The sequence below is a fragment of the Acinetobacter johnsonii CIP 64.6 genome (assembly GCF_000368045.1).
Classification (GTDB): domain Bacteria; phylum Pseudomonadota; class Gammaproteobacteria; order Pseudomonadales; family Moraxellaceae; genus Acinetobacter; species Acinetobacter johnsonii.
Genome location: NZ_KB849236.1, coordinates 499,721 through 550,191 on the forward strand (window position 1 = coordinate 499,721; position 50,471 = coordinate 550,191).

Here is a 50,471-nt window from a genome sequence, read left to right on the forward strand (position 1 = left end):
GAAAATCACATCTGACAGCCCAATGCGCCATGGAACAGTTTTAAGAGTGAAAGGTATACAGAAATATCTATCACAGTCTGAATTTGTCGCTGAAAATGTTTCAGATAGTGCAGTTCCAACAAATATTGAATCTGTGCTAGAGGAAATGCGAGAAATGAAAAAATCTTTAATTAAAGCTGGCTTGATGAAATTATCTTAATCACACAACAAACAACCCGAAGCTCTTTGCTTAAATAGCTTGGGGCTTTTTTATTACCAAAATTTAGGGGGCGCAATGCCAAATGACTACTCATCTGATCCACCAGTAGCAACAGCAGGGCAACTTCTTGCCATCTCAGACAAGATTAATGACATATCCAAAAATATGGATAAGTTAGCTGAAATGCCACAAAAGCTTGATCGCATGAATATGCAGTTAGAGCAGCTCAACAAAGAGCATCAACAGACACGAAATGACTTAACTCAGACTCGCGACAATTTGCAAGAGGATTTAGACCGAGCAAAGTCAAACTTCAAAAGTGAGATTAAGCAGCTCAGGAATGAAGTCGATCCGAAGTTTAAGGAGGTGGATTCACAGATTAGGGTGCTACATGAGAGTAAAACCAAGATCGACAGCATCACCAACCTTGTACGCTTTGGCGGCATTTTCTTGGCTGGCCTATTTGTAGTCGCTTGGAATACTCAGACGAGCAAAACAGACACGGTAAACACTCAAGCCACGACCAACGCCCAAAGTATTCAGGTTCTTGAAAAACAATCCGACCAACTTTTAAGAACGGTTGAAGAAATCCGAAACAAACTTTATGAACGAAATGTGAGAGAGGAAAAATGAAAGTCATTCCTGAAAACGCGCTGAAATATACCAGCGTCAAATGGCCCCTAATTGGGGCTTTTTTATTGGGTGTAATTCCTGTTTTGTTGCAAGAAGGAATCAATGCACAGCTCATTCCAGCTGAATATCATTCATTAATTTTAACCATTGTACTGCCCGCACTGGCGTATTTCGGCAAAAAGAAATACCAACCTGAACTACATCCCGAGCCGACTATTTTAGGCTTTGCAAAACTGCCAGTGGATTCAATCACTTTTGATGAAGCATTCCGAAGGTTAATTGGTCATGAAGGTGGCTATAGTACAGATCGGCGCGATCCTGGCAACTGGACTGGTGGCAAGGTTGGAGTAGGCATATTAAAAGGCACCAAGTACGGCATCGCTGCAAACACCTACCCCAATTTGGATATTAAAAATCTTACGATTGCTCAAGCCAAGGAAATCTACAAAAAAGACTGGTGGGATAAATTAGGCGGTAATGGTCTACATTCCGCTATCACGTTCCAGTTGTGGGATTTCGCAATTAATGCAGGAAAGAAGCGGGCAGTAATGGAGTTGCAACAAGCAGTAGGCGTAACCACAGATGGAGTTATTGGTCCCAAAACCATGGAAGCTGTGAATGCTCAAGACCTAAATGACGTGATTCTAACTTTGACCGCTGAGCGATTAAGGTTTTATACATCACTCTCAACATGGTCGACATACGGCAAAGGCTGGACTAATCGTGTAGCGGATAATTTGAAATATGCTGCTCAGGATAATTAATCTTTTATTGCTGTGCCTCCTACTCTCAGGCTGCACAGCTCATTCAATTACGACGAATGTGAATGTGGGGATTTGTGTGAAGGCTCTTTAATGGGCCTTAATCCAACCTGTTCGCAATCTCTGATGCAGTTGCATTGTAATAAACCATCAGGCTTCGTAAATCATTGTGACCAATCATTCTGGCCAAGTCCAAAACCTCAAGTTTTCTAGCAAGTCTAGTGCACGCCTCATGTCTTGAGTCGTGAAAATGCAAATCCTCAATTTCGCATTTATCCCGCAACTTTCGCCAAAGCGTATCAAAACTAGCATCTTTCACCGTAAAAACCTGATGACTGCCAACACCTTTCATAAGCTCAAGCAATTCAACAGCACGCTTGGACAGGGGTACATGTCGTTTTGTTCCATTCTTGGTTTCATTCAAAGTCACATATCTATTCATTAAATAAACCCGATCCCAAGTCAGGCTGCGGATCTCACCAGCACGCATTGCTGTTTCAATCGCTAAAAGAAAAGCAATCATAATCTGCTGAGTAAAGTTTTCAGGTGTTTGGTTGTTGAAGTCAGATGCAAGACATAATCGCTCAATTTCATCTTCTGCGATTCGTCTATCACGATGCGCAGGCGGTGGTGGCATCTTTAAATCACTCATGGGTGAATCATGCACCCACTTCCATTCAGTACGCGCTACTGTAAACAAAGCTGACAGTATGTTGCCCTCACGTCTAACCGATGCAGGCTTAACTTTCTTTAGTCGCTCATCCCGCCAAGTCACAAAATCATCAGTAGTAATTTTGACAATGTGTTTTTTGCACAGCTTAGGAAAGTTTTTCTGAAATGCCTTGAATCGCTTAATTTCAGAATCGCAACCTTTGTGTTTTGGACACACTTCTTCTATGTATCTATCAATTGCACAATTTAATGTATAATCAGGAAGCTTTCCGCGTGATAACTCTCTTAATTCAGTTTCACGTTTTGATGCCCATGCGCGAGCCTGAGTCTTAGTGTCGAATGTCGCACTTTCCCGAGTACCATTCACACTAATCTCAACTCGCCAAGCATCACCCCTTTGTCTGAAGGTGGCCATAATTCTCTCTCAAAATGTCGTGGCGTAAATTTGGCGTAATCAATATAGAATGAATAATAGGGAATAATAAGGAAACATTAAACTATTGAATTAATGAGCCACACTTAAACCTATAAAATTAAAGAAAAAATAAGGAAAACTAGGGAATAACAAGGAAACCGCAAATTTCGGAAAGTGCCCGCTGAGCGCACCATTTTTTATTTTCCTTTCCGAAGCTATCTTAAATATATTAAAAATACAGTTTTAAGCTCTATTTTCATTTCACTCAAAGCTACCTTCGTTATATTTCTTGCAACAATTTAAATGTTTATTATTCCTTTATGACAAGACTAGCTATTTGCAATAGATCTAAGTGTTGTAACTAATCATGGCGACTCGGTTATCGTATATGAAGTAAATTGATCGAATTTATATAGAAGAAGTAATTGGTTTGAATCAGTTTTTTTACGCTTAAAGCTTAGAAAAGTTTATTTTCCAAGGCAAAATATTAAAAATTTAGTGCATGCGTTAGCATATGGAAGCTCGTGTATTTTTAGATATGGGCAAAATTTTAGTATCGATTGATGCAATTACATGAACTGATTAGACAATGTGCTTAGTACTGGTCTAGCTATAACAAATCGTGTTCAGCGCAGCATTTGATTATCATAAAAAAATGACAAAATAATTAAATTATTCCATCCGGTCACTTACGTGGGTTGATGTGTTTTAAATTGTGATTTATGACACGAATGTGATTTTATTTTGAGATAAATACCATAAAAATTAATATATTGGCTTTTATTTTATTATTGATTATTCATGTAAATGTAATGTGCTCTAACAATAATACGACTTCCGTAAATCAGATGTGTAAAAGACCATGGACGTCAGTACCAAACAAAGCCTTTTAGTTTCTTGTCTTAAAAAAAGTTTATTCATCCCATTCCTTGTAGGAACGATTATCCTTACAGGATGTGGTGAGGAAAGTAGTTATTCGAACTCATCAAGCAATGCGAATAACTCTAATAACACCGTCGTTGATAATCCGGAAAATACTACGGATGATCCGAGTTTATATTTGGCAGATACGCCTAAAGTTGAAACAGCAGACAACTTTCGTGATATTGCAGGAAATAGCATGTCAACGAACTATGCTAACGTTGATGGTTTGAAATTAAGACGGGGCGTGATTTATCGATCGAACTATTTACCATTAAATGAAACAGACTTAGAAACCTTTAAAACATTGGAAATTAAGACCGTCTATGATCTGCGAACCAATTCTGAAAGAGAAAAAAGCCCAGACATTTTGAGTCCCGATACCAATATTATGATGGTAAATATTGCTGGTTCAAAAGAGAGCGATCTACCGAAAGGGATTGCTACAGCTGAAGATATGATCAATTTTTTTAATAGTTCAATGGCGAATATGGCTGCTCATGATAAAGGCACTCAATTACGTTTCGGAGTAGTGATTAATAGTTTAATTTATACAGATGGTGTTCAGCTTTATCATTGCACAGCACGCAAGGATCGTACGGGATGGGTTACTGCTGTGATTCAGTTATTGGTCGGCATGAAGTATGACGATGTCTTACAAGACTATCTTTTAACAAATGCGTATACCGCAGACCGTGTCAATGCGACGTATCAATACATGGTCAGCACCCAAGGTGAAGTAGCCGCTAATATATATCGACCAGTTCTTGATGTGCGTGAAGAATTCTTTAAAGCACAATTCGATGAAGTCATCAAAGTGTATGGCAGTATTGATAAGTATGCGACAGAAGGTTTGGGCTTATCGGATGAAGATATTGAAAAATTGAAAGAAAAGATGCTCATCGGCTATAAATCAAAAAGTGCTTCATAATATCAAGACATAATAACGCCGTCTGAATCCAAAGCTCAAAGTAGAAGAGGGCTTTGGACTGACTGGAAAAACTAAACTTGAAGATAGCGGTAGATGATGTACCATTATTTTTTAACAGAGTTTCATTGGTTTTTAGCATCAATAGATACAAGTCTTCTTAGTGATGATGGTGTTGTTCATGCTTTTCATCATAGTCTTGGCGAATACAGCAGCCTGCAACATATTGGCTGCTTCCGTCGGTATAAAACTCTTCTTTCCAAACCGGCACTTCATGTTTAACACGCTCAACCGCTTCATCACAGGCCTGAAATGCTTCTCGGTGATGTGGAGCATACGCAATCGCAATAATAGCTTTATCGCCAATATCTAATGCACCAATCCGATGTACAACCCGAACATAGCGAAGCGCATATTTTTCTTGTATCTCTTGTTCAATCGTTCTTATCATCTTTTCGGCAACAGGTGCATAAGATGTATATTTCAGTGCATGAACCGCGCGTCCTTCATGATGATTTCGAACCGTACCAATAAAAATACCAGTTCCGCCGCACTCAGAAAATGCTTGAATGCTGTCAAAATCCTCTAAATTGAGAGCAGTATCTTGAATACGAGCAAACTCTAACATCTTAGCCTCCAGCAACGGGTGAAAGTAACACCAAGGTACTATCTTGTGCTAATCGACTTTGACGCGCCACAATATCTTCACCAATCGCACAAGCACAGCGTTCCAGCAAATCAGAAGCAGATGGATAACGCATTTTTATTTGATCGAGTACATCAGTAATTAAACTGTTCGGCACACAGCTCAGGCTAAGTTCAGCAGGAAGATACTTTTCAATTGCACCATAAGCCTCGATTTTGATATGAATGTCCTGCATGTTGCCTCTGTCAAAACGGATTTAAAAAATAGTTTGCTGACGTCAGTTTATTGAATACTTATTAATTCACTTTAGCATTATTTAATTTGATCATCAAAATGGAAAAGTCAGTTTGTACAGACAAATAAAACGCCATTTTTCTTATTATTTCGCTATATCTATCTATGACAGTACGGTTTGAATGATATGACTCGACTAAGAGTCTAATGACTTTTGGTAATCGTGCACTTCTTCAAATGAATTGAGGCTGTGGTAAGTCAAATGCGCATTTTGAATATCTAAAGTTTGTGGCGACAGATCGGTGAAACAGTGTTTTAAGCTGAATTGTTGTTGGTGTAAATGCTTATTTAAGGTTTCTAGACTATTGCGTTTTAACAAACAAAAAGGGTAGAGCGCTTGTCCATTGATATTCGGGTAGACAACAGAAGAGTGCGGATGTTGTTCTAATGTGTGATGGAGGCGCGGTAATATATCTTGTGGAATGTCGGTAATATCACACGGAATAAATAAAATATAATCAGCTCGCACATATGATCATGCCGTTTGCATACCGATTAAAGGCCCTAAAAAACCAGCACTATTATCTTTGAAGCAGCGAATATCAGGAATTAACTCACTATATTGCGCATAATCGCGATGACTATTGATCCTTATCTCCTGTACGTAGCCTTGAAAGGCATTAATTATTTTTAACAACTGCACTTCATGGTCAAATCTTTGCAAAAGCTTATTGACCCCATTCATTCGTGTGGCTTTACCACCCGCTAAAATTACCAGTGCTGTTGCTGGGTAGTTTTGCATGATTTTGACCTAACATCCGTGTGTAAGGATATCAATAATGATCGTTCAATATTGAGATGTACGGTCTACGACAAAGCTGTCGCAGCCTTAGACCGTTTGCAAAAAAGCATTTGGTTTGGCTCACTATCCAATCTATGTTCTTAGATCGAGATGAAATCGACATAGTCCAATGTTACAGGGGCATCAGATCGAGCAGGGACTCGAACTATACTATTGGCTCGATTTAAGTTACTGAGCATGTGGGATTGTTGTTTGCCGAGTTTGGAAACGGTTAATTGTCCAAACTCGTTCACATCTAATACCATGCGAACCAGTTGCTCACGGCTGTCTTGTTTAATGCTGTCGTTGAAGCGAGCTTTTTTCCACGCGGGTGCAGGAGACGTAACCCCCTGTAAAGCCGCCAATAATGTCGATACATGTACAGCAAGACAGGTGAGCACAGCAGCAGGGTTCCCAGGCAAACCAATCAAATAAGAATGATGATAGTCTGTCTGATATTCAGCAAAATATAGTGGTTTACCCGGTTTTTGTGCAACTTGCCAGAAAATCTCTTTGGCACCTAAAGCCATTGAAACAGGTCGAATCAAGTCATAATCGCCTACCGAAACACCGCCTGTAGTAATGACTACATCATAATGATTCATGACATTCGAGAGCGCTTGTGTGAGTATCTTCTCATCATCAATCACATGCTCTAAATGCACTTCAGCAAAACCCTGTTCTTTAAGCCAAGTACGGATCATTGGCGCATTGGCATCGAACACTTTAGATTGATTGTCCAGTTGCGTACTGACTTCATCACCGGTAATAAGCACTGCAATTTTAGGTTGGCGATAAACCTCGACATGCTGAACCCCCGCCATACTGAGTGCTGCAATTAAACCGCTGCCTAAACGCTGGCCTTGCTGTGCAAGTGTTGTTCCGATGGATAACTCCTCACCTTGATAGCGAATGTCTGCGCCTTTGTCCAAAGCTTGAGTTAGAGTCGCTTGTTTATGGCCACGCGTGATAATTTCCTGTCGAGCCACAGTATCTGCTGAGTTTGGCAGCTTGCCCCCAGTAAAAATACGAACGGTTTGTCCTGTTTGAATTTCAATATGTTCTTCAATACCTGCACGAATTTCACCAACCAATTCAAAGCGAGTAATTCCTGCTTGCAAGTCTTCAGAGCGCAGCGCATAGCCGTCAACCGCACTTTGGGTAAATAGAGGCAAGGCAACTGTTGATAAAACATCTGCCGCTAAAACATATCGATGTGCTTGTACTAAAGGCATAGTAACAACAGGCAATGTTTGGACGGTGCTATAGTGTTCAAGAGCTTGATCGAGTGTAATTAAACCAACGCCAGAGCAACTCATTCATAACCTCCCGGATGGGGTAGATCACGGCAGACATCAAAAATATGGACCAAAGCAGGTAAAATGGCTGCCATAGATTCACTTGCACCACCACGGCTGCCCGGAAGGGTAATCACCAATGAACGGTCGATAAAACCTGCAACGCCACGTGACATCGCAGCATAAGGGGTACGTTTTTGTCCGAAAGCACGTGCGGCTTCCATCAGGCCATTGAGTTCACGTTCAAGTAAAGGCTCAAGTGTGTCTACTGTAATGTCACGCTTGCCGATGCCTGTTCCGCCTACAGTAATAATGCAAGCATAAGATTGAGTGAGCTCTAAGACCAATGCTTTTAACTGATCGGCTTCGTCAGGTAAAATTTGATAGTGAATTGGATCAAAACCAGCTTCGGTTAAGGTCTCGACGACGGAGCGGCCAGCAGTATCTGGTTTACGCCCTGCGGCAACGGTATCTGATAGAACCAATACTGCCGCAGAAACAGGCTGACGCAAATGACGTTTAAAGTGTGATTTTCCGCCTTTTTTCAGATCGAGTTTACATTGCTGAATGATCAACTCATGCGGTTCGCAATGGGGTTTGAGCATGTCGTAAATGGTGAGAGCCGCAATACTGGCAGCGGTCAACGCTTCCATTTCTACACCTGTTGGCCCAATCGTTTCAACGGTTGCACGAATAATCACACGGTCGACAAGTAGTTCAAAATCGACATCGGCACGGTAAATAGGCAGGGGGTGACACAGCGGAATCAGTTCATCAGTACGTTTTGCGGCTAAAATCCCAGCAATGCGGGCTGTTTTGAGAGCATCACCTTTTTCTGTATTGCCGTCGGCAAGAAGTTGTAAACAATGTGCAGGGGCAAGCAGTTCAGAGCTTGCAGTTGCAACGCGATAGCTTTCTGGCTTCATGCCAACGTTTTTCATAAAGTATTCCGAAACATTGAAGTGTTGATCTAAAGTGAAACTGTTCGATCAAGAGAAAAAGTTTATGACGTATTTAGATAACACAAAAATAAATGCGGATACAGTCGAATGACTGACAAACTCAAAATTAACCCCCTATGGCATGCATACTGATTTTGCGTGTTGGGGCGTGTTGATGTTCAATAAACCCTGCTTTTTTATGCCATACCGCGTTCAGAATCTGGGCTTGTAATAAAGCGGGATCTTTTTGTTGAAGTAAATGACGTAGCGGTGTTCCCTTGTTGGCAAATAAACAGGTAAAAAGCTCTCCCGTTGCAGTAATACGTAAACGGTCACAGCTTTGACAGAATGGTTTGCTAATGGTGGAAATAATACCTAATGTGTACTGATCATTAAGCAGATAAATGGTTGCAGGGTCATGTTGTCTGGCTTGTTTCTGAATCTGAAAATGAGGATTAAGTGTTTGGATAATGTCATCTTCAGTGATGACTTTTTGAGGCTGCCACTGCTCAGGTTGATCTAGAGGCATATATTCAATAAAACGTAATGCGATCTTCTGCTGATAAGCCCATTGGGTCAGTTCAAGCACTTCATGATCATTTTGTCCTGCGACTAAAACACAGTTTAATTTTATCGGAAGATTGGCTTGTTGTGCTGCCGAAATGCCTTCGAGAACAGGTGCTATCGGACGTTTGGTCATGTTCATAAACGTGTCTGCATGAATGCTATCGAGGCTGATATTAAGATCATCTAGTCCTGCTTCTTTTAGCGCTCGTGCATACTTGTTTAAATAGAAAGCATTACTGGTCATGGAAATACGTTCTAAACCCTGTGGTTTGAGCCGATTCAAAGCATCAATAAAATTGACTACGCCTTGACGCATCAAAGGCTCTCCACCTGTTAAGCGGATGTGCCGAATGCCTAGCCCCACCATCATTTCACAAAAGGTTAAAAGCTCTTCAAAGCTCAAGATGTCTTTTTTTGCCAACCATTCCGGCCTATCGGGCATGCAATAACTACAACGAAAGTTACAACGATCTGTCAGAGAGATTCGGAGTTTATGTTTATGACGGCCAAATTGATCGATCAGTTGCGCTGACCTATGTTCTAAGGGTGTAGTAGTCGAACCGTCCATAGTCGCTCCACTTCGTATTTACCTACGATTTAGTTTTTATAAACGAGAGTATGAAATGTTTTATTTCAAAGATCAAACGGCGTCTTGAAGTCGTTTAGTTCGTTCATTTTCAAAAAATGAGAGGGTGTTCCTCGAACACGATCCATCAAGTCATTGTCTTTTGTAATAATTCATCTATTGGAATTGCATACCAAAAGGGTGATATTTTTGATCAGAAGTGTTTTGGAATTGTGCCAAAAAACGTAGGCATGATGAATAAGAAAAGAGCAATAAAAAAGGGATGAGCAATCCAAATCGTTTGCAAATGCTATGAGCAAAGCGAACAGTGAATTTATCATTGCAGAACTTTTTACTGAAGATAAATATTGAGGGCGGTGAGATGGAAAACACTGAAGAGAAAAAGCATGACGATGAAGAAACCAGCTATGCACGAATAGAACCTTATACCAATCCTGCGGGTGGATGGGGCGCGTTGTTAAGTGTTGCAAGAAACTTAAAGAGACAGGAAGTTTTCAAAAAAGGTGCGATTACGCTCCTCAATATTAACCAACCCACAGGTTTCGACTGTCCAGGATGTGCATGGCCTGAAAAAAAAGATGCACATGCCTTTAACTTTTGTGAAAACGGTGCGAAAGCCGTTGCCTTTGAAGCCACTTCAAAACGTGTTACGCCTGATTTTTTTGCAACCCATGCGGTCAGTTGGCTGTCTGAGCAAAGTGATTTCTTGCTTGAAGATTCAGGCCGTTTAACCGACCCAATGCGCTATGACAGCGCAACCGATAAATATGTGCCCATCTCGTGGGATGATGCTTTTGCCTTAATTGCAAAACATTTACATGCCTTGAATCATCCAGATCAAGCAGCATTTTATACTTCGGGTCGTGCAAGTAATGAAGCGGCATTTCTATATCAACTCTTTGTCCGTGCTTTTGGTACCAATAACTTCCCAGACTGTTCCAATATGTGCCATGAGACCACCAGTGTTGGCTTACGTGACTCAATTGGTTTGGGTAAGGGAACGGTGACTTTAGAAGATTTTGATATCGCCGATGCGATTTTCAGTTTTGGGCATAATCCGGGCACCAACCATCCGCGGATGTTGGGGACTTTACGTGAAGTGTCGCGCCGTGGTGGCAATATCGTTGCCATTAACCCCTTAAAAGAACGTGGTTTAGAACGTTTCCAAGATCCGCAAGCACCTGTTGAGATGATGACCAATGGCAGTACACCTATTAGTCGATATTATTTCCAACCCAACGTGGGCGGTGACTATGCACTCATGTTTGGGATGCTGAAACATTTACGTGAATGGGACATTCAAGCACTGGTAGCTGGGAAAAAGAGCGTTTTTGACCGATCTTTTATTGAGATGAATACGGTTGGTTTCGATGCCATGATGGAAGAAATAGATCGTACTGCATGGTCCGATATTCATGCACATACGGGACTTAGCCCTGAGCATTTAGAATCTTTAGCTAAAATGTATTTGGATGCCAAAACGGCCATTTTCTGTTGGGGCATGGGGATTACACAGCATCGACATGGGACTGCAAATGTACATATGCTCGCGAACTTAATGTTGGCAAGAGGGCATATTGGTCGTCCAGGGGCAGGTTTAGCTCCGATTCGTGGGCACAGTAATGTGCAGGGCGATCGAACCATGGGGATCAATGAACGACCAAGCCCAAAATTGCTGGATAGTCTGGACCGAGTATTCGGCATTCAGTCGCCACGTGAACATGGTTTTGGCGTGGTGGATACCATTCAGGCGATGTATGAAGGTGGTGTAAAAGTTTTTATTGGTTTAGGTGGTAACTTTGCTGTTGCCACTCCAGATACACCTTATACACAAGAAGGCTTACGTCGTTGTGATTTGACAGTACAGATTGCAACGAAGCTGAATCGTAGCCATTTGGTTTGTGGTAAAGAGGCATTACTTTTACCCTGTTTGGGGCGTACCGAAATTGATATGCAACAGCATGGGTCGCAGGCAGTGAGTGTTGAAGATTCCATGAGTAATGTGCATCTTTCAGCAGGGCGTAATGAGCCTGCTTCTAAGAATCTACTTTCAGAGCCTTACATTGTGGCGCGTATGGCAGCAGCCGTCTTGCCAGAGAGTGATATCAAGTGGAAATGGTATGTAGAAAGTTATGACCGTATTCGCGATTCGATTGAAGACGTGTTTGATGAATTCCACGATTTTAATGCTCGGGTCTATCAGCCGGGTGGTTTTCACTTAGAGCATCCAGCCAATCAGCATGTGTGGAATACGCCTGTAGGCAAGGCACAGTTTTTAATTACGCCGTTGGCTGAAGTGTATGCAGATAAAGAGAATAAATACGCTGAACAATATACAGGGGCCAAAGTCTATACCCTAATGACCACACGCTCTCATGATCAATACAACACCACCTTGTATGGACTCGATGACCGTTATCGTGGGGTATTTGGTCAGCGCCGTGTTTTGTTTATGAATGCAGAAGATATCGCTGCGGCTGGCTTTGTTGCAGATCAATGGGTGGATATCGAAAGTATTTATTCGGATGGTGTTAAACGTGTGGTTCAAAGCTTCCGTATCGTACCGTATAACATTCCACGGGGTAGCCTCGCAGCCTATTATCCAGAGACTAATCCATTGGTTGCACTCAGTAGCCATGATAAATACGCCAAAATACCGGTGTCGAAAAGCGTGCCTGTGATTTTACATGTAGGTCAAGCGCCTGAACATTTAAACTTGGCACAAGCGGTTGATCCTGAAGATGCCAATCAGATCGTGAATCGAGAGGTTAGTTGATTCAATGCTGAAATGACGCCTGATTTGCAGGTGTCATTTTTTTCATGATTGAAGGGTTTGGTGTTTAGGGAAGATTGGAAAACTATTATGGATATTCGGGCGTCGACGTTGAATTCTCTGGGTTATGAAACTGTTGATATTCAGCGTCTAAGTGAAAATAGAGTTGTTGAACAATCTGATTTTGTGGTGCAAGAACACCCTATTGCCTTGGTCTATAATGGGATTTCCCATGCAGTAATGATGGCAACGCCAGCTGATATTGAAGTCTTTGCGAAAGGTTTTAGCTTGTCTGAAGGTATTTTGACGAGTTTGAAAGAGCTTTATTCTTTAGACATACATGAAACTGAATTTGGGATTCAAGTCGAAATGACGATTTCTACTCGGGCCTTTATGGCGCTCAAACAACATCGACGGATGATGGTTGGACGCACGGGTTGTGGTCTCTGTGGGATTGAAAGTTTGCAGCAGCTTCATTTGGATTTACCTCAAATTACCACAGCCCTTTGTGAGGGATGGTTGGCTCAAATTCCGCAAGCCATTGCTCAACTCAATACCCGACAGAAAATCACCCAAATGACGGGCGGTGCACATGCGGCTGCATGGGTTCAAGCGGGGGAAATAGTGGCTTTGTTTGAAGATGTGGGCCGACACAATGCTTTAGATAAACTATTGGGTTATATTGCAGAACATCATTGTGATGTAAATCAAGGTTTTGTCGTGATGACCAGCCGCGCCAGTTATGAGTTGATTCGTAAGTGTGCTCAACTGAATATTGCCTTGCTGGCGTGTATTTCAGCTCCAACCAGTATGGCGATTAATATGGCAAAGCAGTCAGGTTTGACCTTAGCGAGTTTTTGCCGCGGTAATGGTTTTGTTTTATATACTTGATATTCAAAATTTTGCTGTATAAAAAGTAAAAGGTTTTTCTTTATTAGTTCATCTGCTTTGATGACCAGTCTTTATTTGAGTGAATGTATGCAGGACGTCAAATTAAAATTACAGCTCAGAATACTTCTCAATCAAGACATTGCATTTGGGCCAGGTAAGGCCGAGTTATTGGAAGAAATTCGTCGTACAGGTTCAATTTCTCAAGCTGCAAAAAGTATGAATATGAGTTACCGCCGTGCATGGCAATTGGTTGAAACCATGAATCATAGCTTTCGGTCAGGATTGGTCGAAACTCAAAAAGGTGGAACGCATGGGGGTGGGGCAAAACTCACGGACTTGGGCGAAAGTATTTTAAGTCAATTTAGACAGATGGAAATAAAAGCACGTGTTGCGATTGAACAGGATTTTGCAGAACTAGCTCAACACCTTAAACAATAATCTATTTAGTTCAACTAAATACTTCTCGTATTGATTTATGACATACACGAATAAGCTTCCTAGGTTTGATAAAACCTCTTATCTACTCACTCGATAGCAAGAGCAGTATCAGTCACGTGATTAAGATACAAACACTTTAACTTGAACGATAAATAATCTGTTTCTAGAATTGACGTTGCTTGTGTATCCATATATTTTTGAAAACATATCGGTCAATTTATAACGCTTAAGGGGAACATGGTGCTGCTTAATTTTAAGAATAAGTATATGCAATATGCGATGTTATGTTGTGGTTTGACTCTTGGGGTACAGGTACATGCGGAGCAAGCTATTACCGTCTATGCAGCAGCCAGCTTGACCAATGCTATAGCAGATGTCGATGCAATATTTGAACAACAAAAAAGAGTACACGTGAAAACCTCTTATGCAGGGTCGTCGACTTTGGCCAAGCAAATTGAAGCGGGTGCACCTGCGGATGTTTTTATTTCGGCAGATGAACAGTGGATGAATTATCTGCAAAATAAAAAGTTAATTGTGCCGAATAAACGTGTGAATTTATTGGGTAATCGTCTTGTTCTGATTTCGCCAAAAGCTAAGCCCGTCAAAATAAAAATGGATAAAAGTTTTGATCCTTCTACCGCTTTTCAAGGCAAGCTTTGTACAGGAGACACCAAAAGTGTCCCAGTCGGAAAATATGGGAAACAGGCGCTGACCGCATTGGGATGGTGGTCAAAACTTGAACCAAGATTGGTTGAAACTGAAGATGTCAGAGCTGCGCTCAACTTTGTAGCACGTGGTGAATGTCAGCTTGGCATTGTCTATGCAACCGACGCTGCTATCAGTAAAGATGTCACCGTCATTGGCGTTTTCCCTATCAGCAGCCATACCCCGATTGTTTATCCCTTTGGCCTTGTCAAAAATAATCCAGATGCGCTAGCGTTTTATCAGTTTGTACAAAGTAAACAAGCACATGCAGTCTTTAAAAAATATGGCTTTACCGTTTTATCTGCTGCTAAGTGATGATGTTTTCTTTATCGGTTGAAGAGATAGAGGTACTCAAGTTATCCTGCCAAGTGGCTGCAACCTGTTTGGCCTTTAGTCTGATCCCTGCATTGGCAGTGGGTTGGGTTTTGGCACGTAAAGAGTTTTTTGGCAAATCATTATTTGAAACCTTTATTTTCTTACCTCTGGTGCTGCCGCCTGTGGTGCCAGGATATTTGCTGTTACAGGTTTTTGGCGGAAACGGAATACTGGGTAAGTATCTTGAGCCCTTTGGATTCAATTTTGTATTTAATTGGAAAGGCGCAGTTTTGGCTTCAGCCGTGATGGGTTTTCCACTCTTGGTTCAATCGATTCGTTTGGCCATAGAGTTGGTGGATCAACGGCTAGAAATGGCGGCGAAAACGCTCGGTGCTTCCTCCTTGGGTACTTTTTTTTATGTCACTTTGCCTTTAGCCAGTAGTGGCATATTGGTAGGGGCGATTTTATGTTTTTGTCGCAGTCTGGGTGAGTTTGGTGCAACCATTACCTTTGTCGGTAACATTGCAGGCGAGACCAGAACCTTGCCCTTGGCCATGTATAGCTTGATGCAGCAACCCGACACAGAACAAGCGGTTTGGCGACTGATTATTCTGTCATTAACTGTGGCATTTTTGGCGTTATGGTTTGCCCAGTGGTTTCATCGCTATCAGAAAAACAAACGAGGGCATTAAGACGATGATTGACTGTCATATTCAGTTAAATTTAGGCAGATTTAAACTCGATCAGACATTTTCATCTGAACATCCTGTCGTTGGTTTATTTGGGGCTTCAGGTTCAGGAAAAACCAGTATTTTGCATGCCATTGCAGGACTTAATACTCCAGTCAATGGCTGGATTAAAATCAATCATCAGACATGGTTCGATGCGAAAAATAAGATTAATTTAAATGTACAGCAACGTCATGTTGGTTTGGTTTTTCAGGATGCGCAACTGTTTCCACATATGACGGTGATGCAAAATTTATTGTTTGGCTATAAGCGCATTCGGCCTGAAAGCCGACGTTTTGATCCCGATTATATTATTGAACTGCTTAAACTTAATCATTTACTCAGTCGTATGCCGACGAAGCTTTCAGGTGGTGAAAAGCAGCGAGTTGCATTGGGTCGGGCACTGTTGTATTCGCCAAATTTATTATTATTAGATGAACCATTGTCTGCACTTGATGCGGCACATAAGCAGGAAATTATTCCTTTCTTTCAAAAAGTACAGCAGGAAACATCAATTCCAATGTTGTATGTCAGCCATGATATGGATGAAATTAAGCAGCTGACCGAAGCAGTTTGGTTGCTTTAATTGAACACATTTCAGCTTCAACTTTTGAAGAGAGAACGAATAAAAACAGAAAAAATGGGCCTCCGTATCAGCTTAGGATCATTCGGTACCATTTTTATAAACAGACGGCGCTTGGCCTGTCCAGCGTTTAAATGCCCGACGAAATTCACGTACTTCACTAAAACCTAAAGCTTGGCTAATGTCCCCAATGGAGAGATTATTTTCAAGCATCTGTTTCGCTTTTCGCTCTAACACGGTTTGTCGAATTTGCTGAAAACTCATGCCTTCTAGCAATAAGGAGCGTCGAAGATGACGCTCACTCATTTGTAAATAGTCTGATGCGAGTTGCATATCAAAGCGCACAGGGAGGTGCTGCTCGATAAGCTGTTCTAATAAGTATGCATATTGAGCATTATTGAGCTGATCAATTTCTTGCTGTGCACGTTCACAAATCTGGATGGCAGTTGCATAGTTGGCAGGGCTATAAGTTTTGAGTGGGCGCTCTAGCATACGTCGTTTAAATCGAATGACATTTCTGTCTGCATTAAACCGAATCGGACAGGGGATAATTTTTTGGTATTCGGCAAGATGCGTGTTCGGAGAATAACTCAGCTCTAACAGAATAATATCTTGATGATCGCCTAGCATGGCATTGAGGCAGGCCATGATGCTGCTCAGTAGTTCATCACAGAAAAATATTTTGAGGTTTGTCGGTGCAATATTTTCGATGAACTCTAATTCAACACTCTCCCCCAGAAATTGTAAAGTTCAAGTTTAAAACACTACCCGAAACTTGATGGTAACGTAGAGCAATCTCTAAGGCATCTGCTACAGTTTTACAAGACTGCATGGCAAAACCTAAAATACCCATTGAAATCAAGCCTTCACTACTGCCAATTTTTAAGCCTAAGCTAGGTTGCTGGCTCGAAACCAAGGCATTCTGAATCACATGACATAACTGAGTAAAACTCACATAGCCATGTGCTTGCTGGATTTGATTGATATTCACGCCTGAATGCTGGAACCACGTGCTGTAATCCCAATGCTGCTGTTCTGCATAATGCAGCAGCCCCGCCAATATTGTGGGCGGGATATATTGCCGTGTATGAACGGTGTAACTTGACTGTTTAGGCATAAGTCCGTTTTGCCCCCCTGAATAGCGACCATTCAACCCTTTTTGGTATCTCATAATTTTGTTTAACTTTCAATATGCCAAAGGGCAGATCAATTCAACATAGGGATGAAAGGGAAATCAAATGAAGCCAAAGGATTGGACAAAGCAAAAAAATCAAATGAGTCAGCTGAGTAAAGTGTATGTACTGTGCGAATGTGGAGTGATTCGTCCATGAAAACTCAACAGACATATATGTGGTCGAACTGGTCAGGGTTTCAACAGGCTCATCCACAACACATTTTGCACCCTGAGAATGTATTGGAGTTACAACATATTGTACAAAGTCACCCGAAAATACGGGTTGTGGGGGCAGGACATTCCTTTACCCCTCTCGTATGTACCGATGCGACTTTGGTGTCATTGAACCAAATTTTTGGTGTGGCTTCATCAGATACAGCGCACAGTCGGTGCAGTATTTATGCAGGGACTCGATTGTACAATTTAGATCAATATTTAGAACCCATCAATCAAGCTTTGATGAACCAAGGCGATATTGACCAGCAGAGCCTTGCGGGTGCGGTCTCAACAGGAACACATGGTACGGGTGCAGATTTGCACTGTATTTCAGCTTATGTGGAAGATTTTGAGTTATTAACTGCTTCAGGTGAAATTCTCAACTGTAGTCGCACCGAAAACCCAGAAATCTTTGCGGCAGGAGGTGTTTCATTAGGTAGTCTGGGTATTTTGACCAAAATTACCATGCAAAATCGTCCGCGCTTTAAACTGAAGGAACATATTTAGCTTTGTACAGTAGAAGACATGATGCAGTTTATTCAGCAATGGAAACATCAGCATCGACATATTGAATGTTTTGTTTTTTCCCATGCTGAAAAACTGATGCTGAAAACCCTAGATGAGACAGATGAAGAGCTACAACCCCGTAAAGAAAGCTATCCGTCTGAGGATACGTTATTAACGGTCTGCTCTGAATTAATCAAAAACTTTCCCTCATTGAATCCTTATGTGCAAAAACTGTTAGGCACTTTTGTTAAACCAACAACGGCAGTGGATTGGTCGAGCAAGATCTTTCCAACAGTACGTAATACCAAATTTAATGAAATGGAGTATCAGATTCCTGTTGATGATGGTTTGGATTGCTTAGAAGAGGTATTAGCGGCATTGCGACAACATAAGGTTGCGACCTTTTTTCCGCTCGAGTTTCGTTTTGTCAAAGGGGATGATATTTGGATCAGCCCATTTTATCAGCAAGACTCCATTTCGATATCGGTACATCAATATCATAAGCAAGACCCACGGTTAATTTTTGATATTGTGGAGCCTATTTTTCAGAAATATAAGGGACGGCCCCATTGGGGTAAAATGCACAGTATGACTTCAATGCAGCTTCGAAGTTTATATCCAAAGTGGGATGATTTTCTTAGGTTACGTCAGCAGCTGGACCCTGAGCACAAGTTTTTAAACCCTTATTTAGAGCAGTTGTTTTTGGGATGATTGGGGCGATGCTTTGAGGTGAGTAGGCTATGGCAAAAGTGTAGGGCTGTATGGTTCGCTAATCACAAGCCTGACGATGAGCTCTACACTAAAGCTTATGTTGATGGCTTTGGCTTTTAACTAATAGGTCATATGCTTAGTCGGCTAGTTTAAGTTGGCCGCTTTTATTCAGAACAGGACAAAAAGAATGTTGGATCACTATTTTAAAACACTCAATTCAGACTTAAAACACAAGGGATTGCGACACCCCAACTGATTGTAGATGACGCTGCATTACAACAGAACCTCCAATATATTCAAACGAAGATCGTTCAGGAGGAACAGTTAAAACCCCGTTTAGTGGTCAAATCGTTGGCCAGCATCGATTTACTCCAGCTGCTGTCGGAGAAATTGAATACACAGCGTTTTATGGTCTTTCATGTGCCACATATCCAGTTGATATTAGAAAATTTCTCAGCGGCTGATCTTTTGTTGGGGAAGCCCATGCCTGCCCAAGCAGCTCGTACTTTTTATGAACAAAACTCAGCGTGGACAAAGGCAAATATCCAATGGTTAATCGATACTAAAGAACGGTTGTTGCAATACTTAGAGATAGCCAAAGACTATGCCATAAGCCTGCAAGTGAATATTGAAATTGATGTGGGCCTACACCGTGGTGGGGTGCAGTCTGAAACGAAATTCGCTGAAATGTTAAGCGTGATCCAGCAAAATCCACAATATTTAAAACTGTCAGGCTTGATGGGCTACGATGCGCATGTCACTAAAATACCATCAATCATCAAAAAACCAGATCAGGCCTATCAAGAGTCGCAGCAGATTTATTTAAATTATCAAAAGGTCATTCAAACGCAGTTTCCAGCCCTTTGGAACAGTGATCTTTGTTTTAATGGTGGCGGTAGTCCGACCTTTACTTTTCATATCTCAAAGAGCGTTTGTAATGATCTATCTTTTGGTTCGATGCTGCTCAAACCCAGTGATTTTGAAAGTGACTCATTGAAGCCTTTACAACCGGCGTTATGGATTGCGACTCCGGTGCTGAAAGTTCTGCCTTTTGCAGAGTTACCAGCAATGTCTTTATTGAATAAATTACCGCATAAATCGAAAGCACTGTTTATTTATGGTGGTTATTGGCTGGCGGATTATGTTTATCCCAATCAGTGTCGTCCGCATCTATTGTATGGGCGGAGCAGTAATCAAGAGTTGGTCAATGTTTCTAGAAATTGCGATATTCAAGTGGATGATTTTGTCTTTTTAAGGCCTACACAGAGTGAAGCGATCCTTCCTCAATTTTCAGAATTAAAACTGTATAAAGAGCATGCTTTTGAAACATGGCAAACTTTTCGAGAATAATAAAAGCCACTCAATCGAGTGGCTTTTATTTTATGGACTTAATTTAGAAGCGATAACCCATTTTTAAACCATAAGCGATGGCGCTATTATTCTTAAAATCTGCTTGTTCTGCTGTAGATTGAATACCAGATATAGGCAGATGGTAAGTTCCATCTTCTGCAACAACATCACCGAGCCAAAAATATTTGATTCCACCTGCAATAAAGTAATGGGGTGTAGGGTTAAATTGTGCACCGAAACCAAGTCCCCATGAACCCTTTGTTGGGTTTAAATTAGATGCAGGATCTCCTGTGCCAGAGTCCCAACTGACTTCTGTCGATGCACTCCATTTTGGGGTGAATTGATGTCCAATTCCCAGTGTTGTTGTCCACTGATCGTGCTGGTAGCTGTCTAAATCAAAGCCGTCGACATAAGTACCATCACTGATGATCGAAGAGATGTATTCGGTCAAAGCACCAAACTGGGTAGGGCGAATTTTAAACTCTTTCCAGTTAACCCAGCGCAGATTGGCATAGGCGAGGGTATTTGAAGCGATCCCTGTTTGAATATCGAGATTGACGGATTGAGGCGTAGAAATTTTTGTTTTCTGTGGAAGTGTAGCTTCTAAAGGTTCACCAAAGACCGCTTCCGTGACGTGCAGCTTATGATCGATTTTAGAACGATAGGTGATGGCTGCTTTTAAGGCAATCTCCGGCTTTTGATAACTTAAACCTGTTAACCAACCCACTGCATGGTCTTCTTTAAATTTCGCATCATATCCATTAAAAAGAGGGCCATAGGCATTTCCTCGGAGTGAGACATCACCTTCTACCGATTGATAAACTGCACCGCCATAGAGTTGAAAGTTTGTGAATGGGCTGATACCGAGAAGCATACTGATATTGTGGGTATCTACGTTTACAGAAGTGCCTTGTTGGCTGAATTCATTATCTGAAAATGTATTATTGGATTGCAGCGGATAGTGAATGTCAGCACCGAATGGTTGATCATACAAAATGCCAAAACTGACGTCTTCGGTTAGCTGTAGTTTTAAGGCGGCATTGTAATATTGAAAGCTATTTCCCATATTACCAGTATTGAGATTCGTCACATCACTGACTAAATCTGGTCGGTTGCGAATTTTCCCCGAAATATCTGGATCTACGTTGGCAATGCTGACTTCAGCATAATGTCCTGTTTCTAAAAAGGGCAGAATCGACTGGCCTGATTGATCTAGAGCGGATGCATGGAGCAAGCTGCAAGATGATATTCCAAATATGCCAATCACCAATGGGCTGAGTTTCATGTAAATCGTCCTTGAGAATTTTTTGACTTGTAATCGCTATTGTTTGTCTTCTTGGCACTATGTTTTAGTGTGGAGTAACTTGATAAAAGTCACTTACCGCTTTAAAACAGTGGTGTCCAAGCTCAAGTTAATCACTGAAAAGAATTGGAGAGTAGGGTTGTAAATGAGCATTCAAGGGGGGATTTTCGGTCAAAATAAAGGACTTATTTTATAAATTGAGCCTGTGAGAAATGAATGCTTTGATGGAGCTGTTGGCGATCGTTGATCACTTTTCATTAGAGCAGATGGTGATGCTGTGTAGTCGACGTTGATGCAGCCTAAGTAGATGGCTTGATTTGATGTTATTAAGGAGCATCGCTCTTATCGGTAGGACTTTTGTAGCGCGTAACCTTAGCAATAATCGTCAGATTTTGATCAAACGACTGCCCTACAAATATATAAGACAGTCGCATTTTTATTTACCAATCGACGCGTTTGAATAAAATGTCTTTATACATTTTAAAGTCACAAACGAAACTGTAAAAAGGATATGTAAATGTGGCTGGTTTGTTATGTTCAAAAAAGAAATGACCGACCCAAGCAAATCCATAACCCACTACAGGCAAAGCCCAGAGTAGTTTTGGATTTTTGGTCATCGCCGCAGCCGCGGTAATCCCGATCACACAGGTGGTTCCCACAAAGTGTAAACGTCGGCAAGTGGGATCTTCATGCTGAGAAAGATAGAAGGGATAGAATTCTTTTAAGGTTTTATAACGACCATCACTTCCCTTAATTTGCACAGCAGGGCTTGCAACCAATGCAGAAGAATGATTGGCGTTATTCACCAAATCTTGCATATTGTTTTTAATTTGGGTTTGGGTATTCTGTAACATGTCCTACTCCTTTAGTGTTTACTAGGCGTAGTTTTAAACAGTAAACCAAAGATGGTCTTGAACGAATATGCTATCGCAAAGCAAGGATGCGAGTTTAGGGTTGGCGCACCAAAGTAAAATTTACACTTGGGATGGTGTCATTTTGTATGTGACTCATGAGCAGTTGAATAATGCCCATGCCCATTTTCCAGCACTTTTACAAATTGGCTTTGGCACACCTTTTGCAATCACTTTAGACGATCAACTACGTTGTTATCACGATATTGTGGTGATGGCACCCAATGTGATGCACAGTACCGATTCAGAAAATCAACCTTATCTTGCGCTCATGATTGATCCTGATCATGCACTCTATGGACACTTGTATCCATTGCTGAATGGCGAACAGATTTGTTCTTTGCCTGCCGCTTGCCTTGCTACGTTTCATTCACAGTTTCAAAAGTTGATCGCTGGGCAACTCAGTCCTGATGATGCCAAACAATTGGTTTTAACGCTGCTGTCAACGTTAAACCCAAATCCGTTGCAGGTATTGCCATGGGATGCCCGCGTTTTACAAGCCTGTCATTATATTCAACAACTTGTACCTCAGCAGATTCCCACAGTAGCTCAAGTCGCGGCACACACGGGACTGTCTGAGTCGAGGCTGATGCACTTGTTTAGTCAGCAATTGGGAATTTCAATGCGGCGCTACATTCTTTGGTTGCGTATTCGCTATGCCATCAAACTCTGGGCCGCAGGTCGGAGTTTGATTGATATTGCCTTGGAAGCAGGTTTTGCCGATCAGGCACATTTCACCCGAACTTTACGTAGCATGGTCGATTTTGCACCCTCGATGCTGAAAGGCAAAACCATCTTCGTGAATGACTCTATTAAAACACCATTGATGTCATAGCGTGTTAAGTTGCTTGATAGCACATGGAAATAGCAGAATCATTCAAGACAGGTTTCGCTATTTTACGAAGAATCAGTTTACGTTGAGAGAAGGACTTAAGCAGGGTTTGGCTTTTTCGTTCAAGCTCAATGTCAATTTTATGGATAGAGATAATAGGGATAACAAATGACCAGTTTACATGCGATGAAAAGTCTAAAAGATGTCGTGTCCGAAAAAGAATGGGATGCGCGTTGTCAGCTTGCGGGGTTGTACCGTCTAATTGCGCATTTCCGCATGACCGATTTAATTGATACGCATATTAGTTTACGTGTACCCGACGAAGACGGTCATTTTCTGATTAATCAATACGGCATTCCCTTTGAAAAAATGACGGCTTCGCATTTGGTTAAAATTGATTATGCAGGCAATATTATTGCGGATTATGATCAGGGCAAACTGGTCAATACCGCAGGTTTTGTGATTCATTCCGCGATCCATGATGCACGTAAAGATGTGCACTGCGTGATTCATACGCATACCGCAGATGGCATTGCAGTGTCTGCACAGAAACACGGTTTATTGCCTTTGTCTCAGCATGCTTTGAAGTTTTATAACAAAGTCAGCTATCACGAATATGAAGGGGTGGCGTTATTAACCGAAGAACGTGAGCGTCTCGTGAAAGACTTGGGGCACAACCGAGTCATGATTTTACGTAATCATGGTTTGCTATCGACAGGGGATTCAATTCAACGTGCTTTTCACGAGATCTACTTCCTTGAACGTGCATGCCAAGCGCAGATCAAGGCGATGGCGGGAGGAGCAGAGCTTCATCTTCCGTCTGAAGCTGTACGTCAACACACAGCTCAACAGTTCGAAAGTGAATTGATTGAAATGGTGATGCTGAAAGCATGGAATGCCGCACTGTCTTTAATTGAGCATCAACGTGACGAGTATTGTTCATAAGCCATTCAACCATTTTAATAAAAGCCTCTATTTCTAAGTAGAGGCTTTTATTATGTTGAGTTTTGCTGTGGAGCTAACACATTTTTGAGCGTTTCGAAAATACGCGGATCTACCGATTGTGCGACATTGAAGCGTAAGAAATTCTGTGCATTTAAGGATTGGCTAAACGCATTTCCTGGTGCTAAAACAACGCCGTGTTTTAAACACTCTCGCGCAATGAGCGCAGCATCGAAACCGTCGGGAAGTTTGCACCACAGGAATATGCCCGCTTGTGGGATTAGCCACGGGTGAATATTTAAAGCCCCGAGCTGAGTGATGACTTTTTGCATTTCATGAGCTAGGCGTAAGCGCACCGTTTCCATATGCTTACGATATCCACTGTCTTTTAAGGCAATCAGCACCATATCGGCGGCAAGTCGGCCTCCACCAAAAGAGGTGGCGATCTTTAAATCGATTAGATTTTCAATCCATTCATTTTTGGCCACGATATAGCCACAGCGCAAAGAGGCTGAAATCGTTTTTGAAAAACTACTAACTTGAATGACACGATTGAGTCCATCAAAAGCAGCCAGTCGTGGGGCAGGGGTATGTTCAAAGTCGGCAAAAATATCATCTTCCACAATGACTAAATTGGTTTGATCGACCAATTTAAGTAAGCGATGCGCCGTGACGGGGGAAAGCACTGCACCAGTTGGGTTGTGTATGCCTGAGTTGGTGATATACAGCCGTGGTGAGTGTTCAGCTAAAACAGACTGAAAGATCTCCAAATCTGGGCCATGGGGAGTATACGGCACACTCACAATATTAATGCGATGAGCTTTGAGGAGAGCATGAAAATTAAAATAACAAGGGTCATCGACAATAACAGTATCCCCAGCTTCCAATAAAAAACGACAGATCAAATCAATTGCTTTCGTACCAGATTCGGTGAGCATGATGTGTTCAGGCGAAGCTTCAACGCCAATATGAGTTAAACGACGAGAAATTAATTGTCGCAGTTCAGGATGTCCTGCTGGTGTTGCATATTCCACCAGTTCTAAGCGATCTGCTTTTGCCATGCTACGTAGAGCACGTCGAACACCAGTCTCATATAACCATTCGGGTGGTAACCAGCCGCAACCCGGTTTGAGTGTGCTGTGATCTGTATCCAAGGCTTGTCTAGAGACCCATAAAGGATCGACCTCTCTATCTAGCTTAGGCCCTATTTGGGCCAAAGCCAGTGGTGCGACAGGGCCAGGCACATAAAAGCCTGATCCAGGTTTAGACAGAATGATGCCTTCGGCCATTAAACGTTCATAGGCTTCGACAACGGTTGAAACAGAGACCTGCAATGTACGTGCTTGTTGGCGCACAGAGGGAAGGCGATGACTGGGGAGATAGGTGCGTGAGCTAATTTTGAGTTTAATTTCATCCATGACTACATCAATTCGAGTTTGGTTACGCATTCCATTTCTCCTCAACCGTATGGGCTTTTTATACATAACAGTTTTTATTTATTGTATTGGATTGTATCTCGATTCAAACATGTGGTCTATGTTCAAATTGAGCGATTAACGATAAGAGAATCACGCCATGAAACAGGCAACCAGCGGCTGGGTAAACGGATTAATCGGTGTCGCTATTTTTGCGGGGTCTTTACCTGCAACACGGGTCGCCGTTGCCGATTTTAGCCCCATCTTTTTAACCAGTGCACGGGCCACAATTGCAGCGTTATTAGGATTATTTTTTTTGGTGTTACTTCGCCAAGCACGCCCGACCGCTTCAAACATACCTGCACTTGCAGTCAGTGCATTGGGCGTGGTCATCGGATTTCCACTCTTAACCGCTTTGGCCCTACAGCATGTAAGTTCTGCTCATTCCATCGTTTTCTTAGGATTATTACCTATCAGTACTGCGATTTTTGCAGTTCTACGCGGGGGTGAACGGCCCAAGCCACTTTTTTGGTTGTTTTCAGTGCTAGGAGCTTTCTTTGTAGCAGGCTATGCTGCACTTGGAGAGACGAGTACTGCATGGAAAGGCGACCTATACATGCTGGCAGCCATTATTCTATGTGGTTTGGGCTATGCAGAAGGAGCAAAACTTTCGCGAACATTGGGCGGTTGGCAAGTCATTAGTTGGGCTTTACTACTCTCGTTACCTGTGATGTTCCCGATTGCATTATGGAGCGTGCCTGTTTCATTTCAGCATGTCAGTACAGCCGCATGGATGGGTTTGGCTTATGTTTCTGTCTTTAGCATGTTGCTGGGTTTCGTGTTCTGGTATCGAGGGTTAGCACAAGGTGGTATAGCCTCTGTTGGTCAACTGCAATTATTCCAACCCTTTATGGGACTTGCACTTGCCGCTTTATTACTACATGAAAGCGTGAGTTGGATGATGTTGGTCGTCACTTTGGCAGCCATTGTTTGTGTGGCTGGGGCGAGAAAATATGCTTGAACATACGACGCCTAATTTTATCTTGATGGAGTAAAAATTACGAATGTCAGTCCTATCATCAAAGGTGTCATTTATCTTTGATGGTGGAATCATACTAAATACAATTTTTAAGTATCTATCTGTTATAAAAATCTGCTCTTGATTATCTTCTGTTCATATGTAGTGATGTGTTTTGTATTCCTCGAATAAAATCTTGCTGTATAGCAACAATGCTGTATATAGTTTTAAACATAGACAGGTCAAGCGATGCTTAAATTCGCAGCATGCTGAGTGTTGATGATAAGTCTTAGGAAATCGAGAACGAAAAGATCACCGATGAGACGTCCTCTCCGTACAGGCGAGACCTTAGTGAATAAAATTAAAATAGCGTGAAAATGGTATGGATTGCCAACAACCAAGATGGGAACAAGATGAGTGCAGAAGTAGATTCACTAGGACTGGTTGGGCCTGTTGTACTGTTGAGTGCAGCGGTCATTGCCGTCCCTATTTTTAAACGTATTGGTCTAGGTTCGATATTAGGCTACTTAATTGCTGGATTGATTATTGGGCCGTTTGGTTTTGCCTTTTTTAACAATCCTACAGCCATCTTACATATTGCTGAACTAGGCATCGTGATGTATCTCTTTATCATCGGATTGGAGATGCAGCCTTCGCACTTATGGAGTTTGCGGAAAGAAATTTTTGGCTTGGGCAGTTTGCAAATCCTTATTTCAGTCATTGCCTTAACGGGTATGGGCATGTTGTTTGGCTTTAGCTGGAAAACTGCGTTCATTGGAGCTGCGGGTTTTGTTCTGACGTCGACTGCGATTGTGATGCAATTGTTAAATGATCGTGGAGGGCTGCATCAACGACGTGGTCAAAAGATCGTTGCGATCTTATTGTTTGAAGACTTATTGATCGTTCCCTTATTGGCATTGGTTGCATTTATGGCACCCAATCAAGTAGCGGAAAGCTCATCTATAGATTTACAAGGGATTGGTATTGGACTGTTGTCCATCGCTGGATTAATTGTTGCAGGGCATTGGTTACTCAATCCACTATTTAAAATTTTAGCTGCTGCTAAAGCACGTGAAGTGATGACTGCTGCGGCGTTGTTGGTGGTATTGGGCGCGGCATTGCTGATGCAACTCAGTGGTTTATCCATGGCGCTGGGCGCATTTTTAGCGGGAGTGTTACTGTCCGAATCGACTTTTCGCCACCAAATTGAAGCAGATATTGAACCCTTTCGAAGCTTATTACTGGGCTTGTTCTTCTTGGGCGTCGGGATGTCTTTAGACTTGGTAGTGGTCAGACAAAATTGGCCGCTGATTGTCAGTGGTGTAATTGCGCTGATGTTGACCAAAGCGCTGATGATCTATGTAGTCGCGCGTTTGACCAAGAGTAATCATCCCGAAGCTTTAGATCGTGCATTACTGATGGCGCAGGGGGGCGAGTTTGCCTTTGTATTGTTTAGTGCCGCGACGACAGCTCAAATTATTGACAATACCATCAAGTCGAATTTAACCGCGATTGTCGTATTGTCTATGGTGCTAACGCCAATCATCGGTGTGTTGTTTAAACGCTTTACCCTTGAACAGGATGAAAAGTCTCTCGATCAGGTCAGGGTTGCTGATGGCTTAACGGGTAAAGTGCTGATGATTGGTTTTGGTCGCTTTGGTCAAGTGGCCAGTCAGTTGTTATTGGCACGTAGTGTGGATGTGACCATTATAGATAATGACGTCAATATGATTCAGAACGCGGAAAAGTTTGGTTTTGATGTCTACTATGGCGATGGGTGTCGTTTAGATATTTTACATGCCTCAGGGGCAGATACCGCAGAAGCAATTTTAGTCTGTGTTGACCACAAAGAAACGATTAATAAAATTGTAGAGTTGGTGAATGCTGAATTTCCTTTGGCTAAGCTGATTGTTCGTTCCTATGACCGTGAACATGCGCTGTATTTGTCTAAGAAAAATGTCAGTCTGATGGTTCGAGAAACCTTTGAGTCTGCATTGGCTTTAGGTCAAATGGCCTTGCAGCAATTGGGAGCAAGTCAGGATGAAATTCAGCAGGTGAGTGAGGATATCCGAGCTTTAGATAATCAACGTTTTGAAACCGAAGTTGCCGCTGATGATGTCAAAGCGGGCATAGGTATACAATATACGCAGCGTAACCCACGACCTACTGCACCCTTGATTAAGCCACAACATACGGGGCAGTTGTTAAATGATGCAGAACTAGACAAAACGAGTGAGGTAGATGATAGAACTTAAAAATATAAGTTGAATCATCTTGCATGAAAAGGCCTATTATAGGCCTTTTCATTTTTGAACAAATGGATCTGAAAGCACTGAATAATTTGGCTTAATTTTATATTTAATGAAAGTTATATCAGTCTGATGATGTCGAACGGATACAATTTCGACCATCATTCTTGGCTTGATAGAGTTTTTGATCTGCCAATTTAATCACCTTTTGAATATTTTCTGAGTCTTGAGGCCACGAGGCGATACCAATTGAAACCGTGATCGTTCCAATTGGGTCAATATAGCTTTGTGCTACTGTTTTACGAAGTCGTTCAGCTGCTATATAGGCAATCTTTGGATCTTCGTGCACCACAAAGACAATAAATTCTTCTCCACCGACACGGCAGCACACATCATGTTGACGAAAGTTGCTTTTCATATGTGACGCTAACTTTTTCAATACGTGATCACCTTGATCATGCCCATAGTTATCATTCACTGCTTTAAAGTGATCGATGTCCAATGTCAGTACCGAAAAAGGCGTATTGGTTGCTTCTAATTCATTTAAGAATAGTTTCATACCGCGGCGGTTATAAAGTCCCGTCAGCGGATCAGTATTCACATGTTGTTTAAGCTCTGCAATTTCATCTTTAAAATGTTTGGAGCTAAGCAAGAGAGCGGTGCGAAAGCGTAAAGCCTCAAAATACCAAGGATTGATGTTTTTAATGTCTTGATCAATATTTGGGCGCGTCAACATGCTGGCCATTTGTGCAAGCTTATTGAGTGGTGACGAAATCCAGTAAGAAAGTTTCCACACAAAAATGAACAAGAGTAAATAGAAACCGAGCATAGCCAGTGTTACTTTAACGATGATCGAGTTGGCTTGGCTTAATAACTCTAACGTCGGTTGTTGTGACACCACAACCCAATTCACACTTGGAATTGCCGCAAACCCCGCAAGGTTTTCGATCCCTTTACTATTGACCAGTGCAATCTTTCCAGTGGGGTGGGAGGTAATATATTGCATTCCGGTATTATTTTTTAATGAGTCGCCAATGCGAGCTTTATCTGGATGGAAGATGATCTTATTTTTATTATCAACAACATAAGTATAACTTTTCTTATAAGAATAAGTGGTAGCTAACAGCTCACTCACCAAGTTTTCTTTATTCAAATAAATCGAGCCCGTGACGATACCGAGGAACTCATTTTTACGATTAAAAATAGGCTGAGCAATCAGCACAATTAAATTGTTTGACAAGCCTTTGTATGGAGAGGAAATATAGATTTTCTTGAGCTTTAATGCTTCGGTAATACCTGGAGTTTTATATTGTTTTTTTTGATTAACATGTAAGGTCTCGGGTGAGTATTCCAAAATAAAAGCATTTTTATCGATAATCGTGATTGAGTTAAATTTTTGTGATTGACCTTTAAGACGCGTAACTTCAGCTTTTAAAACCTGTTGATTTGAGAAATCTTGACCAACAATTTGAGCACTATAGCGGAGCTCATTCAACATACTTTCAAAATATTTGTCGGTACTAAATGCAATTTTTGAGGCATAGCGTTGATTGGCAGCTAAAGAGTTTTCGGTTAACTGCTCTTTGATGACATAATTCAGAACAAAAATTGAAATTAGAAACAAGCTTGAGACACAGCCAATAATTAAAATCAAAATAAGTTTTTGTAAATCTAAACTATGAAAAACAGATTTCTTGATCACTCATTGCCCTCAAGACAAGAACAGATTTTTTAAAGTTTTGTTGTGACGCCTGTAGAAGCTCAATTCTCATGATTGAAATCAATCTGGGTGAAAACTGTTCGAATTTGCTTGCTGGTATTTTTATAAGTATAGAGAATCTTCAGATTAATATATATGTAATTTTTCTATAAAAATTACATTAGTTTTCATTAAGATAATATGAATAGTACACAATAGCGCATAATCAATCAAAAGCACTATTAAAGTTTAATGAAAACAACATTAAATTGACATGCCTAAACGTAATAATGAGCTCTTTATTATTTCGATCATTGGAGAACAAACATGAATGTCTTTGGTATCGCATTGATCACTTTATTATCATTCATCGGGTTAGGAGCGCTCATTACCGGCTTCGTTGTGGGTGAAACATTCTTTATCGTGATTGCATTACTTTTATTTATTATGGCTTTTTTGGTTTGGTTAAGTATTAAAGATAAAGTTTCAAACCCTTTTAAAGATTAAGAATGTTGTGTTTGAGTGATTTTTATACTTTTACGATAGATCAATATTGATCAAGCTTAGATAGATGGATGTAGATGACGTTCTTTACATCTACTTAGTGTGTATATCATATGTAATACCAGCCCAAAGGCTGGTAGCTTTGCAGTTTTTTGAGTCTATGCTTCAATCCAATTATCTTTAATTTCTTGGGCATCTTTGCTTAACATCACCTGATTTTCTCGAATTTCTCTCACCCATGCACTCGGGATAATATGGTGTTTGCCATCGCCATGTTTAGTCAGTTTGATCTCTTTACCTTCTATATGGTCAACATCTCCAACTTTAGTGCCACATACGGCAATTACACTAGAGTGTTCTTTAATGTCTGAAATATTAATCGTGGTCATGATGTACCTCTATTTTACTCATCGAACAAAAACGAAGATTTACCCTAACCTAATTTCTCGTAGTCATGAGCTTTTTAAATACAACACCAACATATTATGTCTTAAAATTCACGAAGTATAAAAATTGTCAGTCTGTGTTTTATTTATAGAGTGCTAAGTTGATTAAATTATGCTGATGTTATTTTTATTTTCAATTCAGCCAACGTCTATTTACTGAGTTTCCAGCATTATTATAGTGGATAACTTTTGCATAATTACCTACGGCTATTGCATTATCAGGAATATCTTTGGTGACCACACTACCTGCACCGATGGTGGCATTATTGCCAATTTTAACATGGTCGATAATACAGACATTTGGGCCAATATATACATTGTCGCCAATTACAGCAGTCTGACGACCGCCATTGGCATCAATCGTTGTAAATTGTTATAGGTTGACATTGTTTCCAATCACAGTCGTTGGGTTGACAATCAAAGGTCCCCCATGACCGATGAACAAGCCATAGTCAACTTTTGTGGTGCAGTGGATATCGATCCCGTATTTTTTCTTCTTATAATAAAAAATAGGGTAGGCCAGTTTGCCGATCCATGATTTTGAAGTCGAAAGACGTAACCAAACGCTAAAGTTAAAACCACGATTAAACAAATAAATTTTGAGGAATGAACTTAGTTTTGTATTTATAAATGACTCAAAATCAATTGAACTAACATGGAAAAGAACTCATAGGTTGAATGCGCGATTTTACGTGATTTGACGCTGAGATGTTATCTCGATTTTGCCTTTCAGTATGGTCTCTTATTTTTTAAAAATATCAATTGGCTTTTATTTGTACAGTTGTTTCGAAATGTCATGGGCTCTTGTCGAGAGTGAAAAATGCTTTTATATTGTACTTACAGTAGGTCGATAACTAAGACGCTACGATGTAGTTGGACGGATCAATGACAGCTCGTTGAGTTTGGAACGAAATGTTCAAACAATAAATCAGCACTAGCCTTCCAACATAGAAAAGCTCGCAGCAATGCGAGCTTTTTTTATGTGAAAAAATATGACTATGTATCTCGGTTGTTAAGCATATTTGATTTAAGTTTATGATTTATAGTCCTGATTTTGAAAATATTTATATAAATTAACATTGCGATAAATTCTAACAACTCGAAGGGCGGTGTTGGAAAAAACTTGTGCTATAAGATTAAGCAGAGCTAAAAAAAGAAAAGGAAAATGACCATGACTCAGCTTGTAGATGTAAAGGTAAAGGACCAGTACAGTCAAACGTATAATGTGAAGGCCCAGTTAAGGCAAGTACCTGAAAATTCCGAAGCAGAACGTTTGGATCTGTTTAAACGAATTGAACATATCGTTGTCGATGGTGAAGTGATTCTGCCTAGTATTGAACTGTTATTTGAAAGTCGGCAAACGGAAAATATATACCGAGTTGTTGATTAACCCTATTGAAAAAAAGCCCATGTTTCCATGGGCTTTTTTATAAGCGATCTATGTCGAGTTAAGTGAGCCTATCGAAGAATATAAGGGATAAATTTTTTGAGCGATTATATTGAAGGTCATAAAGTGAAATTAGGATATCACTTCACACATAGTTCCTATTTATCAAGCTGTTTGATGAATAGTTCGAGTAACCATTGTGCCAAAGTCTTAAAAATCGATTAAAGACATTAAGATTTATTGCCTGAAGAAAATATAAAACTTGTAGTCTTTGAATCTTAACTAAGACTCAATTATTCGTTGAATTTATTTAAGCTGCCTGCAAACGCAACAGTGAGTGATTGATCTGTTGTAAGTGTTGGTTGAGTACTGCGGGTTCTATTCGACTTTCCTGCAAGGTCGTAATCCATTGCATTTGGCAGCGTTTGAGACTGTGTAAATCTGTCGCCGATTGAATTTGAAGAATAAGTTGTTTTGCCATTAAGCCACAATAACGTTGTAATAAGCTCATCATCAAATCGCGTGTTTCTTCAAAGCTATAGGCCTTAAGTGGTGGGGCTGGGCTTGGTGCAGGAGTCGGCACTGTACTGTCTAAATCTATTGGATTGACGTTATTTTGACTAATTTCTAGTACTGAGGTCGGTGGTTGAGGTTCCGATTGTATTGGGCTAGGGGCATGAGATGTTTGTGTAGAATGAATTAAACCTAATTCAATTAATTGTTCGAGGATTTCAGGCGTTGCGATTCGTTGTTTGAACTGGTCAGCCAATTGTTCAAAATCTTCTGTACCAATTAAAACCAATAGTCGTCTTTGACGTGCATTGAGTGGGATATGACGTTGTTGTAAAGCATCTAAACCCAATGCTGTTTTTTGATAATGATTCATACCTTAATTTACTCCCCCGAACAAATAAATTAAGGCTGAACATACAGGGCAAAAATTACAACAATATTAAGAATTTATGACAATACATTTTAGAGCGTTTTAATGCTCGTATTTTCTAAAGCTTTACGTAAATACGGATCGAGTTCATCTTGACGCATTAACCACTGAATATAGTCAGCAGGGAGTTCGGCAATCGCTGTTCCGCGATGCTTGCCAAAATTAATGATTCGCGGAATACGAGCATCTTCAGAGACAGCAAATAATTGCTCCATGCTGTTTATTTTTAATTGATGAACCACATGCATTAAAATATTGGCCGTTAAAATAATATCCATATCGGCACGATGGGCTTTTTTAATCATCTCACGGGCTTTTTCACTACCTTTGGAGATCATATAAATGAGTGCCGAAATATTGTGCGCTTCAGCATCAGGCCAGACCAAACGTGCAAGGGCGAGTGTACAAATCGCTTTAATATGAGAAGTATCGACACCACATTTTTCGATAGCCCGAATATCATAATCAATATTATGACCAATGATGTACTGTGTTTCAGCAGGTAGTTTAAAGGTCGTATAGTGAGGCTTCCCAACGAGGTCTGACTCTAAAATATGATGCACAGCCATCGCTGCGAATGAGATTGGTTCATCGACGGTATAGAGCTGATCAAATACTTGGCTTTTGTCTAGGCTTAATTTGCCATTTGCAATTTCAATCGGTGCATATGCAATCTCAATGGGTTGACCATTTAGGGTATGGGTTTCTGTGTCGAGAATAATGGCTTGCATGTGCATATCCGAAAATTAAAAGCTGAACAAATTTATCATTTCCAAGACTATCAAGACAGCCTATGACAGCCAGATTTGTGGTTTATTCGATGATTTTGTAAGGTGATGTTGTTTAAATCATCTGGTGAACCTAGGTGATTAGAGATCAGACTTTATTGAGCAAGGGAAAAGTCGGAAGCTACTTGTCAATTTATTTAGGCAGATTACAAGGAAAATTTTTGCTTAAAATTAAAATAATTCTTTGGGATTCAGCTCAAACAACGACTAGGAGAGTGTTCCGCACCTGAATTCAGTTGTAGGGTCAGGATTTATTTTGAACTCCAAATTACCAGTTTTTATAACAATGGTAAGTGCTCACTTGCAGACAATGTTCACTTTGTATCATTCTCGTAACCAGTCTTGCCATGCGTCATTTTGAGGCGTAAATCATTAATGTATTCAAGTGATTTGAATCGTTACAACAAGAAAAAATGTCATTAAGGAATTTTAAGATGAAAAAACATATATTGGCTGTGTTTGTCAGTAGTTCTGTGCTTGTTTTAACAGCCTGTGGAGGAGGGGATGGCGGTTCAACTTCTGTTATCGTAGATGATGGGGTGCCTAAAAATAATATTGTTAATCCAGTGGTTAGAGTCGAGGCTTATACAGATGTAGATATTAATGCTAATGTTGTGTTGGATAGTGTTAGTAGTTCTAAAACATTGATGACCTATTTAATGCGTGGGGTCAATGGAAGTGAAACGCAAGCAACAGCTTTAGTCTTTAAACCAAAAGGGCCAATGCCAGCAGGCGGTTGGCCGATCGTTGCATGGGCACATGGAACTACAGGTGTTGCTGATCAATGTGCCCCGAGTCAGCAAGGTTTAGGTGGAAACGAATTCTTAATTGCGAAGTTACTTGTAGCAGGTTATGCCGTGGTTGCTCCAGATTATGAAGGCTTAGGTGAACCTGGAGGTCGTGAGTTACATCCATTTTTAAATCTGAAAAGTGAGGCTTATTCGATCACAGACGCAGTTGTTGCCGCGAGTAAAAATTTGGGAAATACAACGGAGAAGCGCTGGACTGTTATTGGCCATTCTCAAGGGGGACATGCCGCATTAGGTGCTGCTGAGAATGCATCAAGAGCACAGCTCGATTACAAAGGCGCTATTGCCATTGCACCAGCATCCAACCTGAGTTTAATCCTCACAGGTGGTGAGCAGCAAGCTGCTACGGAAACGGATCTAACGAAAAAAATTAATATTCTTGCGCCATTAGATACTTTTACTGCTTTAATTACAGCAGGATTAAGAAATCCTTACCCAGCATTACGCTATAGTGAAGTCTTTGAAATTCCAACAGATGATATTGCGAGACAAGCTGAGTCTCTATGTTATACGCTATTAGGAGGTACTTTTCGTGCCTCAATGGTCGATTACGCAGACATTTTTGGAACAATAGAGGGATATCCACGTACCCAAACTGGGTTTATGACCAATATTCCGGAAGTGAAAGATTTTCTGGCAAATGGTTCTCAGCCTTTGAAAAAGAAGATAAGTACTCCAATCATTATTTATCAAGGATCATTTGATGAGACTGTGCCTAGAACGGTTACGGATTTATTAGTAAATACTGCCCCAGCGGGGACAGTCATTACTTACAAAAATGATGGACTACTTGCTCCAGTTGATAAATGGAATCATACGACTGTTTATACTCGTAATTTGGATAATTTTGTGACCGATGTCAAAACTCTCATGCCAATTCAGTAATTTGCTTTGACTCAAATCGCTCATGGAGTTCTGCTTCATGAGCGATTTTTTATTTAAAACTGCGTAAAGTTCGTTCTCGAACTTTATAAACTTCATGCTACAATACGCGCCAATCTTAGCACGGCTTAAAAGCCCTAATTTCATAGGACCTCGCTAATGTTTGCCAATATCTCAATTGCTGAATTTGATCCAGAAATCGCGCAAGCAATCACAAATGAAGATGCTCGCCAAGAAGCGCACATCGAACTGATTGCTTCTGAAAACTATTGCTCTCCAGCAGTAATGGAAGCGCAAGGTTCAAAACTTACAAACAAATATGCTGAAGGCTACCCAGGCAAACGCTACTACGGCGGTTGTGAATATGTAGACGTGATTGAACAATTAGCGATTGACCGTGCTAAAGAGCTTTTCGGTGCAGATTACGCAAACGTTCAACCACATGCAGGTTCACAAGCAAACTCTGCTGTTTACTTAGCTCTTCTTAACCCAGGCGACACTGTTTTGGGTATGAGTTTGGCTCACGGTGGTCACTTGACTCACGGTGCTAAAGTAAGTTTTTCTGGTAAAACATACAACGCAATTCAGTACGGTTTAAACCCTGAAACTGGCGAAATTGATTACGAAGAAGTTGAGCGTTTAGCAGTTGAGCACAAGCCACGTATGATCGTAGCTGGTTTCTCTGCTTATAGCCAAATTGTAGATTGGCAGCGTTTCCGTGACATCGCGGATAAAGTTGGCGCTTACCTATTTGTAGATATGGCTCACGTTGCTGGTCTAGTTGCTGCTGGTGTTTACCCAAGCCCAGTTCAGATTGCTGACGTAACAACAACCACTACACACAAAACACTTCGTGGCCCACGTTCAGGTTTAATCCTTGCGAAAGCAAACGAAGAAATTGAGAAAAAATTACAATCAGCTGTATTCCCTGGCAACCAAGGTGGTCCATTGGTTCATGCGGTAGCGGCTAAAGCAATTTGCTTTAAAGAAGCAATGGCTCCTGAATACAAAGTTTACCAACAACAAGTGGTGAAGAACGCTCAAGCAATGGCTGAAGTTCTTATTGCTCGTGGTTATGACATCGTTTCTGGCGGTACAGAAAACCACTTGTTCTTGTTATCTCTTATTAAGCAAGATGTAACAGGTAAAGAAGCAGATGCATGGTTAGGTGCAGCTCACATTACTGTGAACAAAAATGCTGTACCAAATGACCCACGCTCACCATTTGTGACTTCTGGTATCCGTATTGGTACACCGGCTGTGACGACTCGTGGTTTCGGCGAAGCTGAAGTACGTGAACTTGCTGGCTGGATCGCTGATATCCTAGACAGCAAAGGTGACGAAGCTGTGATTAACGCTGTTAAAGTGAAAGTTGAAGCTGTTTGTGCGAAATTTCCTGTTTACGCAAACTAAGTTCTGACTTGAGAAAGCCCCCTCAAGGGGGCTTTTTTTATAGCATTAAAAAATCAAAATCAGTTGAAATGTAATTTAGACTGCATTTCTGATATAACAGAAGTTATAGGCTAATAAATTATTTTTAATAAGAATTTTATTCATACCGTATTCAAATAGGAATGCAGCACATGGCAAACCCAGCAATTATCATTTCTGAGCAGGATCTTCATCGTTTAGAAACGATGTTAGAACATCAGCCTAAACTTACACCGACCATGCAGTTGCTTGAAGAAGAATTGGCCCGCGCCGATGTTGTTGCTCCACAAGATATGCCTGCCAATGTGGTAACGATGAATGCAAAAGTTTTACTGACCATTGCACCATCTACAGAAGCATCTGAAATTACTTTGGTTTATCCGCATGATTTTAAAGGCGAGAAGGGACAGGTCAATGTTGTAGCCCCCATTGGTGCAGCAATTCTTGGCTTAGCTGAAGGTCAAGAAATTGAATGGCCGCAGCCAGATGGTCAAATGATGAAAGTCAAAATTGAAAAAGTGGTTTATCAACCTGAGCGTGAAGGCGATTATTTATAATATCGAAACACTCCATTTTAAAGCCATGTTGATCATGGCTTTTTTATGACTTTGAATATGTACTTTCTATACTGAAAGACAGTAATGCAAAAGAAAACAATAAAATAGAGTGCTGATTGATTGCGATTTTTTATTTCATTTATATAGAGTTGTTTATATTGCTGATAGGCTTGTTCATAGCCGAAAATCTTTTTCCCATTCACATTTAATGCATACAAAATATCTTGATGGCTTTTTAGATAGGTGATGGGTTGCCCTGTCCAAGCGGGAATGTCTAAAGGGAACTGCATTGCATCGAATAGCCATTGGCAAGTATGAAAATAGCGAATAGGTAAATTTATTTTATTCATTGGATTTTTCGGGCCTGTGTCAGAGGAGGTCTTAAGTGGTGCGTCTGGCCAACGATCACACCAAACTGTTTGAATTCGACCTTGGTTCTGGCTAAAGATACCGACCAAAAAGTGCGTTTTCCCCAAGCTGTTTAAGTTATAGGGTGCTTGATTTTTTTGATAAAGTTGGACGGCTGTTTCATTATCTAGCAGTGTGCCACTCACTTGTTGTAATTGGCTTGGATCATGCTCTAAAAATGTTTCGTGAATGTGTTTTGCTTTATAGTGCGCACCAACACTGATAAGTAAGGTTAATGCAATGCAGAAACCTAAACTATAACGAATGATGTGCTGAAGGCGAATGATCATAATTTTGAATAGATATAATTTTGTTGGAAACAGAAGCGATGATTAGCCAGATCAGGATAAACGGTTTTCACAACATTTTTGCAAAAATCTACATGTTATTTGACATAAAAGCTGTACTATAAAAATGATTTTATTCAATTTCTTTATTGGGTTAAAGCACTATGGCACAAATTGACGTTCTTGTTCCTTTAAGGGATATACCAGTCAATTCAGATGAACTTTTAAGTATCCAGCGTAATGATTTGGTTCCTTTGCTGAACGATCAATATCGTCTCAATCATTATGCAGATGGTGTCATTCAAGCGCAGTCTGTGCTGTTAAATGGAGTGGACCCGCAGCTCACTTTACAGTTGAGTCAGACCATTGAGCAACTGATCCAGTCACTGGCTGACTCAAAAAAATATCTGAAGAAGCGTAAATTTAATGGGCTACAAAAGTGGCTCGGAATTGATATTGAATATGGTTCAACCCAAGTTGAATACTATAAAAAACTGGATCAGCTGTTGGATCGAGCCAATCATCTCAGCCAAAAATTACAAATTGAAATTCAAAAGTCACAGGCGCGCTATCAGCAGTTAACAGGCTTACGTGAGCAAATGGCCAAATATATATCTGCGGCTGAAGCATTTTTAATGGAATATCCTAAATTTGTGAAGAATGCACATCCTTTAGATAATTTTGCAGAACGTTTATCCAAGAAAATAAACAGCTTGCAGACTTTGCAAAGCAGTAATGATATTGCGATTACGCAAATGCAGTTGTCACAGCAGCTTTCATTGAGTTTGTTAGACCGATATAAAGATGCACAGCAGGTTTTGATCCCGGCATGGCAATATCATGTCAAACAATCGCAGCAATCAAGCTCGACAATTGAACTAGAAAAGCTCGATAATAGCCGTGAAAAATTGATTCATACCTTAAAAAAATCACTACAGAAACCAACACTTTAAGAAATAGATTAGGTGAATTATGACCAACTCAGAACAAAACAGTCTTGTGGTAGAGCCAACCACCGAAGTGATTGAACATAAGTTTCAACAGTTAAATTTGCAAGAAATTGGCTTGCAACAAGATGACTTCAATGCGGTCTTGGCAGCACGGAAAGAGTTGGCAGAAATCAACCATAACGCCGTAGCGGAGTATGGTAAAAATATTGCGACACAAACCTCAGGATATACCGATGAGTTGTTAAATTTGGTTCAAAATAAGGACTTGGATGAAACTGGGCAAAAGCTAAATCAGGTGGTACAAGTTGCACAACAACTGAATACCTCAAGTATCTTAAATAAAAAGAAAAATTCAGGTTTCTTCGGTGGCTTGATAAGCAAAATTAAAGGCGCAAAGAATAATATTGATATGCACTTTAATACCACCAAAGAACAGATTGATACTTTAGTGAAAGAAATTGAAAAATCACAGTCTGGTTTAAAAGCACGTGTTGATACGCTAGATCGGATGTTTCATGGTGTGCAAAGTGAATATAAACAGCTCGGTGTGTATATCGCAGCGGGTAAGTTGAAACAGGATGAAATTCAGCAGGAAATCTCAACACTGACTGCACAGGGGCAAGACCAAACCACGACACAGAGAGTTTACGACCTCAATCATTTAGCCAATAATTTGGAAAAACGTGTGAGTGATTTGCAGGTTTTACAACAATCAGCCATGCAAACATTACCGATGATTCGTATTATCCAGTCTAATAATTTGATGTTGGTCGATAAGTTTTATGCGATTAAAAACATTACATTGCCTGCATGGAAAAACCAAATTAGTTTGGCGATTTCTTTAAATGAGCAGACGAATAGTGTGCAGTTGGCCAATACCATTGATGATGCGACCAATGACTTGTTGAAGCGCAATGCTGATTTGTTACATCAAAACTCAGTAGATACAGCAAAAGCAAATCAACGTTCAGTGATTGATATTGAGACGCTTGAACATGTACAAAACACCCTCATTAAAACAGTAAATGATGTGATTCAAATACAAAAAGAAGGGATGCAGAAACGTGCTGAAGCAACCACACGTTTGCGTAGTTTGCAGGACAATTTGAATCAATTGGTTTTAGACTCAAGTTCTAATCGTACGACACCATCTTAATGCCGAGTTGCGTGGTCGATAGAGGAGAAGTATTTGCCTTCCTTAGATGAGTATGTTGTTCAGCCTCAGCACATTGAACAAGGCGTGGTTGCACTCAAACAACGTCAGCGTAAACTAAGTTTATGGTGTATGTTGAGTGCTGTCTTGTTTATTGCCTCCAGCATTAGCTATTTTCTACAACCTGATTTTGTCTATAGCTTTTTTGGACTGAGTACTGAAATACAGCAACTGCATATGCCCATGAGTGTCGATGAAAATCTCGCATCACTAGGACATCAGCCAGATTATTTTCTGAATTTGCTGTCGTGGTTTGGTTGGCTTGTGCTCAAGATCATGGTGTCTTTTATTGGGGCATTCATACTGGTGCACTATGCACGGAAAATTCATTTTTTCTATGTACGTTTTCAGTCTTTTATATTGAAGTTTGTGGCATGGCTCATTGCCTTTATTCTGCTTTGGTCAGGGCTGACTTATGTGCAATATGATTTAAAAGATGATGAAAGCGAGGCTTTTCAGCAAATCGTACACTACGATAAAAATATTCAGCAAAGTGAAATAGCGCAGTATTTGCAGCAGTCGCAAATACAAATGCCTGTAAAACATTATTTACTTGCGCAAACGGCATTGTTACACCAACCTGTCGATAAAAATGCAGCAATTCCGCATGTGCTTGCTCTGGTCCAAGCAGAAAAAACCGATTCACATTTTATTGAATATGGGTTTAAGCCTGAACAGTTATGGGCGATGCAGCATCAACTCTATGGCAAAACACTTACGCCGATGGCTGCAAGTGTAGAAAAACAAGTTCAGCAAGCAGCGCAGTTCACTACGGTCATGCAATTCTTTTCGCTTATCTTGATGCTACTTATGGCGCTGTTGAGTCTTGTATTTTTTGGTTTGACGCGTCAGTTAAAAGCCAGAACTTTAAGAATTGAACAGCGGATGCAGAGTGAATCTTAATCTTTTACTTCATTTATAGTCCTGCGATTAGTGGGACTTTTTATGATGAATAGTTTTAAATCTATAAAACCGATTATTAAAATAAAAACAAACTGTTTTATCTATTTTTAGATTTACTCTATGATTCTTCTATCAAATAATTTTATAGACTGCTTTGGAGAGCTTAACCATGTTAGATCAAAATACTTCAGCTCAATTAAAAACACTTCTTGAACGCCTTGAAGGTCCGATTGAATTGGTTGCGACTTTGAACGGTTCTGAGAAATCAGACAAAATCAAAGAATTGGTTGAAGAGGTTGCAGCACTGTCTCCACTGGTGACTGCACGTTTTGATGGTCAAAACTCACGTGCACCGAGCTTTGGTGTGGCAAAAGCCGGTGAAGAGCCGCGTGTATTCTTTGCGGGTTTACCGATGGGACATGAGTTTACCTCTTTGATCTTGGCATTGTTACAAACCTCAGGTTATGCACCCAAAGTATCGGATGAAGTTTTGGCTTCAATCAAAGCTTTGGGCATCCAGTCTGACTTTGACGTCTTTGTCTCTTTAAGCTGTCATAACTGTCCAGACGTGGTGCAAGCCTTAAACCTGATTGCCATTTACAATCCAGGCACGACAGCAACTATGATTGATGGGGCATTCTTCCAAGACGAAGTTGAAGAACGCAAAATCATGGCTGTACCAATGGTGTTCCAAGACAATAACCATATCGGTCAAGGCCGTATGACCTTGGAAGAAATTATTGCCAAACTGGATACCAATTCAGCAGTCAAAGAAGCTGAAAAACTCAATGCCAAAGATGCTTTTGATGTTTTAGTGATTGGTGGTGGCCCTGCGGGAAATACTTCTGCCATCTACGCAGCACGTAAAGGTATTAAAACAGGGATCGTGGCTGAACGTATGGGTGGTCAAGTCATGGATACCATGGACATTGAAAACTACACCTCGATTCAAAAGACCCAAGGGCCGAAGTTTGCTGCTGAAATGGAAGCACATGTACGTGAGTATGGTGTGGACATCATGAACTTACAGCGTGTTTCTAACATCAAAGGTGCAGATGAGACAGCAAATGGCTTGGTTGAAGTCACTTTAGAAAATGGTGCGAAGCTTGAATCTAAAACGGTAATCCTTTCAACAGGTGCACGTTGGAGAGAAATGAATGTGCCTGGTGAAGCAGAATACCGTACTCGTGGTGTTGCCTACTGCCCACACTGTGATGGTCCACTGTTTAAAGGCAAACGTGTTGCTGTGATTGGTGGAGGGAACTCAGGTGTCGAAGCTGCGATTGATCTTGCGGGGATTGTAGAACATGTGACTTTGGTTGAGTTTGATACCAAACTACGTGCTGACCAAGTGTTGCAAGATAAATTGCATAGCTTGCCTAATACCACAGTGATCCTGAATGCACTCTCAACTGAAGTTGTGGGTGATGGTTCACAAGTGACGGCATTGAAATATAAAGACCGTGCAACTGATGTAGAACATACGGTTGAACTTGCAGGAATCTTTGTACAAATTGGTTTATTACCAAACACCGATTTCTTAAAAGAAACAACGGTTGAGCTTTCAAACCGTGGTGAGATTGTGATTAACGATCGCAACGAAACCAATGTCAAAGGTGTATTTGCCGCAGGTGACTGTACGACTGTGCCATACAAGCAAATCATCATTGCCACAGGTGAAGGCGCAAAAGCATCTCTGTCTGCTTTTGATTACATTATTCGTTCTGGGCTGTAAGTGTGAAATGAAAAAGCCAACGCTCTCCCAAAATATACGTTGGCTTTTTCCCTTTATGTTGTATTGCTGATCTTTGGTTTTACCCTTGATAGGAACTGAGTCACTAACAGCTCAGTTCCTTTTTTTGTTTAAAGCAAATATCTTTTACAAAGAAAAAGCCAAAGTGCTCCCCAGTCACTTTGGCTTTTTCATTTAGTTGTTGTTTATTGTTATTCTTTGCCCAGTTTTTGTTTTGAAACTCTGAGTGTGGTCAGTACTCGGTTTCTTTTCTACTTTCCCCAAGGTTAGACGCTAAATAAGTTCAATCCTTTAAATTTTTCTAACAATTGTTGCTGTGTTTCAACGTGTTCTGGATGTGGCTCGATACAAGCAATTGGGCAAACATCGACACAGGTTTGGGTGTCATAAAAACCAACACACTCGGTGCAACGGCTGACATCTATTTCATAAATTTTATCACCTTCAAAAATAGCGGTATTGGGACATTCGGGAAGACACATATCACAGTTAATACATGCATCCGTTATTTGTAATGCCATAACATTAACCCCAGTCAGCTTGCAACATAGGCCAATGCAGGCGCTGAAATGTCGGCACTTGAATGCGGTAAGTTACGAATCAGTAGGGCATAGCGCATGTCGACATCAGCAGGAACAGGTATTTCAATCACATGCCCTGAACCTTTCGCTTCAAGTATTGGATTGCCTTTTTTATCGAGGATTTCTGTCAGTTTAAAAGTGATGTTGCCTGAAGTGGTCATGAGTTCGAGTACATCGCCCACTACAAAACGGTTTTTGACATCGACTTTCAAATAATCGCCATTGCGTTCCAAAATTTCACCGCAGTATTGTTGATGGTCAAAACTGGATGAACCATTTTCATAGTTTTGATATTCGCTATGTACGTGGCGACGTAAGAAACCTTCGGTATAACCACGGTTGGCTAGACCTTCGAGTTGTGTCATGAGTGATGGGTCAAAAGGCTTACCTGCGAGCGCATCATCTATGGCTTTGCGATAAATTTGGGCGGTACGCGCACAGTAAAAATAAGACTTGGTGCGTCCTTCAATTTTTAAAGAATGGATCCCCATTTGGGTTAAGCGCTCAACGTGTTGCACCGCGCGTAAGTCTTTTGAGTTCATAAAGTAAGTACCATGTTCGTCTTCTTCAGCAGCAAACATGTCTTCATCATGACGTTGTAGTAATACGGGTTCATCGAACTGATGTTGTGCTTGCATATGTAGTTCATCAGCATCAGTGTTTGAACAGCAATTGGAGTCTGTATTCAGATTTTGGACTGGGATCACATCACCATTTTCATCTTGCGTAGTCTCATGAACTTTATATTCCCAACGGCAGGCATTGGTACATGCCCCTTGATTGGCATCACGTTTATTCATATAGCCTGAAAGCATACAACGTCCAGAGTATGCCATGCATAACGCACCATGCACAAAAACCTCAATTTCCATGTCAGGCACTTGTTGCTTAATTTCTTCAATTTCATCAATGGATAATTCACGGGACAAAATGACACGAGTCAGTCCCATATTTTTCCAAAACTTCACAGTAGCCCAGTTGACTGCATTGGCCTGAACGGAAAGATGCACATCCATGTCTGGAAAATGCTCGCGTACCATCATAATCAGGCCTGGATCCGACATGATCAGGGCATCGGGTTGCATCGCAACCACAGGTGTGAGGTCGCGAATAAAGTTTTTGAGTTTCGAGTTATGCGGTTGAATGTTGACGACCACATAAAACTTTTTTCCTAAGTCATGCGCTTCTTGAATGCCGATAGCCAGATTGTCATGATCAAATTCATTATTGCGCACACGTAGACTGTAACGAGGTTGTCCGGCATAGACTGCATCTGCACCATAGGCAAATGCATAACGCATATTTTTAAGCGAACCTGCAGGAGAAAGAAGTTCAGTAACGTGATGAATGCTCATGATTAAACTAAGGCATAAAAAAAATATGGGTTTATTGTAGGGCTTTAAAAAATAGATTCAACCTAGTAAACAACTCGGAATTTAAGCGGGGATAGACGCGATAATCACACGTTCAAACGCTGGATTTGAGTGCTCAATTATCAATATCTGGATCTATGGTTTTATGTGGCTAAGGATAGAAGTAAATTTAAATATCCTTGTTTTATAAAGTAAAAGATCGGTTATATAAAACTTACTTGAGGTTCTAATCATCAAAAAGCTAGAGTTCTTTGTGGCCTTTTATCCGAAATAATTAGGGATCATTTTTATTAGATTTGCTGTGAAGCTAGATTTTTTATTTGTGAATTTATTAAAAAATTAAAGAAAATAAATATAAAAATTCTGCATTGACTATGTAAGGCTCGGGTAAATAGGTAGCAAAACCAAATAATACCCACAGTCTAAATTTTGTATTGATGTGTTTTATGCATCTGTAAGTCCTGCTTCAAGATGTCTTAGAATTTGGCAATCATCAATGGTTGATTGAGTTGCGCAGGACTGCCGAAGTTGTTGTAGTTGTATCTGAAATTTTTGCAATTCAATGATTTTTTGTTCGACTTGTTTCAAATGTTCATCGATCAGTTGATTGACCGCACTACAGTCTTGTTGAGGCTTTTGTTCCAGTTCAATCAGGTATTCAATTTCTTTGAGTGAGATATCCAGCGCGCGGCAACGTTTAATAAAAATGAGTCGTTTAAGCGCATCATCTTGATAATAGCGATAGTTATTTTCTCCGCGAAAAGAAGGCTCTAATAAATGCTTTTTTTCATAGAAACGAATGGTATCGGCACTTAATCCCGTTTTATGGACTAAGTCTTTCATCAAATAAATAGCAGATGAGTTTTGTTGATTCATTTTGCTTGACCTTAGAGCGACTCCATAGTTTTTAATCATAATAGAAAATGATTACGTCTGGATAGAGGTTGTGTATATGGCATGTTCTTCTTGCAGTTGTGCACCCGCACCGCAAAAGCCAAATAGTAAGTTTAGAACGGCATTGTGGATAGCCTTATTTATCAATTTAGCTATGTTCGTGGTGGAGCTTATTGGTGGAGCTTATGCACATTCGTCATCCTTATGGGCTGATTCTTTAGATTTCTTTGGTGATGCAGTCAACTATGGTATTTCCCTAGCGGTGCTTGGTGCGAGTTTATATTGGCGGGCGACAGTGGCACTGCTCAAAGGCATGACCATGGCGTTGTTTGGCTTGGTGGTGATTGGTAAAGTGATCTATGCCTATGCTTTGGGAATTCCACCTGAAGCTATGACCATGGGGGTGATTGGTGTGATTGCTTTGCTTGCGAATGTGGTTTGTGCCGTCATTTTATATGCCTTTAGAGAAGGTGACTCTAATATGCAATCGGTCTGGCTTTGTAGTCGAAATGATGCGATTGGAAATGTGGCGGTTATTTTTGCTGCAATAGGTGTATTTGGCACAGGCAGTTTGTGGCCAGACATAATCGTGGCAGGCATTATGGCGACTTTAGGTATGACTGCGGGTTATCAAGTGGTGAGCAAAGCATTATCTGAGCGTAGATTACAGCTTGAGAATTAAGAAAACGCTAAATTTCTTAATCAAAGTGAAATTATTTTCCATAAAGATGCTCCGCAGCGGCTCGGGGCATTTTGTTGTTTACATAATAAGAATAAAACTCTGCTCATTTGTTGGATTGATCTGGCTATAATGGCGCCTAATTTATGATCGCTGTTTGCGATCGACTATGACTGAAACTTACTTTTTAAAAATATAGACGATGATAAATACAATCACTCAAGTGCTTGAGCAATTGGGGTTAAGTGCACAAAAACGTGCCATTCATGCACAATTTTCACCTGCTGCATTAAATCATGACATCTTTTTGCAGCATATTGAAGGCACACATGCATTAAACCAAGGTTTAAATGTTGAATTGATCTGCCTCTCAACCAATGCCCTGATTCCACTCAAACAGTTTATCGGGGTGCAAGTCGCAGTCGATCAGATTACAGACCAAGGCACATTATTTCGCAGCACAGGGATCATCACCCACGCCGAACAAGGACAAAGTGATGGTGCACTGACCCTGTATAAACTTCGCTTAGAAGACGCAACGGCACTTTGGCATAAACGTCGCAACAGCCGAGTGTTTATGAATAAAAGTGTGCGAGATGTCAGTGAAATACTCTTCAAGGAATGGCAGAGTAAAAGTCCGCTATTTGCTGCAAGCCTCAGTCTTGATCTTTCTGGTTTAAATACAGAGATTGATGTTCGTCCCTTCATCATGCAGTCGAATGAAACCGATTATGACTTTCTAACACGGCTCTGGCGCAGTGAAGGCATCAACTGGCTGATTGATGAAGCTGAACTCTATGTGCCTCATACTCGTCATCCGATTCAAGCCCAAAAACTTAGACTCTTGGATGACAACAGTCAGTTTCAAGCCTTAAAGCGTCGACAGATTCGTTTTCATCGTTCTAGTGCTACCGAACAACAGGATAGCATCATCAGTCTGAGTGCGCAGCGCAGCCTACAACCGACTGCAGTCCATATCCAACGTTGGCAAGCCGATCACCTGAGTCAAGAAGAAGGCGCAGGTTCAGTCCAAAGCCAACATCAACACAGCACACAGCAAGACAATGCCAGCCTCAGCCTAGAACAAGCGTGGCATATTAGCCCTGCATGGATGCAAGATTTAAATGGAGAAGATCAGGCGACCACAGCATCAAACAGCCAAATTGAAAAACTCAATCAAACCCTGAGTAATGTCTACAACCAACAGGCGAAACAATTCACTGCACAGAGCACCGTACGTGATGCCCAAGTGGGGTATTGGTTTGAGTTACATGAACATCCTGAACTTGATCAACATAGTGATGCAGACAAAGAATTTCTGATCACGACCAAGACTTTTTATAATCAAAACAACTTGCCTAAAGATCTGAGTGAGCAAATTCAGCATTTACTGAAACAAAGCCAATGGTCACTCAAAACCACCACAGTGCCAAGCGAACGCCAAGCCAACCACTTGAGTTTACAGCGTCGTCACATCACGACCGTTCCAGCTTATAACCCGATAGCGCACCGACCAGCCACACACCCACAACGTGCCAAAGTTGTGGGACCAAGTGGCGAAGAAATTCATGTGGATGAATGGGGGCGGATCAAAGTTCGCTTCCTCTTTACCCGCAACGATGACCACAGCCATGACGGCGGTGCAGGCGCCAATGACAATGATACAGACTCGGCATGGGTTGATGTCTTGACCCCATGGGCGGGTGAGGGCTATGGCGCACGCTTTTTACCGCGCATTGGTGAAATCGTGGTGATTGATTTCTTTGATGGCAATCTCGACCGTCCCTTTGTGGTTGGACGGATTCATGAAGCGCAGCGCAGCCCAACGAAATTTGATCAGAAAGGGCAATTGCCAGAGACCAAGAAACTAGCTGGGATTCGCTCTAAAGAAATAGGGGGTGAAGGCTATAACCAACTCCGCTTCGATGACACCACGGGTCAAATTTCGACTCAACTACAAAGTAGTCATGGGGCAACTCAGTTGAACCTCGGTAACCTCAGCCACCCGAAAGAAGCGGAGAGAAGTGAAGGGCGAGGAGAAGGCTTCGAGCTTCGAACTGATCAATGGGGCGCGATTCGAGCAGGTGACGGTTTACTGCTCAGTAGCCATAAACAAGATCAAGCTGCAGGTACACATCTGAATGCTCAACCTGCCAAACAACAACTTGAAGGGACTTTAAACAATAGCCAAGCGTTAAGTGAAGTGGCGAAGAATCAACAGACGGATCCGCTTGAAGTTTTAGAAAACTTAAAAGGCTTCTTAGAACAGATTGAACAACAAGATCAAAACAAGGCAGATGCATTTAAACAAGCCATCATGATTCTCTCTGCACCAAACTCCATAGCTGTGAGCAGCAATGAAGATCTGTATCTCTCAGCTGATGGTCAAATCAGCCAAAGTGCAGGGGAGAGTATTAACCTTTCTACGCAGAAATCATTGATTGCGCATGCCAGTGAGAAAATAAGTCTCTTTGCAGCACAAGACGGGCTAAGAGCCTATGCAGGCAAGGGCAAGGTTGAAATCCAAGCGCAAGGTGATGAACTCGATGTCATTGCGCGGAAAGGCATTCAGATTATTTCTACGGAAGAGCAAATTGAAATTAAGGCCAATAAGAAAATCGTGCTAACTGCTGGTGGTAGTCAAATTGAGATTAGTGGTGCAGGGGTATTACCGACCACTGCTGGAAAGTTTGAGGTCAAAGCGGGGCAGCATCAGTTTTTGGATGGTGGGAAAGTTAATATGTCTTTACCAATATTAAAAGAACCAGTTTTTGCTGAAGTAACAAAATTTAGCCATCGTCTTGATTTTTCTAGTCTTGGGCTTTATTCAGATTATTTAAAAACTTCTTACCGTGTCCGCAAAAAAGATGGAATTTATTTGGAAGGTGTACTAGATGAAAGAGGTCGGACTAATAGGATTTATTCAGAAGTTGCAGAGCCTTTAGAAGTCTTTATTGATATAGATGAGCCAGTTATTGGCTATATTGAAAATGAAACAGATAGCAAAGAATAGTTGGTATAAATAATGTCGAATATTGCATTTAGATTACGCCTTACATATAAAAATGTTGACGAAGAAATTCCAAACTTAGACTATAAAGTGACTTTTCAAAGTCTTGTGTTTCCTACTACAACTAGGATTTTAGATAAAGATCAAACTACAAAGACAGGAAAGGTAATAAAAACAGAGGTGGATCAGGAAATTTGAACAACACTTATAAGTGATATTTTGCTCCCCAAATGATGTTATAAACATCAATATATGGAGTATTTTATGGCAC

Annotated in this window: 43 protein-coding genes and 5 pseudogenes; 28 read left to right on the top strand and 20 right to left on the bottom strand. The window is 40.9% G+C overall.

All coding sequences use genetic code 11. The features are described from left to right. From F986_RS18310 to F986_RS13565, 3 genes are all read left to right on the top strand, one after another. Nucleotides 1-199: hypothetical protein (locus F986_RS18310; protein ID WP_004695970.1), on the top strand; the 199-nt coding region annotated here is incomplete at its 5' end. A 75-nt stretch (nucleotides 200-274) separates the two neighbouring features. Further along, nucleotides 275-832, top strand: a complete 558-nt coding sequence (locus F986_RS13560; RefSeq protein ID WP_004695972.1) for a coiled-coil domain-containing protein — start codon at nucleotides 275-277, stop codon at nucleotides 830-832. Nucleotides 833-1,080: 248 nt separating this feature from the next. After that, nucleotides 1,081-1,596, top strand: a complete 516-nt coding sequence (locus F986_RS13565; RefSeq protein WP_026056491.1) for a glycoside hydrolase family 108 protein — start codon at nucleotides 1,081-1,083, stop codon at nucleotides 1,594-1,596. Between the two features lie 97 nt (nucleotides 1,597-1,693). Here the strand turns inward: F986_RS13565 and F986_RS13570 are convergent, their stop codons facing one another. After that, complete coding sequence (locus tag F986_RS13570) at nucleotides 1,694-2,680, bottom strand: tyrosine-type recombinase/integrase (protein WP_004695975.1); 987 nt, start codon at nucleotides 2,678-2,680, stop codon at nucleotides 1,694-1,696. An 862-nt stretch (nucleotides 2,681-3,542) separates the two neighbouring features. Here F986_RS13570 and F986_RS13575 point away from each other — a divergent pair. Beyond that, a complete protein-coding gene (locus tag F986_RS13575) occupies nucleotides 3,543-4,532 on the top strand; it encodes a tyrosine-protein phosphatase (RefSeq protein WP_004695977.1) in 990 nt (329 codons plus the stop codon). Between the two features lie 157 nt (nucleotides 4,533-4,689). Here the strand turns inward: F986_RS13575 and F986_RS13580 are convergent, their stop codons facing one another. The 6 genes and pseudogenes from F986_RS13580 to moaA all read right to left on the bottom strand — a co-directional run bounded on the left by F986_RS13580 (nucleotide 4,690) and on the right by moaA (nucleotide 9,624). Further along, a complete protein-coding gene (locus tag F986_RS13580; RefSeq protein ID WP_004695979.1) occupies nucleotides 4,690-5,157 on the bottom strand; it encodes a molybdenum cofactor biosynthesis protein MoaE in 468 nt (155 codons plus the stop codon). 1 nt (nucleotide 5,158) lies between these two features. Next, nucleotides 5,159-5,410, bottom strand: a complete 252-nt coding sequence (locus F986_RS13585; protein ID WP_004695981.1) for a MoaD/ThiS family protein — start codon at nucleotides 5,408-5,410, stop codon at nucleotides 5,159-5,161. A gap of 195 nt (nucleotides 5,411-5,605) precedes the next feature. Next, a pseudogene (locus tag F986_RS18045) lies at nucleotides 5,606-6,214 on the bottom strand (molybdenum cofactor guanylyltransferase). Nucleotides 6,215-6,351: 137 nt separating this feature from the next. Continuing rightward, complete coding sequence (locus F986_RS13600) at nucleotides 6,352-7,569, bottom strand: molybdopterin molybdotransferase MoeA (protein ID WP_004695988.1); 1,218 nt, start codon at nucleotides 7,567-7,569, stop codon at nucleotides 6,352-6,354. Next, nucleotides 7,566-8,489 carry a bifunctional molybdenum cofactor biosynthesis protein MoaC/MoaB gene (moaCB, locus tag F986_RS13605; RefSeq protein WP_004695990.1) on the bottom strand — a complete coding sequence of 308 codons (924 nt, stop codon included), beginning with the start codon at nucleotides 8,487-8,489 and terminating at the stop codon, nucleotides 7,566-7,568. The genes F986_RS13600 and moaCB overlap by 4 nt, the downstream gene beginning before the upstream one ends. 127 nt (nucleotides 8,490-8,616) lie before the next feature. Then, entirely contained in the window at nucleotides 8,617-9,624 is a 1,008-nt protein-coding gene (moaA, locus tag F986_RS13610) for a GTP 3',8-cyclase MoaA (protein WP_004695992.1), read from the bottom strand. A 379-nt stretch (nucleotides 9,625-10,003) separates the two neighbouring features. Here moaA and F986_RS13615 point away from each other — a divergent pair, with 379 nt between their 5' ends. The 6 genes from F986_RS13615 to F986_RS13640 all read left to right on the top strand — a co-directional run bounded on the left by F986_RS13615 (nucleotide 10,004) and on the right by F986_RS13640 (nucleotide 16,078). Continuing rightward, the gene (locus tag F986_RS13615) at nucleotides 10,004-12,418 is read left to right on the top strand and encodes an FdhF/YdeP family oxidoreductase (RefSeq protein WP_004695994.1); all 2,415 of its coding nucleotides are present in this window, start codon (nucleotides 10,004-10,006) and stop codon (nucleotides 12,416-12,418) included. An 87-nt stretch (nucleotides 12,419-12,505) separates the two neighbouring features. Beyond that, nucleotides 12,506-13,306 (top strand): formate dehydrogenase accessory sulfurtransferase FdhD, encoded by an 801-nt coding sequence (fdhD, locus tag F986_RS13620; protein WP_004695996.1) that lies wholly within the window; start codon nucleotides 12,506-12,508, stop codon nucleotides 13,304-13,306. Nucleotides 13,307-13,393: 87 nt separating this feature from the next. After that, a complete protein-coding gene (locus F986_RS13625; protein ID WP_004695998.1) occupies nucleotides 13,394-13,744 on the top strand; it encodes a winged helix-turn-helix domain-containing protein in 351 nt (116 codons plus the stop codon). A gap of 267 nt (nucleotides 13,745-14,011) precedes the next feature. Beyond that, the gene (gene modA / locus F986_RS13630; RefSeq protein WP_017396956.1) at nucleotides 14,012-14,764 is read left to right on the top strand and encodes a molybdate ABC transporter substrate-binding protein; all 753 of its coding nucleotides are present in this window, start codon (nucleotides 14,012-14,014) and stop codon (nucleotides 14,762-14,764) included. Beyond that, nucleotides 14,764-15,456, top strand: a complete 693-nt coding sequence (modB, locus tag F986_RS13635) for a molybdate ABC transporter permease subunit (RefSeq protein WP_004696002.1) — start codon at nucleotides 14,764-14,766, stop codon at nucleotides 15,454-15,456. Before modA ends, modB begins: the two co-directional genes overlap by 1 nt. A gap of 4 nt (nucleotides 15,457-15,460) precedes the next feature. Next, nucleotides 15,461-16,078, top strand: a complete 618-nt coding sequence (locus F986_RS13640; protein WP_004696004.1) for an ATP-binding cassette domain-containing protein — start codon at nucleotides 15,461-15,463, stop codon at nucleotides 16,076-16,078. Nucleotides 16,079-16,156: 78 nt separating this feature from the next. Here the strand turns inward: F986_RS13640 and F986_RS13645 are convergent. After that, nucleotides 16,157-17,246 (bottom strand): annotated as a pseudogene (locus tag F986_RS13645) (AraC family transcriptional regulator). 156 nt (nucleotides 17,247-17,402) lie between these two features. On the opposite strand from F986_RS13645, the pseudogene F986_RS18630 reads away from it, so the two are divergent. Both F986_RS18630 and F986_RS13660 read left to right on the top strand, forming a co-directional pair. After that, nucleotides 17,403-18,683 (top strand): annotated as a pseudogene (locus F986_RS18630) (D-arabinono-1,4-lactone oxidase). A gap of 187 nt (nucleotides 18,684-18,870) precedes the next feature. Next, nucleotides 18,871-20,033 (top strand): annotated as a pseudogene (locus tag F986_RS13660) (alanine racemase). Nucleotides 20,034-20,076: 43 nt separating this feature from the next. On the opposite strand, the gene F986_RS13665 reads toward F986_RS13660, so the two are convergent. Further along, entirely contained in the window at nucleotides 20,077-21,318 is a 1,242-nt protein-coding gene (locus F986_RS13665; RefSeq protein WP_004696016.1) for an OmpP1/FadL family transporter, read from the bottom strand. Nucleotides 21,319-21,776: 458 nt separating this feature from the next. Next, complete coding sequence (locus F986_RS13670) at nucleotides 21,777-22,190, bottom strand: Mpo1-like protein (protein WP_004696018.1); 414 nt, start codon at nucleotides 22,188-22,190, stop codon at nucleotides 21,777-21,779. Between the two features lie 67 nt (nucleotides 22,191-22,257). Between F986_RS13670 and F986_RS13675 the strand changes: the two genes are divergently transcribed. Next, nucleotides 22,258-23,082 (top strand): helix-turn-helix transcriptional regulator, encoded by an 825-nt coding sequence (locus F986_RS13675; RefSeq protein WP_004696019.1) that lies wholly within the window; start codon nucleotides 22,258-22,260, stop codon nucleotides 23,080-23,082. A 165-nt stretch (nucleotides 23,083-23,247) separates the two neighbouring features. Continuing rightward, a complete protein-coding gene (locus F986_RS13680) occupies nucleotides 23,248-24,024 on the top strand; it encodes a class II aldolase/adducin family protein (RefSeq protein WP_004696021.1) in 777 nt (258 codons plus the stop codon). Nucleotides 24,025-24,074: 50 nt separating this feature from the next. Here F986_RS13680 and F986_RS13685 read toward each other — a convergent pair whose 3' ends face one another. Beyond that, the gene (locus F986_RS13685; RefSeq protein WP_004696022.1) at nucleotides 24,075-25,469 is read right to left on the bottom strand and encodes an aminotransferase-like domain-containing protein; all 1,395 of its coding nucleotides are present in this window, start codon (nucleotides 25,467-25,469) and stop codon (nucleotides 24,075-24,077) included. A 127-nt stretch (nucleotides 25,470-25,596) separates the two neighbouring features. Between F986_RS13685 and F986_RS13690 the strand changes: the two genes are divergently transcribed. Both F986_RS13690 and F986_RS13695 read left to right on the top strand, forming a co-directional pair. Beyond that, nucleotides 25,597-26,457, top strand: coding sequence for a DMT family transporter (locus F986_RS13690; protein ID WP_004696025.1), 861 nt, complete (start codon nucleotides 25,597-25,599; stop codon nucleotides 26,455-26,457). A gap of 410 nt (nucleotides 26,458-26,867) precedes the next feature. Beyond that, nucleotides 26,868-28,709 carry a monovalent cation:proton antiporter-2 (CPA2) family protein gene (locus F986_RS13695; RefSeq protein WP_004696026.1) on the top strand — a complete coding sequence of 614 codons (1,842 nt, stop codon included), beginning with the start codon at nucleotides 26,868-26,870 and terminating at the stop codon, nucleotides 28,707-28,709. A 118-nt stretch (nucleotides 28,710-28,827) separates the two neighbouring features. Here the strand turns inward: F986_RS13695 and F986_RS13700 are convergent, their stop codons facing one another. Next, a complete protein-coding gene (locus tag F986_RS13700) occupies nucleotides 28,828-30,405 on the bottom strand; it encodes a sensor domain-containing diguanylate cyclase (RefSeq protein WP_004696028.1) in 1,578 nt (525 codons plus the stop codon). A 324-nt stretch (nucleotides 30,406-30,729) separates the two neighbouring features. On the opposite strand from F986_RS13700, the gene F986_RS13705 reads away from it, so the two are divergent. Continuing rightward, nucleotides 30,730-30,909 carry a hypothetical protein gene (locus F986_RS13705; protein ID WP_004696030.1) on the top strand — a complete coding sequence of 60 codons (180 nt, stop codon included), beginning with the start codon at nucleotides 30,730-30,732 and terminating at the stop codon, nucleotides 30,907-30,909. Nucleotides 30,910-31,064: 155 nt separating this feature from the next. On the opposite strand, the gene F986_RS13710 is transcribed toward F986_RS13705, so the two are convergent. Both F986_RS13710 and F986_RS18050 read right to left on the bottom strand, forming a co-directional pair. After that, complete coding sequence (locus F986_RS13710; protein ID WP_004696031.1) at nucleotides 31,065-31,295, bottom strand: DUF2171 domain-containing protein; 231 nt, start codon at nucleotides 31,293-31,295, stop codon at nucleotides 31,065-31,067. A gap of 190 nt (nucleotides 31,296-31,485) precedes the next feature. Continuing rightward, nucleotides 31,486-31,998 (bottom strand): annotated as a pseudogene (locus F986_RS18050) (serine O-acetyltransferase). 525 nt (nucleotides 31,999-32,523) lie between these two features. On the opposite strand from F986_RS18050, the gene F986_RS13715 reads away from it, so the two are divergent. After that, the gene (locus F986_RS13715; RefSeq protein WP_004696033.1) at nucleotides 32,524-32,742 is read left to right on the top strand and encodes a hypothetical protein; all 219 of its coding nucleotides are present in this window, start codon (nucleotides 32,524-32,526) and stop codon (nucleotides 32,740-32,742) included. A 307-nt stretch (nucleotides 32,743-33,049) separates the two neighbouring features. Here F986_RS13715 and F986_RS13720 read toward each other — a convergent pair whose 3' ends face one another. Both F986_RS13720 and F986_RS13725 read right to left on the bottom strand, forming a co-directional pair. Further along, complete coding sequence (locus F986_RS13720; RefSeq protein WP_004696036.1) at nucleotides 33,050-33,625, bottom strand: hypothetical protein; 576 nt, start codon at nucleotides 33,623-33,625, stop codon at nucleotides 33,050-33,052. Between the two features lie 89 nt (nucleotides 33,626-33,714). Continuing rightward, nucleotides 33,715-34,413, bottom strand: a complete 699-nt coding sequence (locus F986_RS13725) for an exonuclease domain-containing protein (protein WP_004696037.1) — start codon at nucleotides 34,411-34,413, stop codon at nucleotides 33,715-33,717. A 491-nt stretch (nucleotides 34,414-34,904) separates the two neighbouring features. On the opposite strand from F986_RS13725, the gene F986_RS13730 reads away from it, so the two are divergent. The 3 genes from F986_RS13730 (at nucleotide 34,905) to rnk (ending at nucleotide 38,149) form a co-directional block, all read left to right on the top strand. Beyond that, nucleotides 34,905-36,164: an alpha/beta hydrolase gene (locus F986_RS13730; RefSeq protein WP_004696039.1), complete on the top strand. Its 1,260-nt coding sequence runs from the start codon at nucleotides 34,905-34,907 to the stop codon at nucleotides 36,162-36,164. Between the two features lie 156 nt (nucleotides 36,165-36,320). Continuing rightward, nucleotides 36,321-37,574, top strand: a complete 1,254-nt coding sequence (gene glyA, locus F986_RS13735; protein WP_004696043.1) for a serine hydroxymethyltransferase — start codon at nucleotides 36,321-36,323, stop codon at nucleotides 37,572-37,574. Between the two features lie 170 nt (nucleotides 37,575-37,744). Then, nucleotides 37,745-38,149 (top strand): nucleoside diphosphate kinase regulator, encoded by a 405-nt coding sequence (gene rnk, locus F986_RS13740; protein WP_004696044.1) that lies wholly within the window; start codon nucleotides 37,745-37,747, stop codon nucleotides 38,147-38,149. A gap of 32 nt (nucleotides 38,150-38,181) precedes the next feature. Here the strand turns inward: rnk and F986_RS13745 are convergent, their stop codons facing one another. Then, a complete protein-coding gene (locus F986_RS13745; RefSeq protein ID WP_004696045.1) occupies nucleotides 38,182-38,847 on the bottom strand; it encodes a hypothetical protein in 666 nt (221 codons plus the stop codon). A 161-nt stretch (nucleotides 38,848-39,008) separates the two neighbouring features. Between F986_RS13745 and F986_RS13750 the strand changes: the two genes are divergently transcribed. The 4 genes from F986_RS13750 to ahpF all read left to right on the top strand — a co-directional run bounded on the left by F986_RS13750 (nucleotide 39,009) and on the right by ahpF (nucleotide 43,645). Continuing rightward, nucleotides 39,009-39,797: a hypothetical protein gene (locus tag F986_RS13750; RefSeq protein ID WP_004696046.1), complete on the top strand. Its 789-nt coding sequence runs from the start codon at nucleotides 39,009-39,011 to the stop codon at nucleotides 39,795-39,797. Between the two features lie 19 nt (nucleotides 39,798-39,816). Further along, nucleotides 39,817-40,950, top strand: a complete 1,134-nt coding sequence (locus F986_RS13755; protein WP_004696049.1) for a toxic anion resistance protein — start codon at nucleotides 39,817-39,819, stop codon at nucleotides 40,948-40,950. A gap of 33 nt (nucleotides 40,951-40,983) precedes the next feature. After that, nucleotides 40,984-41,910: a hypothetical protein gene (locus F986_RS13760; RefSeq protein ID WP_004696051.1), complete on the top strand. Its 927-nt coding sequence runs from the start codon at nucleotides 40,984-40,986 to the stop codon at nucleotides 41,908-41,910. A 169-nt stretch (nucleotides 41,911-42,079) separates the two neighbouring features. Continuing rightward, nucleotides 42,080-43,645 (top strand): alkyl hydroperoxide reductase subunit F, encoded by a 1,566-nt coding sequence (gene ahpF / locus F986_RS13765; RefSeq protein ID WP_004696052.1) that lies wholly within the window; start codon nucleotides 42,080-42,082, stop codon nucleotides 43,643-43,645. A 284-nt stretch (nucleotides 43,646-43,929) separates the two neighbouring features. Here ahpF and F986_RS13770 read toward each other — a convergent pair whose 3' ends face one another. From F986_RS13770 to F986_RS13780, 3 genes are all read right to left on the bottom strand, one after another. Beyond that, nucleotides 43,930-44,184: a YfhL family 4Fe-4S dicluster ferredoxin gene (locus F986_RS13770; RefSeq protein ID WP_004696054.1), complete on the bottom strand. Its 255-nt coding sequence runs from the start codon at nucleotides 44,182-44,184 to the stop codon at nucleotides 43,930-43,932. Between the two features lie 14 nt (nucleotides 44,185-44,198). Continuing rightward, entirely contained in the window at nucleotides 44,199-45,599 is a 1,401-nt protein-coding gene (gene trhP, locus F986_RS13775; protein WP_004696056.1) for a prephenate-dependent tRNA uridine(34) hydroxylase TrhP, read from the bottom strand. 462 nt (nucleotides 45,600-46,061) lie between these two features. Continuing rightward, complete coding sequence (locus F986_RS13780) at nucleotides 46,062-46,493, bottom strand: Cd(II)/Pb(II)-responsive transcriptional regulator (RefSeq protein ID WP_004696058.1); 432 nt, start codon at nucleotides 46,491-46,493, stop codon at nucleotides 46,062-46,064. A 76-nt stretch (nucleotides 46,494-46,569) separates the two neighbouring features. Between F986_RS13780 and F986_RS13785 the strand changes: the two genes are divergently transcribed. The 3 genes from F986_RS13785 to F986_RS13795 all read left to right on the top strand — a co-directional run bounded on the left by F986_RS13785 (nucleotide 46,570) and on the right by F986_RS13795 (nucleotide 50,398). Further along, nucleotides 46,570-47,193 (top strand): cation efflux transmembrane domain-containing protein, encoded by a 624-nt coding sequence (locus F986_RS13785; RefSeq protein ID WP_004696060.1) that lies wholly within the window; start codon nucleotides 46,570-46,572, stop codon nucleotides 47,191-47,193. 199 nt (nucleotides 47,194-47,392) lie between these two features. Then, nucleotides 47,393-50,203: a type VI secretion system Vgr family protein gene (locus tag F986_RS13790; protein WP_004696062.1), complete on the top strand. Its 2,811-nt coding sequence runs from the start codon at nucleotides 47,393-47,395 to the stop codon at nucleotides 50,201-50,203. A gap of 12 nt (nucleotides 50,204-50,215) precedes the next feature. Further along, complete coding sequence (locus F986_RS13795; RefSeq protein ID WP_004696064.1) at nucleotides 50,216-50,398, top strand: hypothetical protein; 183 nt, start codon at nucleotides 50,216-50,218, stop codon at nucleotides 50,396-50,398. The last annotated feature ends 73 nt before the right edge of the window (nucleotides 50,399-50,471 follow it).

Bases quoted from the DNA above. Each gene is read 5' to 3' on its own strand.
- F986_RS13795 (WP_004696064.1), top strand. From the start codon at position 50,216: ATGTCGAATATTGCATTTAGATTACGCCTTACATATAAAAATGTTGAC.
- fdhD (WP_004695996.1), top strand. From the start codon at position 12,506: ATGGATATTCGGGCGTCGACGTTGAATTCTCTGGGTTATGAAACTGTT.
- F986_RS13625 (WP_004695998.1), top strand. From the start codon at position 13,394: ATGCAGGACGTCAAATTAAAATTACAGCTCAGAATACTTCTCAATCAA.
- F986_RS13600 (WP_004695988.1), bottom strand. From the start codon at position 7,569: ATGAGTTGCTCTGGCGTTGGTTTAATTACACTCGATCAAGCTCTTGAA.
- ahpF (WP_004696052.1), top strand. From the start codon at position 42,080: ATGTTAGATCAAAATACTTCAGCTCAATTAAAAACACTTCTTGAACGC.
- F986_RS13695 (WP_004696026.1), top strand. From the start codon at position 26,868: ATGAGTGCAGAAGTAGATTCACTAGGACTGGTTGGGCCTGTTGTACTG.
- trhP (WP_004696056.1), bottom strand. From the start codon at position 45,599: ATGAGCATTCATCACGTTACTGAACTTCTTTCTCCTGCAGGTTCGCTT.
- modB (WP_004696002.1), top strand. From the start codon at position 14,764: ATGATGTTTTCTTTATCGGTTGAAGAGATAGAGGTACTCAAGTTATCC.
- F986_RS13705 (WP_004696030.1), top strand. From the start codon at position 30,730: ATGAATGTCTTTGGTATCGCATTGATCACTTTATTATCATTCATCGGG.
- moaCB (WP_004695990.1), bottom strand. From the start codon at position 8,489: ATGAAAAACGTTGGCATGAAGCCAGAAAGCTATCGCGTTGCAACTGCA.
- F986_RS13720 (WP_004696036.1), bottom strand. From the start codon at position 33,625: ATGAATCATTATCAAAAAACAGCATTGGGTTTAGATGCTTTACAACAA.
- rnk (WP_004696044.1), top strand. From the start codon at position 37,745: ATGGCAAACCCAGCAATTATCATTTCTGAGCAGGATCTTCATCGTTTA.
- F986_RS13580 (WP_004695979.1), bottom strand. From the start codon at position 5,157: ATGTTAGAGTTTGCTCGTATTCAAGATACTGCTCTCAATTTAGAGGAT.
- F986_RS13690 (WP_004696025.1), top strand. From the start codon at position 25,597: ATGAAACAGGCAACCAGCGGCTGGGTAAACGGATTAATCGGTGTCGCT.
- F986_RS13570 (WP_004695975.1), bottom strand. From the start codon at position 2,680: ATGGCCACCTTCAGACAAAGGGGTGATGCTTGGCGAGTTGAGATTAGT.
- F986_RS13770 (WP_004696054.1), bottom strand. From the start codon at position 44,184: ATGGCATTACAAATAACGGATGCATGTATTAACTGTGATATGTGTCTT.
- moaA (WP_004695992.1), bottom strand. From the start codon at position 9,624: ATGGACGGTTCGACTACTACACCCTTAGAACATAGGTCAGCGCAACTG.
- F986_RS13730 (WP_004696039.1), top strand. From the start codon at position 34,905: ATGAAAAAACATATATTGGCTGTGTTTGTCAGTAGTTCTGTGCTTGTT.
- F986_RS13755 (WP_004696049.1), top strand. From the start codon at position 39,817: ATGACCAACTCAGAACAAAACAGTCTTGTGGTAGAGCCAACCACCGAA.
- F986_RS13710 (WP_004696031.1), bottom strand. From the start codon at position 31,295: ATGACCACGATTAATATTTCAGACATTAAAGAACACTCTAGTGTAATT.
- F986_RS13615 (WP_004695994.1), top strand. From the start codon at position 10,004: ATGGAAAACACTGAAGAGAAAAAGCATGACGATGAAGAAACCAGCTAT.
- F986_RS13670 (WP_004696018.1), bottom strand. From the start codon at position 22,190: ATGTTACAGAATACCCAAACCCAAATTAAAAACAATATGCAAGATTTG.
- F986_RS13725 (WP_004696037.1), bottom strand. From the start codon at position 34,413: ATGCAAGCCATTATTCTCGACACAGAAACCCATACCCTAAATGGTCAA.
- F986_RS13680 (WP_004696021.1), top strand. From the start codon at position 23,248: ATGACCAGTTTACATGCGATGAAAAGTCTAAAAGATGTCGTGTCCGAA.
- F986_RS13785 (WP_004696060.1), top strand. From the start codon at position 46,570: ATGGCATGTTCTTCTTGCAGTTGTGCACCCGCACCGCAAAAGCCAAAT.
- F986_RS13685 (WP_004696022.1), bottom strand. From the start codon at position 25,469: ATGCGTAACCAAACTCGAATTGATGTAGTCATGGATGAAATTAAACTC.
- F986_RS13665 (WP_004696016.1), bottom strand. From the start codon at position 21,318: ATGAAACTCAGCCCATTGGTGATTGGCATATTTGGAATATCATCTTGC.
- glyA (WP_004696043.1), top strand. From the start codon at position 36,321: ATGTTTGCCAATATCTCAATTGCTGAATTTGATCCAGAAATCGCGCAA.
- modA (WP_017396956.1), top strand. From the start codon at position 14,012: ATGCAATATGCGATGTTATGTTGTGGTTTGACTCTTGGGGTACAGGTA.
- F986_RS13585 (WP_004695981.1), bottom strand. From the start codon at position 5,410: ATGCAGGACATTCATATCAAAATCGAGGCTTATGGTGCAATTGAAAAG.
- F986_RS13790 (WP_004696062.1), top strand. From the start codon at position 47,393: ATGATAAATACAATCACTCAAGTGCTTGAGCAATTGGGGTTAAGTGCA.
- F986_RS13745 (WP_004696045.1), bottom strand. From the start codon at position 38,847: ATGATCATTCGCCTTCAGCACATCATTCGTTATAGTTTAGGTTTCTGC.
- F986_RS13560 (WP_004695972.1), top strand. From the start codon at position 275: ATGCCAAATGACTACTCATCTGATCCACCAGTAGCAACAGCAGGGCAA.
- F986_RS13715 (WP_004696033.1), top strand. From the start codon at position 32,524: ATGACTCAGCTTGTAGATGTAAAGGTAAAGGACCAGTACAGTCAAACG.
- F986_RS13750 (WP_004696046.1), top strand. From the start codon at position 39,009: ATGGCACAAATTGACGTTCTTGTTCCTTTAAGGGATATACCAGTCAAT.
- F986_RS13780 (WP_004696058.1), bottom strand. From the start codon at position 46,493: ATGAATCAACAAAACTCATCTGCTATTTATTTGATGAAAGACTTAGTC.
- F986_RS13675 (WP_004696019.1), top strand. From the start codon at position 22,258: ATGCTATCGCAAAGCAAGGATGCGAGTTTAGGGTTGGCGCACCAAAGT.
- F986_RS13640 (WP_004696004.1), top strand. From the start codon at position 15,461: ATGATTGACTGTCATATTCAGTTAAATTTAGGCAGATTTAAACTCGAT.
- F986_RS13575 (WP_004695977.1), top strand. From the start codon at position 3,543: ATGGACGTCAGTACCAAACAAAGCCTTTTAGTTTCTTGTCTTAAAAAA.